Raw genomic sequence first — 55,498 nt, 5'->3', positions numbered from 1 at the left:
CCCGCAAGGTCGATACCGTCGTGCTCGACAAGACCGGTACCGTCACCAGCGGCAAGATGACCCTGACAGATGTGATCACCGAATCCGGTGTGGACCGTGCCGAGCTGCTGCGCTTCGCGGGTGCGTTGGAGGACTCCTCGGAGCACCCGATCGCGCAGGCGATCGCCAAGGGCGCCACCCAGGAAGTCGGCCAGTTGCCCACGCCCGAGGACTTCGCCAATGTTGAAGGCAAGGGCGTGCAGGGCATCGTCGAGGGCACCCCGGTCGTCGTCGGACGCGAGTCGCTGCTGGCCGACTGGTCACAGAAGCTCTCTCCGGAGGTCGCACGGGCGAAGGCTCAAGCTGAGGGTGAAGGCAAGACGGTCGTCGCGATCGGCTGGGACGGTGCTGCGCGCGGCATCCTCGTCGTCGCCGACACCGTCAAGCCCACGAGCGCGGAGGCGATCCGCGGGCTCAAGGAGATCGGCCTGACCCCGGTGCTGCTCACCGGTGACAATGAGGCCGTGGCCCGCCAGATCGCCGCCGAGGTCGGCATCGAGGAGGTCATCGCCGAGGTGCTGCCCAAGGACAAGGTCGACGTCGTCACCCGTCTCCAGGGCGAGGGCAAGATCGTCGCGATGGTCGGCGACGGCGTCAACGACGCCCCCGCGCTCGCGCAGGCCGATCTGGGCCTGGCGATGGGCACCGGCACGGACGTCGCGATCGAGGCCTCCGACATCACCCTGGTCCGCGGCGACCTGCGGGCCGCGGTCGACGCGATCCGTCTGTCTCGGAAGACACTTTCGACGATCAAGACCAACCTGTTCTGGGCATTCGCCTATAACACCGCCGCGATCCCAGTCGCAGCGCTGGGCATGCTCAACCCCATGCTCGCAGGCGCGGCGATGGCGTTCTCCAGCGTCTTCGTCGTCGGCAACAGCCTCCGCCTGCGCGGGTTCAAGAGCGTCGCCACGAAGTGACGAACGAGAACCCACCCATCCATACCAATCCGATACAGAACCCACCCATCCATACGAATCCGATACAGAAGGAACACCAGAAAATGAGCAACTGCTGTAGCACGAACGAGACTAACCCCGCCGCCGAGAACGGTGGACGCGAGAACCTGCTCGGCGGGGGCGCCGATGACATGACCACCTGCCCGGTCATGGTCGGCACCCCGGTCAGCAAGAAGACCGCCGAGGCCGCCGGCCTCTACCGCGACTTCAAGGGCGAGCGCTACTACTTCTGCTGCGCCGGCTGCGGCCCCGCATTTGATTCGGACCCCGCCAAATACGCCGCCAACATGGCGTAATCCACCAGCGTGCCGGGGTGCCGCGGCACCGCTGCGGCACCCCGGCACCTGATCGGAGCGAACCGACATGACCACCCCGACCTCAATGACCGAACCTCACATCGACACCTGCCCGGCGGGAGGCGACGGCGATCCGTCCGTCCACGGATACATCAGCGACAAGGCGACGTACCGCAATCGCCTGCGGCGCCTCGAAGGCCAAATCCGCGGCATCGATCGGATGATCGATGAGGACCGCTACTGCATCGACATCTTCACCCAGATCTCCGCAGCCACCAGGGCACTCGAAAACGTCGCCCTCGGACTGCTCGACGATCACCTCAAGCATTGCGTCCTCGACGCCGCCCTCGCCGGTGGACCAGTCAGCGAGCAGAGGCTCGGCGAGGCATCCGAGGCCATCGCCCGTCTCGTTCGCTCCTGACGCCCGCACACCAAATCGATCACGACCTGCAGCCCAGGAGTTTCCCTATGACCACACAACACGTCCTCATCCTCGGTTCAGGAGCAGCCGGAGCCGCAGCCGCCCGCACTCTCGCCACACGTGACGACGTCCGGGTGACGATGGTGACCCGCACCGGGGAGACGCCTTACACGCGAATGCTCATCAAAGGAATCGCGTTCGGCCCGACCCCGCCGGAGATGATCAAGCTCCCGCTACCTCAGATTGAGGTCATCGCCGACACCGTGCTCGATGTCGATACTACGGCGAAGCGGGTCCAACTGACCTCCGGCGCGCAGGTCTCCTACGACGCGCTCATTGTCGCGACAGGGAGCGTGCCCCGCTCTCTGCCCGCGGGTGTACTCGAAGGCGACGACGTCGGACAAGGCCGGGTCACTGCTCTGCACTCCTTGGAAGATGCCATGAGTATCCGCGATCTGCTGACCAGCCTGGCACGGCCGGCGCGAGTGACGATCTATGGCGGCGGAATCATCGCAGCCGAGACCGCTTCGTCGCTGCAAGCCGACGGACACATGGTCATGCTGGTCTCTCGCAGTTCTGTTCCCGGCATCGGAGCGTTTGGGGCGCCGGTGGCTGAGCGCCTCGCCGCTGACCATGCCGCCAAGGTGCAGACTCGATTCGGTCGCACTCTCCAGCATGTCGACGAAACAGAATCCGGTGTTGCCATCACCCTCGACGACGATCAACGCATCGTGGCCGACTTACTCCTCGTTGCGCTCGGCACGACGCCCGCAGCCCCGTCGCCGTGGACGAACGGCATCGACGTCGATGATCGCCTCCGTGCCGCAGCAGACCACGTCTACGCCGCCGGAGGTGTAGCTACGCATCACGACGAAGCACTGGGCGTCTGGCGCATCGACCATTGGGAAGACGCCGCCGCGCAGGGCACGCACGCCGCACAGGCCGCACTGCACGACCTCGACATCAGCGACGATCCGGGCACCTACCTGCCGCGCAGCCCCTACATGGCGCTGGTCTACGGTCAGATGATCTCCGGAGTCGGGTACACCGCTGGTGCAGACGCCCAGGTGGAAGCCGGCGAGGAGTTCATCGTGCGCCACGAGACCGACGGCACCGTCGTCGGCGTCACCGGCATCGACGCGGTCGGCACCGTCTACCAGTGGGGTCAGCAGCTCCACGGCCTGCAGGCATAGACGATGGCGGGCGACTATACGAGGCAGATCCCGCGGCGGGGTTTCGCGCTCGCGATGGCAGCGACCATTCTCATGATGGCGGCTGCCAGCGCGCCGTCGTTGTTCTACCCCCAGATCGCAGAACAGCTCGGACTCGTCCCCGTCGCCACCACACTCGTATTCGCGGTCTACACCTTCACCCTCCTGGCCGCGCTGCTCTACCTCGGACCGCTCTCCGATCACATCGGCCGACGTCCGGTCGTAACCGCCGGTTCCCTGGCGCTGGCACTCAGCCTGGCCATGTTCTGGTTCGCCGACAGCCTCGCGACACTCCTGGTCGCCCGCGCTCTGCAAGGACTCGCAGCGGGTCTGCTCATCCCGGCCCTGTCGGCGATGATGATCGACTTCGAGCCGCCGTCGCATCCGAACATCGCAGCCCTGTGGAACACGATCGGGCCGATGATCGGTCTCGGGACCGGGGCACTCGGTGCTGCGCTGCTCCTCGATCTCACCCCCGAACCGACAGCTGCGGTCTTCGGCCCGCTCGTGCTCGCCTTCCTCACCGTGGCAGCGACGGTGTGGAGCACACCGGAACTGGTCCCCAAGACCCGGATACGACGTGGCGACCTCCGCCCGCGGTTTATGGTGCCACTGCACCTGCGCCGCATGTTCACCGCCGGTGTGCCCGCGATTATCGCCGGGTGGGCGACCAACGGACTCTTCCTCGCGCTCGGAGCCGGCCTCGTCGGCAGTGAGCTCGGGGGCTCCACGCACACCCACGCGGGCATCGTCATCTTCGCACTGGCGATCTCCGGAATCACCGCCTCGTCCGTCCTGCAGCGGCGTTCCGCCCGCACCATCAGCCTGTATGCGACCAGCGCCCTGGCATTCGGCACCGCAGCGAGCATCGTCGCCCTCGCACTCGGTTCCTACCCGGCCTACGTCGTGTCGGTCGCGATCGTCGGTTCCGGGTTCGGCACAGCGTTCCTCGGGGTGCTGCGCACACTCATGCCCCACACGGCATCGTCGGAACGCGCCGCCGTGATGGCTGTGATCTACACGGTCGCCTACCTGGCATTCGGCGTGCCCACCATCGTCGCCGGGTTGCTCGTGCCGGTACTCACCCTGTCAGGAACGATGACAGTCCTCGGTGCGATCATCATCGCCCTCAGCCTTGCAGCCACCGTCCTACGCCTGCGCATTCCTTAGCCGGCCGCAGATCCGGCAGAGACTGACGACTTCTCCGAACTCCCCACCGACTCTCGCCGCCGAACCGCACCCGACCAAGAAGAGCAGCCATGACCTATGCGATCGCGCTTCCCTGCGCGGACGTCAAGGACCGCGCCTGCATCGACGAATGTCCTGTCGACTGCATCTACGAGGGCGAACGCTCGCTCTACATCCATCCCGACGAATGCGTTGACTGCGGAGCCTGCGAACCGGTTTGTCCCGTCGAGGCCATCTACTACGAAGACGACCTGCCCGACGAATGGTCTGACTACTACAAGGCCAACGTCGAGTTCTTCGACGAATTTGGTTCTCCCGGTGGAGCCGCGAAGATCGGACCGGCGGGCTTCGACCATCCCCTCATCGCCGCATTGCCCATCCAACATGAGCAGTCCCTCTGAGAAGGACAATTCGATCGATTCACGCCGGTACAACGCGCAATCCTTGACTAGTACCCCTGGGGGGTATAGGGTAGGTGTCATGATGAAAGGAGCTGACATGCAGAGGAGACTGCGAGCAGGGCTGGCAGCAGGAGTGCTCGGAGTGACACTCGTGCTCGCCGGTTGCAGCAGCGGAGCAGACGAAGACCAGCAGACCGACCCTTCGGCTACTGAGGAGCAGGGCCACGGCGGCGACAATGCAGAAAGCGGAGATGAGGAAATGGATCACTCGATGGAGCACCCGATGGACGGCGGACCGGCACCCGAGGGTATCGCCGAAGCCAGTGACCCCACATACCCGGTCGGCACAGAGGTACAGCTCACGGCCGACCACATGGAAGGCATGGACGGTGCGACAGCGACGATCTCCGGCGCATTCGACACGTACACGTACTCCGTGAACTACACTAACGCAGGTGGCGGCGACCCCGTCACGGACCACAAGTGGGTCGTGCAGGAAGAAATCGAGGATGCCGGCGACGAGCGCCTGACCGATGGCACAGCGGTGACGCTGCTCGCCAAGCACATGGAGGGCATGGAGGGCGCGAGGGCCACCATCGCTTCGTCTACCGATGAGACGGTCTACATGGTCGACTACGAGACGGACGGCATGAAGATGACGAACCACAAGTGGGTCGTCGAGAGCGAGATCCAACCAGCGCCCTGAGCCGACGTTCGCTTGCCCGGCGACCGGGTGAGCGGCATGGCTCGATGACGAAGGAGAAGAACGATGACGGACCCGAACTCACACCAGCACCACGGTCACGGAACCGATGCACCCGCTCACGGCGAGCATCACCACGGGTCTGTGTCCGCACACGCCTCGGCGGAGGCGCACGGCACGCACGAGGGCCAGCACACTGGACACCAGGGCCACGCCATGAACCACGGGCAGCACTCAGACCACACGGGCCTCGATGAGAACGGTGTCCACGGAGATCACAGCGGCCATGGCGGCCACGGAGATCACAGCGGCCATGGCGGCCACGGGGACCACGTTGGCCAGTTCCGCCGGCTGTTTTGGATCAACCTCGTCATCGCCATCCCCGCGGTCACCCTCTCGCCGATGTTCTCCATGCTGCTGGGCTACGAGGTCCCCGGCTGGGCGGGCTGGGTCGCCGCGGTACTGGGCACCGTCATGTACGTCTGGGGCGGCAGGCCCTTCCTCACCGGCGCCGTCAGCGAGTTGAAGTCCCGCAAGCCCGGGATGATGCTGCTCATCGCTCTGGCGATCACGGTGGCCTTCTTCGCCTCCTGGGCCGCGACCCTCGGGCTTGTCCATCACGAGCTGGAGTTCTGGTGGGAGCTGGCGCTGCTGATCGTGATCATGCTGCTGGGCCACTGGATCGAGATGCGCTCCCTGGCCCAGACCACCTCGGCGCTCGACTCGTTGGCTGCACTGCTGCCCGACGAGGCCGAGCGCGTCGAGGGCGAGAACGTCGTTAAGGTGGCCCCAGCCGACCTCGTTGTGGGTGACGTCGTGATCGTGCGCCCCGGCGGCAGCGTTCCGGCCGACGGCACCATCGTCGACGGCCGCGCCGACATGGACGAGTCCATGATCACCGGCGAGTCCCGCCCGGTCTCTCGGGGCGAGGGCGAGACAGCTACCGCCGGCACCGTCGCCACCGACTCCGGCCTGCGGGTGAAAATCACCGCCACCGGCGACGACACCGCCCTGGCCGGGATCAACCGGCTCGTCACCGAGGCCCAGAACTCCTCCTCCCGCGCCCAGCGGATCGCCGACAAGGCCGCGGCCTGGCTGTTCTGGTTCGCTCTCGGCGCGGCGCTGGTCACCGCTGTCGTCTGGACGCTCATCGGCATGCCCGACGAGGCCGTGGTCCGTACCATCACCGTACTCGTCATCGCCTGCCCCCACGCCCTCGGCCTGGCGATCCCGCTCGTGGTCTCCATCGCCACCGAGCGCGCCGCCCGCGGCGGCGTGCTGGTCAAGGACCGCCTCGCCCTGGAGTCGATGCGGCAGGTCGACGCAGTGCTCTTCGACAAGACCGGCACACTGACCAAGGGCGAGCCCACCGTCACCGGCGTCGAACCGACCGGCGACCTCGACGCCGACCAGGTCCTCGCCCTCGCGGCCTCGGCCGAGGCCGACAGCGAGCACCCGCTCGCCAAGGCCATCGTCGCCGCCGCCAAGGACAAGGGCCTCGCCCTTCAGCAGGCCAGCGGCTTCTCATCCTCGCCCGCCGTCGGAGTCACCGCGACTGTCGCCGGCCAGGAGGTCCGCGTCGGCGGCCCCCGGCTGCTTGAGGAGACCGGCCAGCACGAGGTCGGCACAGCCGAGGAATGGCGTTCTGAGGGCGCGATCATCCTGCACGTCCTCCGCGACGGCCAGGTGGTCGGCGGCCTCAAGCTCGCCGACGAGATCCGCCCCGAATCCCGCAACGCCGTCGACGCCCTCCACGCCCTGAGCGTCGAGGTCGTCATGATCACCGGCGACGCCGAGGCCGTGGCGAACGAGGTCGGACGGGAGCTCGGCATCGACCGCGTCTTCGCCGGCGTCCGCCCCGAGGACAAGTCCGCCAAGGTCGCCCAACTGCAGCACGAGGGCAAGAAGGTCGCCATGGTCGGCGACGGCGTCAACGACGCCCCGGCACTGGCCCAGGCCGACGTCGGCATCGCGATCGGCGCCGGCACCGATGTCGCCATCGCCTCGGCCGGGGTGATCCTGGCCAGCTCCGACCCCCGGTCGGTGCTCTCCATCATCCAGCTCTCACGACGCGCATACGGTAAGATGAAGCAGAACCTGTGGTGGGCCGCCGGATACAACCTCATCTCCGTGCCGCTTGCGGCCGGCATCCTGGCACCGGTGGGATTCGTCCTGCCAATGTCGATCGGCGCGATCCTGATGTCGGCCTCCACCGTGGTCGTCGCGCTCAACGCCCAACTCCTGCGGCGCATCGACCTCACACCCGAAGCCAGCACGCGTTCCGTCCTGGAACGCCAGAAGTAAGGACATGCCCATGTCTGTCGACACCGATTCTCATCAGCACGGATACATCAACGACAAGGAGCGCTACCTCGGCCGTATGAAGCGCATTGAGGGTCAAGCCCGAGGGATCGCGAAGATGATCGATGAAGAGAAATACTGCATCGACATCCTCACCCAGGTATCCGCCCTGACCCGCGCCCTCCAGGGGGTCGCGACCGGTCTACTCGACGATCATCTCAAGCACTGTGTGCTCGACGCAGCGAAGCTCAGCGACGAGGCGGCCGTCGAGAAGATACAGGAAGCCACCGACGCCATCAACCGACTCGTCCGCTCCTAATCCCGGACCCCGAGGCCGCGTTCCAGGACACGGCGGGAAGCCCTCACGACGCCCTCCACGCCTGATCCTCACCGACACGCCGTCCGCCCGCGATGCGCCCACTTTCGCTCAACGGGCCAGGCGAGCCGGCGCCCACGGCGTGCGCTTGCAGGCCGCGGCCGGGCTGCTGCGCATGAGTGCGGTGTACCAACGCCCCGTGGTCCGCTCGACCGCACCCCTACGATCCTCGTCCTTCGCACGCTCCATTCCGACCCCGAGCTGCAGTGCGACGTCACCGTCGAAACCCTGACCGCGACCGTCGACCCCCTGTCCCTCGAACTGCCGGAGACCTCGCTGGCACCCGCTTGGACCAGCGTCGAACCCCCACAACACGGGTGGAGATACATTGCGGACGTGTCCAGTCTGACGCTGATGCGTAGCGTCCGTGCCGGCATCGAGGCCGTGGCCCAAGCACTTCCCGACAAACCCGGCGACGATGTCGCCCGCAAGATCCGGGGCATGGTCTGGGGCACCCCGGACACAGCCCTCGCGTCGCTGCCACAAGGCGTCGCGTTCGCCGCCTACGTCTTCGGGTTCCTCAGCTCCGAAGGAGAGGCCGCGATCTCCACCGCCGGCCGCTGGACGCGGTTGACCCTTCCGACTGGACACGTACTCCTGCGCGGACCCGTCGTCTCTGGCCTCACCTCAATCCGCCGCACCCGGCCACGCGTCTCCGAGTCCTTCAAACCAATCGGATAATACTTGATACCCCATAGGGGTAAAGGGTAGGATTGGTGACTATGAGAGAGGCTGAACACGCGCACGCCACGTATGACACACCGCACCTGGATGCGGCCGGGATCGTGAGTCGGCAGCAACGCGAGTCCGGCGACTTCTACCTATTGACCGGTGTACATGCCGGGCATCAGCAGCAGGAACGCATCCCTGCGGGTTCAACCTCGAACTCGCGACCAAACTGACTAAGGAGGCATTATGCCCCGTTTTTCCCGATTGACCCCTGAGACCGCAGTGGGGAGCTCACGAGACTTGCTCGGCGATCTCGTCGAGCGGCACGGCGAGGTCGGAGACATGGTCTCGACGATGGCGCATTCCCCGGCGGTGCTCGGCGGTTATCTCCAGCTGAGCAAAGCCATGCGTCGCGCCAAGCTCGACCGCAAGGTCAGCGAGCTCGTTTCGATCGCCGTGCAGTCGCAGCAAGGATGCGGAATGTGCCTGGCCTCGCACATCAGCGCGGCACGATCACTCGGGGTCAGCGATAACGAGATCGCACTCGCCCAGCAGGGTACGGCGATGACCGGCCCGGTCGCGGCGATGATCGCGCTCGGCCTCCAGGTCTACCGTGAGCCTGCGTCGATCACCGACGAGCAGATCGACGAGCTTCGGGGGTTCGGGTACAGCGACCGTGAGATCTCTGATGTCGTCGGGGTCGTGTCGCTGAACATTCTCACCGGCGCCTTCAACCTGGTTGCCGGCCTCACGCCGGGCGACTGATCTTGCCGGCGACTTGGCGCCTTGGCCGAGAGGATAGGCAGCGGTCTGCAAAACCTTGTACACGGGTTCGAGTCCCGTAGGCACCTCCACTTTCCGCCGAATCCAATAAGGCACGCGTCGCAGGAAGCGGGCAGTCCACCCTCGGGCGCGCCGGAACCTCTGAGCTTCATTTCGCATCGAGCGACAGATCACACTCGACAATATCGTCATAGAGCGATATAATCGCTATATGACTATGAATCAACAAGAGGGGGCAACCCTCGACGAGGTGGCGACAGCAGCGTACGCCCACCTGTTCCAGGCATTTGCAGAACCGACGAGGTTGGCGATCGTGCAGCACCTCGCCTCGGGCGAGCACCGGGTCCGCGATCTGGTCGAGCACATGGGCCTGGCCCAGTCCACGGTAAGCAAACATGTCGGCTTTCTCGTTGAGTGCGGCCTGGCGACGATGCGCCCGGAAGGGCGCTCCACCTGGTACTCGCTGACACAGCCCGAACTCCTGCGTACCCTCGTCGCCGCTGCCGAATGCCTCCTCGATGCCACCGGCACGCAGGCCCTGCTCTGCACGCACCTGCGACTCCCACATACCCACCACGCGACAGATACGGAGAAGAAGTAGACATGGGCGCAGGACACAATCACGGCCCCGCAGCCAGCGAGACCGGGCACCCTGGAGATTTCCGCAAGAAACTCTGGATCGCATTCTCGATCACCGCGACGATCGTCGTCGCCCAGGCCATCGGCTCGGTCATCACCGGCAGCCTCGCACTGCTAACCGACACCGCCCATGCCATCACCGATGCCGTCGGCCTACTGGTCGCACTGATCGCCGGGACGCTGATGCTCAAGCCCGCCAACTCCAAGCGCACCTGGGGGTTCCGACGTATCGAGGTGATCGCAGCCCTCGGACAGTCGGCACTGCTGCTGGTGGTGGGCACGTACGCCGCCATCGAAGGAATCCGGCGACTGTTCGAGCCGCCGGAGGTGCCCGCAAGCGAACTGCTGATCTTCGGCATCATCGGCCTGGTCGCGAACATCATCGCCATCACCATCCTCGCCTCCAGCCGCGGTTCGAACTTCAACATGCGTGCCGCGTTCCTCGAAGTCCTCAACGACGCCCTCGGCTCACTCGGAGTGATCATCGCGGCGATCGTGATCTCCACGACCGGGTTCATGCAGGCCGACGCCATCGCCGGACTGTTCATCGCCACCCTGATCGTGCCTCGCGCGTTCAAGCTGATGCGCGAGACCACCGGCGTCCTCATGGAGTTCACTCCTAAGGGCCTCGACCTCGACAAAGTCCGCTCACACATCCTCGAACTCGACCACGTCCAGGATGTTCATGATCTGCACGCCTCCACTGTGGCGACCGGCCTACCGACCCTGACCGCCCACGTCGTCGTCGACGACGAATGCTTCACCGACGGTCATGCCGCCCAGATGCTCCAAGAGATCAAAGACTGCGTCGCAGGACACTTCGAGGTCTCCGTCCATCACGCAACCTTCCAGATCGAGACCGAGCACATTGCCGAACATGAACCGGAAGTCAGCAAGCACGACTGAACGCAGCGCCCCCTCCCGGGCTCGTACCGGGCGGGGCGCTTCCGCATCACACAGGTAGGCACTACCCCTATGGGGTACTATGGCCAATTGGCACCACGGGCAGGCACGAGAAGGAATCCCATGAAAAACCTCAGGTCATTGCCGAAGTACGGCGGGAAGAAAACCGCTGCAACCACCGTCGTGATCGGCGCTTTCCTGCTCACCGGATGCGCGGCCGCCAACGACTCACCCTCAGCCACCTCGGCCAGCGGAGCCGAGATTCTTGTCGAGAATGGTCTCGAAGGCCTCGACGTGCGGGAGCTGGTCGAAACGCTCGATGCGATCCCGCTGGACGATCGCACGGAGACCTTGACCACGTCGATCACTGCGGAGATGGTCACGCTCACTGATCAGCACGAGCACGCGACAGAGGTGCGGTTGCCCAGTGACGAGATCTACGTATCCGTTGCCCCGTATCGGTCGCAGACCCATGATTGCTACTACCACAGCCCGACCGGATGCCTGGGCGAGCTGCGCAACGCAGACGTGGCCGTAACGGTGACGGATGCGACGACCGGCGAGACGATCGTCGACGAGGAGTTGAGAACCCTCGACAACGGCTTCGTCGGGATCTGGCTGCCCCGAGGCATCGAGACATCGATCTCGATCACCCACGACGGCCAGACCGTCACCTCCGAACTTTCGACCGTCGGCGACGATGCGCAAACCTGCCTGACCACGATGCGACTGGTCTAAAACTAGCACCACGGGAATACCCCCACCGGGTAGGGTGTTGTGATGTGCGCGCGGTCTATCGCACGCGACGTGTAATAGGAAGGAAAGCAGTCCCATGAGCGAAGTCACCACCGTCGACACCCAGGCCTTCGAAGAGGTTGTGCTCCAGAGCGAGGTCCCCGTTCTCGTGGACTTCTGGGCAGCCTGGTGCGGCCCGTGCCGTGCGATCGCGCCGGTCCTGGACCAGATTGCAGCTGAGCAGGATGGAAAGCTCCTCATCGCCAAGCTCAATGTCGACGAGAACCCCGACATCGCCTCACGCTACAACATCAGTTCGATCCCTGTGATGAAGGTCTTCGACAAGGGTGAAATCGTGCGCGAGATCATTGGGGCGATGCCGAAGCCGCAGATCGAGCAACGCCTCGAAGGCATTATCTGAGGCTCGGCCGTCGAACCGTTCCCGAACTCCGCCGACCGTTGTGGGCGACGGCCTGTTTCACCTCGTCGACCGCGAAGTCGAACATGGTGCCGTGGCCGCCGATGAGGTAGATGCCGTCGAACTCGTCGAGGTTCACGTCCGCGATCGCCGGGGTGTCGTCGAGCTGGTCCATGAACTCGGGGTCCTCGTAGCGCTTGTTCGTGCCGCCGAGCTGGATCACCGGGGTTTTCAGGCTCACTGGGTCGATGGGCACGGCGCCGCCGTCGACGCTGGCGAGTGTAACCTCGTGGCCGGCTTCGGTGAGCACGTCGTAGAAGTGCGTGTACTCGCCCAGCCACATGCCGGTGTGGATGCCGGAGTCGGTGTAGCGGTGGACACTGGTGGAAAGCGCAAGAAATTTCATAAGACCATTATGGGGGCTTTGGCTGCGACGTATAGTCCATGTATGTCACACAGCAAACCCACAGCGAATAGTGCGCCAGTAGTGGAAACTCTGGGCATCGACATCGTCCCCGAATCCGAGCGCACCGCGAAACCATCAGACCTGTTCTGGCCGTGGTTCGCCGCGAACATCTCGGTCTTCGGCATCTCCTACGGCTCGTTCGTGCTCTGGTTCGGGCTGTCGTTCTGGCAGGGCGCGCTCGTCACCGCACTGGGAGTGACGTTCTCGTTCTTCCTCTGCGGGCTCATCGCCGTCGCTGGCAAGCGCGGGTCCGCGCCGACGATGGTGCTCTCGCGCGCCGCGTTCGGCGTGGAGGGGCAGAAGGTGCCGGGCATCGTTTCGTGGCTGACGTCCATCGGCTGGGAGACGTTCCTGTCGATTATGGCGGTGCTGGCCACAACCACGGTGATCCGCGAGCTTGGCGGCAACCCCGGCACCGCCACCAAGGTCATCGCGACCGTGATCGTGGCCGGGCTGATCGTGGCGGCGTCGGTGCTGGGCTACCACACGATTATGAAGCTGCAGTCGGTGCTGACCTGGATCACCGGCGCGGTAACCGTGCTGTACATGGCGCTGACCATCCCGCGCATCGACTGGGCCGCGGTCCAAGCCATCCCCGCCGGCTCCACTGGCAGCGTGGTCGGCGCGCTGGTGATGGTGATGACGGGCTTCGGCCTGGGCTGGATCAACATCGCCGCCGACTGGTCGCGCTACCAGCGCCGCGACACCCCGGATTCCGCCATTATCTTCTGGAACACCTTCGGCGGCGCCATCGCGCCCGCCATCCTGGTGGTCTTCGGCCTGCTGCTCGCCGCGTCCGACGAGGCGCTGGCGGAGGCCATCGCGGACGACCCGATCGGCGCGCTCGCCGTGGTGCTGCCCACCTGGGTGCTCGTGCCGTTTCTGATCACCGCGGTGCTCGCGCTGGTCTCCGGCGCGGTGCTGGGCATCTACTCCTCGGGCCTGACGCTGCTCACCCTTGGTATCAACATCCCGCGCCCCGCGGCCGCTGCGATCGACGGCGTCATCCTCACCCTCGGCACCATCTGGGTGGTCTTCTTCCCCGAAAGCTTCCTCGGGCCGTTCCAGTCCTTCCTGATCACCCTCGGCGTGCCCCTAGCCAGCTGGGCGGGCATCCTCATCGCGGACATCTACTCGCGCACGCAGGATTATGATGAGCCTTCGCTTTATCGCGCTGAAGGTCGCTACGGCGCCGTCGACTGGACCTCGATCGGCATCCTGGTTGTTGCCTCTATCATCGGCTGGGGCCTGGTGGTGAACCTGTTTGCCGAGGAAGCGGCGTGGAACAACTGGCAGGGCTACCTCCTGCCGCTGGTCGGCGAGCACTGGGCGGACGCGAACCTCGGTGTCCTCGTCGCGCTCGTGCTCTCGTTTGTGGCGGCGTGGTTCGCGCGCCGCGGCCGCATCCGCCAGCAGGAGGGGAGTGCGGCCTAGGGCTGTTTGGCCTTACGCCGCCGGGTTGTGAACCAGCAGCCGGTCCACCTGCTCCGCCAGGTCCGGGAGCTGCCCGTCGAAGTCGCCGGGCAGCTCCCGGTCGGCTTCCGCGATTGCGTCCGCATCTGTCTGGCCGGTGGCCATGGCTGCCTCCGTGGCGTCGAGAAGCCTTTGCAGCCTAGGCACGTTGAGCTGGTACGCGCCGTCGTGCTCCGGGCCTTCCACCGGTGCGAGCCAGCCGGTGGCGGTGAAGACGAACAGGCGGGTTTCCAAAAGGTTCGCCTTCAGCCCGAGTTGGTCCTTCGGGTCTCCCAGGCGTTGCACGTAGCCCCTGCGCGCCTGGCGCACGGTGCCGCCGGTGTCCAGGACAGGCCCTGTGTGATCGTCGGCGTAGCGTGCGATGTCGGCCAACATATGCAGTTCTCGGGGGAAGAGCGACGGCGGATTTGTGCAGTACACGGCGGCTCTTAATGTCTCGCCCAAGGGCGCCTCCTTTATGCGGTTGTGGTGGAACAGGCCGACATTATAATTTTCCGTCCGATCCCGGAGACGGCGGAATCGAACGGATGTGTGGGTGAGGGTTAGATGGACGACATGGCCGGGATGGACGAGCCGCGCAGCTTCGAGTTGAACGCGATGATGCGGCCGCGGTCGGCGTAAATGTCGTTAATCTCGCCGACGCGGATGATGCGGCTGAGCTCCCGGTCGCCGATGAAAAAGTTGCCCTTGGTGTCACTGGCGACGAACGTGGTGCCGTAGCGGCGCAGCTGCAGATTGCCCATCTTCGGGGCGCCGGCGAAGGCGTTGGTGTCGGCGCAGTCCCAAGCGTCCCACTTGCCCAGGTTCATGGCGTTGGCTTTGCCCTGGCCCGCGCACATGTGACCTGGCATGGTGTCCACCAGGCTGAGGCAGTGGATGAAGTCCTGGCCGTCGATGGTGTAGACACCGCAGCGCACAGTGTCCTGTTGGTTGGCAAACGTGGCGTACGGCGGCTGCGCGGGCAGTGCGCCGTGGGCGGCGGGCCACTCGACGTTGCGGGGGTTGAAGCCCTCGCTGGCGGACGCGGTGGACGTGCCTGCGGCGAGGGCAGCGGTGGCAGCCAGAGTGGCGAGGATGCCACGGGTGATGGTGTGCATGGTGGTGACTTAGAGCTTGAACAGCACCTGGTTGGTGGCGCCCGCGCGGATGATCGCGCGGGTGGCAATGTCCGCCACGTACAGGTTGCCGGAGAAATCCGGAGCGATGTACGCGGTGCCGAGCTGCTTGACCTGCAGGGGGTTCAGCTTTTGCGGCACGTTGGTAAAGCCCTGGTTCCAGCAGTGGACCTCGGCGGATCCGCCACCGACGCTCACGGCCGGGGCGAGCTGCCCCGGCGGGTTGCACTCCGGCTGTGCCTTGCGTGCGGGGTCGGACATGCAAATGGTCTTCGTGGTGCCGTTGACTTGGTAGATCTCGCAGCGGACGTCGCCTGCGGAGTTGGAGTAGGCGGCGTTGTTGGCGGATGCGGCCGGTGCGAGTACGGCAGCGGCGGCGATGAGAGTGACGGTAGTAACAATGGGGGCGGTCTTTGTGATCTGCATGACAAAAGTATTGCAGTTTATGCCCAGCGTTGCACGCCTCCGGGCAAAGATTGCAGAGAAATTCCCAATGTTTCGGCGAGCGCCCCGTACTCGCTGACAAACCGATCTGAACGCACCCCGCCGGCGCAGTAGACCACCACCTCGTCGCCATCCTCGTACTTGGCAAGCGCCTCGTTGACGGCCTCCGGGTCGCGCTCGATCACGCTCAGCGGCAGGTGCGCGGAGGCAAACGGCAGATCCGCGATCGCCCGCTCGTGCGGTTCGCGGATATCTAAGGCGTGGGCTTGTCGGGTGCGGATGGCGTCGTAAAGCAATTGCCCTTCGGTGCTCACGGTGCATGCCTCGGCGTAGGTGCCCAAAGTGGTGGCGAGCTCGCGCGCCGGGTCGCGGGTGACGGTGAAGCGGCGGATGGTGGCGGACAGTGCGTCGTACATGTGCAGTCGGCCGATGTGCACCTCGCCGATGCCCGCGAGGAACTTCACCGCCTCGGTGGACATCAGCGAGCCGACCACGGACGTGGTCACGCCGAGCACGCCGGCGGTGGCGCAATCCGGCACGGAATCCGCGTCCGGCTGGGTGGGGTAGAGGTCGCGCAGCCCGACCCCGTCCGCGGGCGCGCCGGGGCCGGAGTGCCACAGCGCAATGTCGCCGCGGTAGCGCAGCACCGACCCCCACAACAGCGGCGTGCCGGTGATTTCGGCGGCGTCGGCGGCGAGGAACTTGGTGGCGAAGGTGTCGGAGCCGTCGATGAGTAAATCGATGCCTTCGAGCGCCTCGATGAAGTTGTCGGGGGTCAGCCGGTCGAAGGAGGTGGTGACCTGGATGTCCGGCTGCAGCGCGCGCAACCGCTCGGCGGCCACGTCGACTTTCCGGCGGCCCACGTCGTCCGCGCCGAAGAGGATCTGGCGGTGGATGTTGGTCAGGTCCACCGTGTCGTCGTCCCACACCGTGATGTGGCCGACACCAGTGGCCGCCAGCGTCTGCATGATCGGGCAGCCCAACCCGCCCGCGCCGATAACCAGCACGTGGGCGTCGTGCAGGCGCTGCTGTTGCTCCGGGCCGAAGCCGGGCAGGTTCATCTGGCGCGCGGTTCGCTTGAGTTCTTGCTCCGGCAGCATTTACAACACCTCGTCGGCCCAGCTGGCCAGGCCGTCGAAGGTAGAGGACGCCACGGCGTGCTCGCGCTTCGGGATCCGCCCGGCGGCGCGCGCAAGTCTGCCGGCCTCTACCGCGTGCCGCATGGCCTGCGCCATCGCCACCGGGTCCTGGCAGCGGTTCACCGCGCTGGCAAGAAGCACTCCGGAGCAGCCCAGCTCCATGGCCAGCGACGCGTCGGAGGCGGTGCCCACGCCGGCGTCGATAAGCACTGGCACCTCGGCGCGCGCGCAGATCAGCTCGATGTTGTGCGGGTTCAAAATGCCCAGGCCTGTACCAATCGGCGAGCCAAGCGGCATCACCGCCGCCGCGCCCAGGTCCTCGAGGCGCTTGGCGGCAACCGGGTCGTCGGAGGTGTACGCGAGCACGGTAAAGCCCTCGTCGACGAGCATCTCGCAGGCGTCCACGGTCTCCACCACGTCGGGCAGCAGCGTGCGGTCATCCGCGATGACCTCCAGTTTCACCCAGTCGGTGCCCAGCGCCTCGCGTGCGAGCTTCGTAGTAATCACCGCGTCGCGCGCGGTGCGGCAACCGGCGGTGTTCGGCAGCGGCGCGATGTCCAGGCGCTGCAGCAGGTCGAACACGCTCTCGCCGCCGCCGGTGGTGGCGCTGTGGCGGCGCATCGCCACCGTGGTCAGCTCCGTGCCGGAGGCCTTCAGGGCCTGCTCCAGCATGTCGAAGGAGCTCGCCCCGCCCGTGCCCATGATCAGGTGCGAGCCGAACTGCTTTCCGGCGATCTCCAGCACTCCTAGCCTCCTTGCACTGCGGTGAGGATGTCGGCGGAGCAGCCGTCGTGAAGCTTCTGCCCCCACTGCGAGCGCGGCACGACCTCGCCGTCGATGGCCACCGCGGTGCCGTCGGCGGGTGCGCCGACCTCCGCCACGAGTTCCTCCACCGTCGCCGCGGCGGTGGTGGCCGCTTCTCCGTTGAGCGTGATGTTCATGAATGCCTCCTCGGGTCGCACGCGGTCAAGTCTATTGAGGGCTTACGCCTATCGACGAGCTCCGCCCCAACCCGCGCCCCCAACCCCGCAAGCAAAATCCCGTGCCGGAAGTACCCGGTGGACACGACCGTGCGCTCGTCGATGCGGCCCAGGTAGGGCAGGTCGTCCGGCGTGCCGGGGCGCGCGCCCGCGGTGGCCTCGACGAAGTCGCACTCCTCCAGCGCCGGTACGAGCTCGATGGCGTCGCGCAACAACTGGTGGATGCCCTGGACCTGGGGCTGGTCACGGCCGTCCTCGCGGGTGGTCGCGCCGATGGTCAGCGTGCCATCCTCGCGCGGGATGAGGTAGACGGGACGGTCCTCAACGAACCCGCGGACCACCCGTGTGAGCAGCGGGTACTGGTGCTTTGGCACGCGCACGTGGAGCACGTCGCCGTAGACCGGGCGCAGGTCCAGGCCTTCGACGAGCTCTTGGGCGCCGAGACCGTTGGCGACGACGACCTGGTCGGCTTCTTCGAGCTGGTCGAGGCTGTCAATGCGGTCGGTGGTGAAGGTGACGCCCGCGGACCGGCAGGCGTCGAGAAGCGCACGCGTAAACAGGCGGGGCTGCACCTGGTGGTCGCCGTCGATGCTGACCGCGCCGTTGATGGCGGGGGAGAGCGCCGGCTCGAGCCTGCGGGCCTGGCGGGTGGTGAGCTTGTCCACCGCCATGCCGTGGCGGGACTGGTACTCGGTGAGTTCTTCGAGGTGGGTCTTGTCCGCCGTGTCGCGCGCGACCACGAGCGTGCCGTCCGTGCGGTAGCCCGTGGGCAGGTCCGTGTACTTGGCGGTGAGTGCGATCAGGTCCGGGTACCACTCGGCGGAGGCGCGCATGAGCGGGAAGAGGGGGTCCTGCTTGTACACCACCTCTGCAGTCGGGGCGAGCATCCCACCCGCGTGATGGGAAGCGCCGGAGGCGGGCTCAGGGTCGTGGACCGTGACCGTGTGGCCGCGGTTCACGAGGGTAAGCGCGGTGGCCAGGCCGATAACTCCTGCGCCGACGACCGAAACATTCACGCTTGACAGGGTAGCGCGTTCGTGTCGGTGTGGAAGCGAGTTTCGTGTGGTTCAGCCAGACCTCAGCGACGCCCGTGCGCACAGACCCTGAGGAACAAAGCACGAGTTTGCCCTAATTTCGGCCTTACTCAGGGGTGCTTCCTCTGGGTTTGTGCGTGTGGCTAGCTCGTGGTTGCGTGGGCCTGGGCACCGCGGTCGAACTCGGCGACGACGCGCTCGCAGTACGCCTTCGCGTCGCCGGCGTGCATGATGCCGCGCACGATGGCCAGCCCGTCCACGCCCTGGGCGGCGAGATCGTAGGCGTCGTCGGCGGTGACGTCGCCGATGGCTACCAGCGGCAGCTCGGAGGCGGCTACCAGCTCCGGGTAGCCGTCCAGCCCGATCGGGGCGCGGCCGGAATCCTTCGTCGGGGTGGCGCGGAACGGCCCGCAACCGATGTAGTCGATGACGTCCTTGTGCTCGTTGGCGGCCTGGACCAGCTCCAAGGTGCCGGTGGTCAGGCCGATGATCGCGTCGGGGCCAAGCAGCTCGCGCACCACGCTCACGTCCAGGTCGTCCTGGCCGACGTGGACGCCGGAGATGCCCTGGTTGCGGAGGGCAGCGGCGACGTCGGCGCGGTCGTCGATAAGCACATGCGTCTGCGGGTTGACGGAGTGGACCGCTTCTGCGACGGCGCGGGAGAGCGCGTAGAGCTCGCGGGCGGTGATCGGCTTCGAGCGGACCTGGATCACGCCCGCTCCGCCGGCCGCGGCCTGACGGGCGCGCTCCACGACGTCCGGGCCCTGGCCGGTGACGAAGTAACAGCGAAGATCAAGCGGCTTAGTCACGAAGGGCCTCGATCAGCTCGTCTTTGGTCATCTCGGAGCGGCCCTCGATGTCGAGCTCCTGGGCGCGGGCGTACAGCTCGTCCTTGGTCCAATCCTCGTAGGAGCCGGACTCGCCGCCGCGCTCGCCGACCGTGGAGCGGCCGTCGCGTGCCGCGGCGTTGGCGATGGCGGCTGCCTTGGACTTGGAGTTGCCCTCGCGCAGCAGGGCCTCGTAGAGCTCGGGATCCTTGATCGAATCAGCCATGGCTGCCAGCCTATGCGTTTTCGAGGTCCCGGTGGGGCGGGTTGCGCGCGGCGATTTGCGGATCTGCTAGTTGCTCGAAAACGGAACTAGCAGATCCGCGCGGGGGCTGGAGGGGCACCCGGCAGAAGGGATCCCTAGACCGTCAGCGGCCCGGTGCGGGTGGGATGCCCCAGCGGCTCCACGTGGACGATCGTCTCCGCGCCGCCGAGGGCTTCGGCCACGCCGGCCTCGATTTCGTCGGCGTGGTCGTGGGCGCGGTCGACCGTCCAGCCGCCGGGGACCTGCACGACCAGGTTGACCATGCGCTCGCGGCCGGCGGCGGTGGTGCGCACTGAGGTGAACTTCACGCCGTTGGCGGCGGCGTACTCGTCCAGGTAGGCGTGGACGATCTGGTTTTCTTCCTTGGGCAGGGACTCCGCCAGCAGGCCCAGGATTGCGCCCTTGAGCAGCTTGTAGCCGGTGAACATGATGTTCGCGCCCACGATTAGTGCCACGATCGGGTCCAGGGGCTGCCAGCCGGTCAGCCATACCAGCGCCATGCCGACGATCACGCCGACGGTGGTCCAGACGTCGGTGAGCAAATGGTGCCCGTCGGCATCCAGGGTGGTGGAGCGGTACTTCTTGCCCGCACGGATGAGCGCCACACCGACCGCGCCGTTGATCACGGTGGCCACGACGGAAAAGGCCAGACCGATGCCGAGCTGCTCCACCGGCACCGGGTGGATCAACCGGTCCACGGCGGTGAAAATAATGGCCACCGACGCCAGCAGGATCAGCGAACCCTCCACCTGGGCGGAGAAGTACTCGGCGCGGGCGTGGCCGAAGTGGTGGTTCGCGTCCGCGGGCTTGGCCGACAGCTTCAGCGCCCACAGGCCCACCGCGGCGGCGATGAGGTTGATGCCGGATTCGATGGCGTCTGAAAGAAAGCCCACAGAGCCCGTCACCCAGGCGGCAGTGGCCTTCAACACAATGGTCAGCACCGCTGCGGCGATGGAGAGCCACATGAATCGCTCGAGGAGTTTTTGCTCGTTGTCTGCCACGGTATTCGCCACGGTTTTCATCCCTCTCACACCCGCGTTGCAGAGGCTGAGCCTAGCAAATCGGTACCGTGGTGCGGACACACCATCAAACTCTCGATAACGCTTAAGGGAAGGTCTTCACTATGGGACGTTGGGTCGCCGCAATCGCCGGCGCCGTCGTTGGCGCGCTGTTTTTCGGTTGGCTACTGCAGATGCTGGGGGTGACCGGGATCCTCTACACCATCGGAGTGCTGGTGGGGTCCGCCGTCACGTCCTCGCTCGCCGGCACGCTGATCAAGCCCGGGCGTTAACGCTGCCAAGAATCTAGTTAGGACCTAGTTAGGACCAAGCATGGCGCGTACACGCCGTTTGCAATCGCAGCGGCGAGAGCGACACGCTTGTCGACGACCGCAGGTCCGACCAGTAGCAGGTTAACCTGCAACGATGCGGCTTGAGCCCCTAGCGGGCCAGCCGCATTTTTCTGTGCGGGACGCCGGTGTCGAGGAACTCGTCGCCCTCGGCGACAAGCCCGAACTGCTCGTAGTAGCCCACCAGGCCGGACTGGGCCTCCACGATGAGGTCGCCGTCGAAGCGCTCGGTGTATTCGATGCTGGTGCGCACGATCTCCGGGCCGAGACCGGACCCGCGGAAATCGGGGTGGACCACAAACCGGCCGAACCGGGAGCCGTCCTCGGTGGGGTAGACGCGGGCGCAGCCGGCCAGCGTCTCGCCCTCGAAGGCGAGGATGTGGCGGGTCTCAGGGGCTGCGTCTTGGTCGTCGATCTCGTTGAAGGGGCAGTTTTGTTCGGCCACGAAGACGTCCACACGCAGCTTGTACAGCTGGTGGACCTCAAGCGGTGTCATCTCATGCAGTGATTTGAGGCTGATCATATTTCGGCTCAATCCTTCCCGTCTTGCCGTAGGAGAGGCGGCGGTGCGCCCACTCGAACGGGCCCTGCTTGCCCGCCCGGTCCAGCAGCACCGCCAGCAGCAGGCTAATCAACCACACCACAAAACCGATGATGAGCTTGCCGGTGACCGAGGCGTCCAGGCCGATGCCCAAAAACGCCGGGGTGCAAATCGCGATGAAGAGGAACGACTGCGCGAGATACCCCGACATGGAGCGCTTGCCCAGCGCCACGAACGCGCGCGCCCAACCCGGGACCTGGTTGTTCAGCTCGTCTGTGGCCAGCGCGAGCAGCGCCAGGATGCCCGGGCCGGTGAGGTAGCCGAGCGCCTGGTTGAGCATGAACAGCGGCAGCTCCCACTCGTCCGGCAGCACGCCCGCGGTGGCTAAGCCCCAGGGCAGGCCGACGCAGAGGATGACCAGCCCGGTGATGATGCTCCAGGTGATGAGGGTGCGGCGGTGCGCGTGGACGTCGGTAAGCACCTGCTCCCTCGCCCACACGTAGCCGATGATGGCAAGCGATAACAGCTGCAGCACCGCAAACGGCTGCGCGACCAGCTGCCCGAGTGCCATGTCCAGGTTGAACGAGAAGTACGCCCCGAAGGTGTCGAAGGTGGCGGTGGGTTCAGACTGGTTGAAGCCGCCGGAGGCGTCAAAGTAGAACGACGCGATACCGCCGGCGACGCCGAGGGCCGTGAACAGGCCGAGGATTGTGTAGGCGATGATGCGCAGCGTCTTCGAACTCAGCGTGAGCATCGCCGCGAGGAAGATGCCCACCAGCCCGTAGGTGAGCATGATGTCGCCGTAGAACAGCAGGAACATGTGCGCCACGCCGAACAGCGCGAGCGCGCCGTAGCGGCGGTACAGCACGCGCCGGGCCTGCTTGGCGGGGTAGTGCTTGCGGTACAGGCTGGCCGCGACCAGGCCGAAGCCGAAGCCCAGCAGCGTGGAGAACATCGGCAGGCCGCGCACGTGGATGAACATGGCCGCGAAGACGGCGCCGATCTGGTCGATCAGGCTATCCGGGCGCACGCCGCCGACGGACCAGCCCACCCGGGACTGGTCCTCCGACCAGTCGTTGATCACCCACCCCTGGGCGGCGTTGGCCATCGCGATGCCCAACAGGGCGGTACCGCGCGCGAGGTCCGGGACGATCAGGCGGGGGCGTTGCTGCGTGGGTTGGTGCGTGGGTTGGTGCTGTTCGGCGTTGGCGGCTTCGTGCATGCGCTCAAGGTACCGCCTCAGGCCCGCATGAGCCACGTTTGCGGTTACTGGCCCACGGAGGAAAAAGATGTGGTTGAATATCTCTGTTGATGCCCATGTTGCCAATGTGATTGGGGTTGCTATGCGCCGTTCGTCCGCCGCCCGCCTGCTTACCGCCGCGTTTCTGATTGCTACCTCGGCGGCTATCGGTAGCCCCGCGGCGCACGCCCAACAGGCAGAGGCGCCGGTGGGCGACCTGCTCAACTACGTGTGGCGCACCGACCCGGTTTCCAAAGCCCTGGCCGGAAAGCCCATGGCGGACAAGGTCCTGCACCGCGTTCCCGGCTCCTTCTTCGACGCACCGCGCACCCCGGCCGAGTCCGATGAAGCGATGCGACGCGGCCGCGCGCTCTACGGCCCGAGCACCCCGCTGTATGTCGGCTCCGAGCCCGGCAAGGAAGTCATGTGCACCACCACGGCGGCCGGCTACAACGACCGCGGCGAGAAAATCGCCGTCACCGCCGGCCACTGCGGCAATGTCGGCGACGCCGTACGCTCCGCGGATTCCTGGCAGCTCGGCCGCACCGGCACGATCACACACGTCAACCGCGAGCTGGACTACGCGGTGATCACGCTCGCCGACAACACCGAGGTCACCCGCTCCTACAACGGCGTGACCGTCAACCACTTGGGCGGCGCACCGGTGAAGCCGGGCGGCGTGGTGTGCAAGACCGGCGTGGCCTCCGGCACAACCTGCGGCCACACGTACACCGATTGGGAGCAGCGCAACACCAACCAGGTCTGCGCCATGCAGGGCGACTCTGGCGCGCCGCTGATGGTGGGCGACCGCGTGATCGGCATGATCAACGGCGGCATCTGGGGCCCGCCGTTCAACGTGGCCTGCCGCACCCCGCTGCAGGGTCCGCTGCACGCGCCGACGGGTGCGCTGCGCATGGACGCCGTGCTCGGCGACATCCCGGGCGGGTTCCGCTTGCCCTAGCCCGGGCAGCTAGCCGCGCAGGCGCTCGGCGATCTCGTCCACGATCCGCGGGTTGCCGGCAACGCACCAGGTCACACCACCGGCGTCGACTTTTGTGCACCGGCCGCCGACGGCCTCGACCAGCGCCTTGCCCGGCAGCCAGTCCCAATCCGGCACGGTATGCTGCAGCCACGCGCCCATTTGCCCGGACGCGAGATTCGACAGGTCAATAGAACCGGCGCCCATCATGCGCATCGTCGCCGCGCCGGAAATCACGCGCAGCCACGCCTCACGCACATCGTCGTTGGCCATGAAGGTGGGGTGCAGGTAGGTCACCACGGCGCTTTCGCCTAGCGACGACTCCGCCAGCCCCCCAAGCTCCACCCCGTCACGCGTGGCCACGCCGTCCGCCGCGATCCACGTGGTGTCCGTGGCGGGGCGGTGCACGGCGCCGATGGCGGGGGTGTGGGCGGAGTTGTCGTCTACAAGCGCCAGCGCCGAGCAGAAGTAGTCCGAGCCCTGGGAGAAGTTGTAGGTGCCGTCCACCGGGTCGATCACCCATGTGCGGCCGGTGGCGGACGGGCGGGAAGCACCCTCCTCGCCGATCACGCCGTCGTCGCCGCGCAGTGCCTGAAGCGCCTCGGACACGAAGCGCTCCGCGGTGCGGTCGGCTTCCGTGACCACGTCGGAGACAGAGGTTTTCACCTCCGCGTCCAGGCCCTCGCCGCGCATGCGCAGCGCCAGCTGGCCGGCGTGGCGCACGAGCGCGGCTGCGAGCTCGGCGTCGGAATCGTTGCGGTGGTCGGAAATAAACTGCTGCGTATCGGTCACGCGGCCATTATGGCGCAGTCGGGGACTCCTCGCCCTCCTTGAGGTACACGTTCGAGCCCAAGTCGCGGAATTCGCGCGCCATCTCCTGCTCGCCCTCGCGCGCGTCAGAAGAGGCGGCTGAGGAGTCGGCGTCGAAGTCGAACGACGGCATGCCAAGGTCCGCGATCTGGTCGCCGAACTCGTCGCGGATGTCCTGCGAAATGCGCATGGAGCAGAACTTCGGGCCGCACATGGAGCAGAAGTGCGCCGTCTTCGCGGGCTCCGCCGGCAGCGTCTCGTCGTGGTAGGACTGCGCCGTCTCCGGGTCCAGGGACAGGGCGAACTGGTCGTGCCAGCGGAACTCGAAGCGGGCCTTGCTCATCGCGTCGTCCCAGTCGCGCGCGCCCGGGTGGCCCTTGGCCACGTCGGCTGCGTGGGCGGCGACCTTGTAGGTGATCACGCCGGTTTTCACGTCGTCCTTGTTCGGCAGGCCCAGGTGCTCCTTCGGGGTGACGTAGCACAGCATCGCCGTGCCACCGGCCGCGATGTTGGCCGCGCCGATGGCAGAGGTGATGTGGTCGTAGCCCGGCGCGATGTCGGTGACCAGGGGGCCGAGCGTGTAAAACGGCGCGCCGCCGCACCACTGCTCTTCCTTTTCGTTGTTGACCTGGATCATGTTCAGCGGCACGTGGCCGGGGCCTTCGATCATGACCTGCACGTCGTAGTCCCAGGCGCGCTTGCACAGCTCGCCGATGGTTTTCAGTTCGGCGAACTGGGCGGCGTCGTTGGCGTCTGCCACGGAGCCGGGGCGGAGCCCGTCGCCAAGCGAGAATGCGACGTCGTACTGGGAGAAGATCTCGCACAGCTCGTCGAAGTTTTCGTACAGGAAGGATTCCTTGTGGTGCGCCAGGCACCAACCGGCCATGATCGAGCCGCCGCGGGAGACGATGCCGGTGACGCGCTTGGAGGTCAGCGGCACGTACGGCAGGCGCACGCCGGCGTGGACGGTCATGTAGTCGACGCCCTGCTCGCACTGTTCGATGACGGTGTCGCGGAAGATTTCCCACGTCAGGTCCTCAGCGATACCGTTCACTTTCTCCAGCGCCTGGTAGATCGGCACGGTGCCGATGGGGACGGGGGAGTTGCGCAGGATCCACTCGCGGGTGGCGTGGATGTCGTCGCCGGTGGACAGGTCCATCACGGTGTCCGCGCCCCAGCGGGTGGCCCAGCGCAGCTTGTCCACCTCCTCGCGGATGGAGGAGGTCACCGCGGAGTTGCCGATGTTGGCGTTGATCTTGGTCAAAAACGCGTTGCCGATGATCATCGGCTCGCTTTCCGGGTGGTTGATGTTGTTCGGGATGATCGCGCGCCCCGCGGCGACCTCTTCGCGCACCTTCTCCACGTCGCAGTGCTCGCGAAGTGCGACGAACTCCATCTCGCGGGTGATCTCCCCGCGGCGCGCGTAGGCCATCTGGGTCACGCGCTGGCCGTCCTTGGCCCGCAGCGGTGTGCGGGACTCGCCGCGCCACTCCTCGCTGGCGGCGCCGCGTTTGACGGCCGCGCGGCCGTCGTCAAGCAAATTACGCTCGCGGCCTGCGTACTCCTGAACATCGCCGCGGGCGGTGATCCACTCGCCGCGCAGGCTGGGCAGACCCACCTCAGGCTCCGCGTGCGGGCCGCGGGTGCGGTAGATCTTGAACGGCTCGTTCGGGCCGGTGGGGGAATCATCCAGCTGGATCGCGGTTTCCGGAACCTCCAGCCCGTTTTTCACAATCGGGGCGTAGGAGTGCTTCGGGTGGATTTCATGGGCATAGATGTCGTGAACCACGACCTTCTCCTTCCTTCGCTGGTGCTAACCAGACAGGTTCGAACGGTGCTCGCGCCGGCATCAGCGCGATCTCAGCCCGGTGCCCCGGGCGCCCGTGTTGGGTCGCAAGCCACTGTATCCCGTCTTGGTGGCCGCGTCAGGCGGTTCGCTAGACTTTGCCCCTATGCAGCCGGAAACTCAGACGCGGATCAAGGACTTAAGCTCCACACTTTCCACCATTGAGAAGGTGATGGACCTGGACGTCCTGCGCGAGCGCGCCCGCGAGCTGGAGGCGCAAGCCGGCGACCCGTCGCTTTGGGACGATCCAGCGCACGCGCAAAAGGTCACCACCGAGCTGTCCAATGTGCAGGGGCGCTTAAAGAAGGTCGCCTCGCTTCGCTCGCGTATCGACGACCTGCCGGTGATGTACGAACTCGCCGAGGAAGAAGGCGACGCCTCCATGGCCGACGAGGAGCTGGAGGACGTGGCCGCGCAGATTGACTCGCTGGAAGTGCAGACAATGCTCTCCGGCGAGTACGACCAGCGTGAAGCCGTGGTGCACATCCGCTCCGGCGCCGGCGGCGTGGACGCGGCGGACTGGGCCGAGATGCTCATGCGTATGTACACCCGCTGGGCCGAAAAGGCAGGCCACAAGGTGGACATCTACGACATCTCCTACGCGGAAGAAGCCGGCATCAAATCCGCCACCTTCGTGGTGCACGGTGAGTACCTCTACGGCCAACTCTCGGTGGAGCAGGGCGCGCACCGGCTCGTGCGCATCTCGCCCTTTGATAACCAGGCGCGCCGCCAGACCTCGTTCGCCGAGGTGGAGGTGCTGCCGGTGGTGGAGCAGACCGACCACATCGACATCCCCGACTCCGACATTCGCGTGGACGTCTATCGCTCCTCCGGCCCCGGCGGGCAATCGGTGAACACCACCGACTCGGCGGTGCGCATCACCCACATCCCAACCGGCATTGTGGTGACCTGCCAGAACGAGAAGTCCCAGATCCAGAACAAGGCCTCGGCGCTCAACGTGCTCCAGTCGAAACTGCTGGAGAAGAAGCGCCAGGAAGAAAAGGCCGAGATGGATGCCCTCGGCGCCGGCGGCAACGCCAGCTGGGGCAACCAGATGCGCTCCTATGTGCTGCACCCGTACCAGATGGTCAAGGACCTGCGCACAGACTTTGAAGTCGGCGACCCGCAGAAGGTCCTCGACGGCGACATCGACGGGTTCTTGGAGGCCGGCATCCGCTGGCGCATGGCGCAGCAGCAGGAGGCTTAACCGCCCTTAGGCGTCGCGGAGGTCGATGCCCTTCGTCTCCGGCAGAATCTTCATGCTGATCAGGGTGAGCACGCACAGCACCACCACGTAGATGCCGGAGACGTGCGCCAAGTCGTGGGACGTGAACCACTGGAAGATGTACGGCGCGGTGCCGCCGAAGACGGCCACGGACAACGAGTAGGCGAAGCCGATGCTGCTGGTGCGCTGGGAGGTGGGGAAGACCTCCGCCATCACCGGGGCCAAAAGTGCGCCGCCGGCGGCGACGGCGACCACGGCGAGAGTTGCCGCGACAAGCAAGGTCCACGGGCGGGAGTCGATCATGCCCATCAGCGGGATCTGCAACAGGCCCACTGCGATGGCGAAGGTGTACATTACCGGCTTGCGGCCGATGCGGTCGGACAGCGCACCCCACAGCGGCAGGGCGATCAGGCCGCAGGTCTGCGCGAACACGGACACCCAGTACGCGCCCTGGGTGGACATGCCTTCGTGGGTGATCGCGTAGGTGGAGACGTAGGACGTCCAGGTGTAGTGCGCGGCCGTCACACCGGAGACCATGCCGATGACCAGCAGGATGTTCATCCAGTTGGAGCGCACCGGGGTCTGGGGGCGGGTGGCCGAGAGGCCGTCGTAGGACTCGGCGCCGCCCTCCTGGATCTCGTTGAAGTGCTCGGACTCCTGCATGTGGCGGCGCAGGTACAGGGCCACGAACGCTGCAGCGGCGCCCAGCCAGAACGGGATGCGCCAGCCCCACGCGCCGATCTGCTCGTCGCTAAGCACAAGCGAAATGATGCCGCCGAGGGTGTAGGCGATCACCGAGCCGCCGAAGATGGACATGTAGACCATCGAACCCCACTTGCCGCGGCGGTCGCGCGGGGCGATCTCCGGATGTAGCTGTTGGCGGTGGCGGATTCGCCGCCGTGGGCGAAGCCCTGGATCACGCGCACCAGCAGCAGGATGACAGAGGCCCAGATGCCGATCTGCTCGTAGGTGGGCATGACCCCGATGACCACGGCGGACAGCGCCATGATGATGATCGTCATCATCAGCACGTTCTTCCGGCCCACGCGGTCTGCGATGCGGCCGAAGATGATGCCGCCGAGCGGGCGGACTAGGAAGCCGACAGCAAAGACGCCGAAGGTGGCCAACAGTGCCGAGGTGGGGTCGGATTTGTCGAAGAAGGCAGCCGCGATGAACGGAGCGAACACGGCGTAGGAGCTCCACTCGAACCATTCGAGTAGCTGGCCGATGAGGCTGGCGCCGAGGGACTTTCTGTCTGCCGGGCGCTCGGCCTCGATATGGGTCGTGCCCATTGAGAAGCGGTGTGTGGTACTCACGGGTCCTCCTTCGGAGACTGGTGTTTGACCGAAAATGCATTGCCCAGATCACGTTGTTGGGTGCGGAATGACCCGAAACACGTTTGTTGGAGTGGGGTCGGTCCGGGGCTGAGGGGAGAAGTTGCAGCTCACGGGCACTCTTTCGCGATGGCATCCTCTGGCGGTTGTTCGTTATGCGAACGCGCGTGCTCCATGCGCACCCCAGAACGGGGGGAGTGGTTTGCCACGCATATCCGCCCGCAAGGTGCGGTTTCACAACTTTGGGACGAAATGAGTCGCGCTTCACACTTTTCCGGGCGTACATTGAGCGCAACGGTGGCGAGCCACTCGGCAATAGCCACGGTCTGGCGTTTCTAAGGAGGAACAATGGCACTTAGCCCAGAAGAGCTGAGCACAGAGAGCCTCGCTGAAATCTTCGCCGCGGGTGGTCGACCGGCGGACAGCGAGCGAGAAATCAAGATCATCGACACCACGCTGCGCGACGCGCACCAGTCCATTTGGGCGACCCGCATGCGCACCGAGCACATCATGGACTTGCTCGACGACGTCACCAACGCCGGCTTCGAGCATGTGGACCTGGTTGCCCCGATCCAGTTCGACGTGCCGGTGCGCTACCTCAGGGAGGACCCCTGGGAGCGCGTGCGCAAGGTGCACGAGGCCGCGCCGAACACCAAGTTCCGCTCCATGGTCCGCTCCCGCAACCTCGCGTCCTTCGACTTTTTGCCTGACGACGTCATCCACGCGTGGGTTGAGCGCCTCTACGCCAACGGCTTCCGCGTCATCGGCGCCTTCGACGGCCTCAACGACATCGACAACATCGCCGACACCCTCATCCTGGCCAAGGAGCTCGGCGCCGAGACCTACGGCTGCCTGTCCTACTGCTTGAGCCCGGTGCACACCGACGAGCTCTACATCGACAAGGCCCAGGAGCTGGTGGAGCGCACCGACGTCGACCGCATCATGCTGAAAGACGCCGGCGGCCTGCTCACCCCGGACCGCATGAAGACGCTGATCCCGGCGATCCGCAGCGCCATCGGCAACGACCTGCCGCTGGAGGTCCACACCCACTCGCTGACCGGCCTGTCCCCGCTGACCTACATCTACGCGGCCGAACTCGGCGTGGACTCCATCCACACCTCGATCGCCCCGCTGGCTAACGGCCAGGGCCAGCCCGCCACCCAGGCGCTCGCCCGCGACCTGCGCGCGCTGGGCTACACCGTCAACATCGACGACGAGCGTGTGGACAACGCCAGCCAGAAGCTGCAGGAGATCGCGGACCGCGAGGACAAGCCGGTGGGCAAGCCCCGCGCGTTCGACGGCGTGCACTACATGCACCAGCTGCCGGGCGGCATGCTCACAAACTTCGAATCCCAGCTGGCAACCGCCGGCCTGTCGGACCGCTTTGAGGATCTGCTCTACGAAACGGCCCGCGTGCGCGAGGAGCTGGCGTACCCGATCATGATCACCCCGTTCGCCCAGTTCGTGGGCACCCAGGCCGTGATGAACGTGATCTCCGGCGAGCGCTACTCCGTGGTGCCGAACGAGATTAAGAAGTACGCGCTCGGCCACTACGGCGAGCCGCTCGCGCCGATCGACCCGGACGCGCTGGAGAAGATCAAGGCCAACGGCTCCTCCGAAATCAAGGAGGGCCGCCCGGAGCTCGAACCGCGCCTGCCGGGCCTGAAGGAGCAGTACCCGGACGACGACATCGACACGCTGCTGCTGCGCGCCAACATCCCCGGCAACAACGTGGACGAGATGCGCCGCTTCGTCGCCGAAGGCCGCGCGGGCCAGGGCGAAGGCGTGCCGGGCGGCGAGCTGACCAAGCTCGTGCAGAAGATCTACGAGACCACCACTTCCGGCGAATTCCACCTCAAGACCGACGACCTCGAAATCAACCTGACCAAAAAAGGAGAGCAGTAAACCATGTCTGACACCACCAACTTCAACGAGCTGAAGTCCCTGCTTGAGTGGGTTAACCAGTCCGGCGACATCGAAGAGCTGAGCATCAAGTACGGCGACATCGAGCTCGCCCTGTCCAAGACCCCGGGCGGTCTGAGCCACCTCAAGGCAGCCCCGGCACCGGCCGCACCGGAAGCGCCGAAGGCTGAAGCACCGGCACCGGAACCGGCTCCTGCTCCGGCCGAGGCCCCGGCGCCTGCGGAGGCTCCGAAGGAAGATGCCCCGAAGCCGGAAGCTGCTGCTCCGGCAAGCTCCGGCACCGGCATCGAGGTCAAGTCCCCGATGGTGGGCACCTTCTACGCCGCACCGAAGCCGGGCGCGGACCCGTTTGTGAAGGTCGGCGACACCGTCGAGGTCGGCCAGGTGCTGTGCATCGTCGAGGTGATGAAGCTGATGAACAACATCGAAGCGAAGACCGCCGGCACCGTCACCGAGATCCTCGTGGACAACGAGGATGCCGTTGAGCACGGCCAGCCGCTGATGGTCATCGAGCCGAAGTAGGTACCCCATGGCTGAATCTGAAAAGCTGCTGGACAGCGTCCTCATTGCCAACCGCGGCGAGATCGCGCTGCGCGTCATCCGCGCCTGCAAGGAGCTCGGCATCAAGAGCATCCTCGCGTACTCGGAGGGCGACCGCGACTCCCTGCCAGTCAAGGAAGCGGACCAGGCCGTGTGCATCGGCCCGGCCAACGCCGCGAAGAGCTACAACAGCCCCGAGCTGATCGTCTCCGCCGCAATGGCGTTCAAGGCCGACGCCATCCACCCCGGCTACGGCTTCCTCTCCGAGAAGGCCGACTTTGTCAAGATGGTCGAGGACGAAAACATCGGCTTCGTCGGCCCGTCGTCGGAGCACATCCGCCGCATGGGCGACAAGATCGAGGCGAAGAAGATCGCGCAGGCCGCCGGCGTGCCCACGGTGCCCGGCTCCGATGGTGTGGTGACTGAGTTCGGGGAAGCTTTAGACGTCGCAAAGCAAACTGGCTTCCCACTTCTGATTAAGGCCGCCGCTGGCGGCGGTGGCCGAGGCATGCGAGTCGTGGAGTCCGAGGACACGCTGGAAAAGGACCTCAACGAGATCATGAACGAGGCGCAGTCCGCGTTCAACGACTCGTCCGTCTACATCGAGCGCTTCCTCACCGACATCCGCCACATTGAGATCCAGGTGCTCGCGGACGGCGAGAACGCCATCGCCCTCGGCGAACGCGACTGCACCTCGCAGCGCCGCAACCAGAAGCTCATTGAGGAAGCGCCCTCGCCCGCAATTGACGACGAACTGCGCGCCGGCCTCCAAGAAGCCGCCATCAACCTCTGTAAAGAGGTGGGCTACAAAAACGCCGGCACTGTCGAGTTCGTCTTCGACAACATCGAGCGCAAGTACTACTTCATCGAGATGAACACGCGCATCCAGGTGGAGCACCCGGTGACCGAGATGATCACCGGTGTGGACCTGATCCAGGAGCAGCTGCGCATCGCCTCCGGGCAGAAGCTGCGCCTGACCCAGGACGACGTTCAGATCCGTGGCCACGCCATCGAGTGCCGTATCAACGCCGAGGACCCGAACGAGAACTTCGCCCCGCGCCCCGGCAAGATCGAGCACTACCGCACCCCGGGCGGCTTCGGTGTGCGCATGGACACCCACATCGAGGCCGGCTACACCATCCCGCCGTTCTACGACTCCATGGTGGGCAAGCTCATCTGCTGGGCGGACACCCGCGACGAGGCCATCGAGCGCACCCTGCGCGCGCTCGACGAGCTCAAGGTCGACGGCGTGGTCACCACCGCGCCGTTCCAGGCCCAGCTGATCAACAGCGACAAGTTCCGCTCCGGCGAGTTCAACACCGGCTACGTGGCCAAGATGCTGGAGAACATGGACACGATCCCGACGGACGAATAGCCGTCGCAACGTGTAAGGCAGGCAGCCGGGCGCATCTCGCCCCGGCTGCCTGTTCAGCTTGAGGGAGGAAGACACATGCTGCTGCTTTTAGCCATGCTGGTGGGCGCGATCGTGCCCGTCCAGACCGCGATTAACACCCGGCTGCGGCAAAGCGTCGGCTCGCCGATCGGCGCGACGTTTGTGTCCTTCATCATTGCGGTGGTGGTCGCCTCCGTTATTTCTTGGGGTGCGAGTGGGGCACTGGTGCCAGACTTATCGACGGCCGCCTCGCAACCGTGGTGGGCATGGCTCGGCGGGTTCATGGGCGTGATGTTCATCGCCGGCAACATCGTCCTGTTCCCCAAACTCGGCCCCGTGCAGACCGTGATCCTGCCGATTCTGGGCCAGGTGATCATGGGGCTGTTAATCGACCGGTTCGGGCTGTTTCAGTCCGCGCAGGTGCCAGTGGGGCCGCTGCGTCTTCTGGGCGCGCTGATCGTGGTCGGCGGCATCGCCATGGTGCTGGAGATCGGGCGCACGCGAACCATCATCCACGGCACCGCCGAAGGTGCCACGCTGTGGTCGTTGCGCGCCTTCGGCGTGGTCATGGGCATGGGCTCGGCGACCCAAACCGCCGTCAACGGCCACCTCGGCCGCGTGCTGGGCAGCTCGCTGCAGGCCGGCCAAATCTCCCTGGTGGTCGGCCTTGCGCTTCTGGCCGCCATGTCCGTGCTGCTGCCCGGCCCGCGCCGGGCACTGGCCACAGGTATCGCGCCGGGGCCGTGGTGGATGTGGCTCGGCGGCATGCTCGGCGCGTTCTTCGTGTTCGGCGGCGCGGCGCTATCGCCGATCCTTGGCACCGGCACCACCGTGATAGCGGCGCTGGTGGGCAACATCATCTGTGGCCAGGTGCTTGAATCCCTCGGCGTGGGCACCGGCGGGCACCGCAGCGCGCCCACGCCCTACCGCCTCACCGGGCTTGCCATTGTGCTGGCGGGTGTGGTGATGGTGCGCATGCTTTAGCCGCGCAAGTTCTTCCACCGCTCCAGGGTAAGGGTGGGCGACAGCGAGCGGGAGACGCACGTGGCAAAGGCGCCGTTTTCGTGCTGCTCCTCCGTGAAGATGCTGTCGCGGTGATCCGGGGTGCCGTCCACGACGCGCATGATGCAGGTGCCGCATGTGCCCTCCGAACACTGCGACAAAATCGGCACGTCCTCGTCTTCGAAGACATCCAGGACGCTCTCGCCCTCCGGCACCGCGTAGGTCTCGCCGTTGAGCACGACCTCGAAGGGGCCGTCCGCGTCGTGGTTGCCGGCGAGGGTTTCCTCCGAGGCGCGGAAGGCCTCGAAGTGGATGTTGGCCTTGGGCAGGTGCTCGGTTGCGACCTCGATGACCCCGTCCATGAAGCCCTGCGGCCCGCAGACGTACAGGTGGGTGTCCTCCGGCGCGGTAGTAGAGGCGGCGAGAGCTTCCTCGATGTAGCCGGACTGCTTGTCGCGCTCCCCGGTGGCGAAGATGCTTTTGGTCTGGCCGTGGAGGTAGGTGTCAATGAGGTGGCGCATCAACGCCCGCTCCTGGCTGGACGCGAAATACAGCACGGAGTAGTCCGCCTGCTGGATCTGCAGCTCTCGGGCGAGCGAGAAAATCGGGGCGATGCCCACGCCTGCGCCCACCAGGATCGAGCGTTTCGCGCCGGGAGCCAGGGCGAAGTTATTGCGGGGCGGCAGGATGCGCACCGTGTCGCCCGGTTCGATGTTGTGGGCGGCGATGGAGCCGCCGCGCGAATCCGTCTCCAGCTTCACCTCGATGCCGTAGATGGCGCGCTGGTCAGCTTCTTCGGTGCCGAGGCGGTGCATGGGGAACAGGGAGAACTGGCGTACAAGCTCCTCGCCCTCGGGGGAGTGCAGCAGAAAGTCTGCGTGGCAGCCTGGCTCGTAGCCGGGGATGGGGGAGCCGTCGCGGGTTTGCAGCGTGATCAAGGCGATGCCGTGGGCGCGCTCGACGTCGACGGCGGTGAGCGCAATGACGTCGCCGCTCACGCCGGGTTGCTCCGAGTGTTCTGCCTGGCGCGTTTGTCGGTCGGTGAACGCTTCCTCGCGGTCGAGCGTGTTCGGGTCCTTTTCCCTGTTCCTGCCGCCAAAAAACGTGGTCAAGCTGCCAAAAGTCTTGCCGTTTCTCACTCAAACCTCCGTTGTAAAAATTCGCCGCAAAACTGGTTGCCGGCTTTTTGTGTAATCGATAGTATAAGGCCACGCAAAAGTGACTGACGCCACAAAAATGTTCGCATATCGCACAAACAACAGTTTTGACTGGTCGACAGGGTTGTCGGCGCTTGTTTGCGACAAGGCCCAATATCAGGCGCCCTAAGCCAGGGCCTCTACGTCAAAGGGAAGTGACACGAATGACTGCCAGCACCGATGCCCGCGAGGAGCATCAATACCAACATCCGGTGCATCCGGAAATCCTTCCGATGTCGGACAATCCCTTCGAGGATTTCCGGTACTTCTACCGTGACGGCATGCCGCTTCGCCCAGCGCCGAAGCGCCGCACGCGCCGTCCGGGTTGGTCGACGCTGCGCCACAATTTGTTTGACCGCTGGCACACCGTCGCCGACGAGTGGGAGGGCTACACCAGCTTCCAAACAAAGCTTTTGGACGATCACATGTGGCAGACCGACGAAACGGGAGCCAAACTCGCCGAGGCGTTCAAGCGCGACGGCGCAGAGAAGTCCCGCGCTGATTTTGAAACGGCGCTGAACGAGGGCATCGACAAGGTCGCTGATCCGTCGCCGGAGCTGGTGGAGTTTTTCGCCGAGGTGGACAACATCCCGGAATGGATCGACCTCGAAGCCGCCGAGCGCGGCCGCATCGCCTACTACAACGTCACGCCGTCCGCTGAGCTGCTTTCCATCGGTTTCGCCTACTGGGCCACCACGATGGAGGACCGCACCTCCGCGGCTACCGGCGAGACCGCCATGTTCGAGATCGAGTCCTTCACCCGCATCATCGAGACGGTGAAGTTCTTCGTGGACTTGGGCAAGAAAGGCGTGTTCGACCGCTACAGCGACGGCCTGAAGGCCGCCGTGCGTGTGCGTCTCCTGCACGCCCAGGCCAACCGCGGCCTGGAAAAGCTGTGGGGGCCGGAGCACTACAACGAGTTTGGCCGCCCCATCGGCTCGTCCTTCCTCGTTTCCGGCGAGGGCTGGTTCGCGCTCATGCCGATCGGCGTGGACGAGTTCTTCGGCCGCCCGCACACCGGCGAGGAGTGGGACGACGTGGCCATGTACTGGGCGTGGGTGCTCTACCTCATGGGCGCGGAGGAGCGCCTGATTCCGAAAACCGGCGACGAGATGCGCAAGATGACTGACTTCATCTACGCCAACGGCGGCTACTCCTCGGACTACCACGTGCGTGTGGCGACCGCCCTGATGGGCATCCTCGAGGACCTGGACCCGAAGATGCCGGCGCAGGTGCTCGGGGCGCTGTCGCTGATCATCGGCGACGAAGACACGAAGTTCATGGTCAAGGGGTCCCGCTTCGAGGGCACGCCGTATCTGCACTGGAAGATCGCCTTCCTGCTCAAGGCGAAGGCGGAGGCCGCCATTTACCGCGTGCGCGACAAGCTCCCCGGCGCGCAGGCCGCGAAAGCGAAGAAGGCCGCGGACGGCAAGCCGCCGTGGTCCGACGTGTTCAAGCAGATCGAGGACTACGTCGCCGAGAAGGCCCCGCACGTCAAGGCCGAGTACAAGCTGCACGACACATCCAAAGAAGGCCTGCGCTAGGCACGCGCGGACCGTCCCCAACACAAGGAGCACAACCATGACTCAGACATTCGTTGACAACCCGCTCGCGCAGGACCACTACAACCGGACTGATTGGCCGGTGGCACGTGGGAGCCGCGAAGCATTCGTCGAGAAGTTTGGCGAAGAGCGGGCGAAGCGATTCGAGCAGGCGTTTTGGGCGATGGACCCGATCGCCGACGCGCTGTACACCAGCGGCAACAAGGCCAAGGACATCATGCCGAACCTGCGCGCGGCACTTGCGCGCGGCGAGGCGGACGCCGATACGCTGCCCGAGGTCAAGGCGCTTATCGACGACATGAACGCCGCCCTCGACGGCGTGGACTGGGAGCGGCTTGAGCGCGGCCAGAAGGCTGCGCTGGCGATCCCGGTGCTGGCGCAGAACCTCTCGCTCGGCCCGGGCGCGCTGATCCACACCTACTCGGCGTCGTCTATCGCCGACATCCTGGTCAACACCGGCGAGCTCACCGAGGGTGCCGTGCACCGCCTGGCGTACACCACCAACTGGATCTACTCGGTGTACCTGAAGGACGGGCTCAAGCCGGGCAATGTCAGCTACATCCACACCGGCATGGTGCGCGCGATGCACGCGCACGTGCGCCGCGTGCAGACGCAGCTCGGCCTGGACTACTCCGAGTGGGGCGCGCCGATTTCCGAGCTGGACATGTTCCGCACCTGGTTCGACTTCACCTACATCGCGTTCACCTACCTCCGGAACCTCGGCTACCGCCTTTCCCTGGAGGAGGAGCAGGACCTGTTCTACCTGTGGCGGGTCGTGGGCCTGATGCTGGGCATCCCGGGCGACCTCCTCGAGCCGGAGACGGACATCGACGCTTCCCAGGAGACGATCGACGCGATCCACTTCGTCGACGGCGAGCCCAACGACGCATCTCGCGCGCTGGTGGAGGCGCTGTTCAACGGCTTCCGCACCAACGTCAAGGAGCTCCTGCCGTTCCCGGACGAGTCCATCGACGATTGGATGTATACCGCCACCCGCCTCATGCACGGCGACGAGGTGGCAGACATCTACGACGTGCCGCACGCAGTGTCGCGACCGTTCACCGAGCTGGATCTCCCCCTCGTGCAGCAGCGCTTCGACCTGCTGCGCGCCAACCCGGAGGTGCTGGCGCAGGTTGTGGAGGAAAACCACAAGACGCTTCTCGACGCACTGACGCAGGAAACCTCCTACATGGGCCAGGACCAAGGCATCAAAATGAGCGACGGCGCTTACAGGCCTGGCGCATAGTGATAGAGTTCACAAACCGAAACAACTAACATCCCGAAAGGAACACCATGTCCAACCAGTACCGCGTGCAGAACCCCGTGACCAACGAGGTTGTGGAGACCTTCGAATTCGCCACCAACCAGGAGATTCAGGACATCCTCAGCCGCTCCGAGGAAGCGTTCAAGACCTGGCGCAACACCTCCTACGAGGAGCGGGCGGAGATCGTCGGCAAGGCAGCGCAGTTGCTCAAGGAGCGCGCAAACGAGCTCGCGCAGATCGCCGCCGAGGAGATGGGCAAGCCCATCCCGGAGGGCGAGTGGGAGATGAACTTCTCCGGCGACATCCTGCAGTTCTATGCCGACAACGCCGCCGAGCACTCCGCCGACAAAAAGGTCGACGTCCCGGGCGGCAAGGCTGTCGTGCGCCGCCTGCCGCTGGGCACGCTGCTCGGCATCATGCCGTGGAACTACCCGATCTACCAGATCGCGCGTTTCGCCGGCCCGAACCTGATGAACGGCAACTGCATCATCCTCAAGCACGCCGAGATCACCCCGAAGTCCGCGGCCGCCTTCGAGCAGGTGCTGAAGGACGCCGGCCTGCCGGACGGTGTGTACATCAACGTCTACGCCACCCACGAGCAGATCGAGACCATCATCGCGGACCCGCGCGTCCAGGGCGTCTCGCTCACCGGCTCCGAGCGCGCCGGCGCCAAGGTCGCCGAGACCGCGGGCAAGAACCTGAAGAAGGTCGTGCTCGAGCTCGGCGGCACCGACCCGTACGTCATCCTCGACGCCGCCGACGTCAAGGCCGCCGCCCAGGAGGCGTGGGACAAGCGCGTCCACAACGCCGGCCAGGCCTGCACCTCCAACAAGCGCATTATCGTCATGGAGGACATCTACGACCAGTTCGTGGACGAGATGGTGGCAATCGCCGAGGGCTACCAGAAGGGCGACCCGTCCAACCCGGGCGAAAACGAGTACTTCCCGATGTCCTCGCGCCGCGCGGCCGAGATCCTGGACGACCAGGTCAAGCGCGCCGTCGCCCAGGGCGCAAACCTGCGCACTGGCGGTGAGATGGATGAGACCTCTGCCTACTACTCGCCGGCGGTGCTGACCGATCTGCCGGTCGGCTCCGACGTCTACTACGAGGAGTTCTTCGGCCCGGTCGCGGAGATCTACAAGGTATCGTCCGAGGAAGAGGCCGTGGAGCTGGCCAACAACTCCTACCAGGGCCTCGGTGGCGCGGTCTTCTCCGACGACACCGAGCGCGCCATCAAGGTTGCGGACCAGATCGACACCGGCATGATCCACGTCAACCTTGGCCAGTACTTCTCCGCAGTCCTGCCGTTTGGCGGTGTGAAGCGCTCCGGCTTCGGCCGTGAGCTGTCCGTGTTCGCGCTCGATGAGTTCGTGAACAAGCAGTACCTCTACGTCAACGACTAAGACGCTGCCTTAACGGCGCCGGGCAATCCCACCTGTTTTGCAGGTGGGATTTCCCATGGGGCCGGCTCCTGACAGATTGCGGCAGCCTCTTGCATCGACCTGGGGCGATGGGGTCCGTCTGACAGATTCCGCCGCGATGTGTCTTGGGGCGCGCGTCCTCGTCTGCCGGCCCGCCGCCAACCACCACTACAGTCACACTGGTAACAGGTAAGGTGTGTCGCGTGATCCGATTCGACCATGTGACCAAGGCGTACCCGACGTCCACGCGCCCCGCGCTCGACGACGTCACGCTCGACATCCCCGACGGCGAGTTCGTGTTCCTCATCGGCGCGTCCGGCTCCGGCAAGTCCACCTTCCTGCAGCTTTTAATCCGCGAGGAGAACGTCTCCTCGGGCGACATCTTCTTCAACGACTTCCACGTCAACGCCCTAAACGGCAAGCAGGTGAACAAGCTGCGCCAGTCCATCGGCTACGTGTTCCAGGACTTCCGCCTGCTGCCGAACTTGAGCGTCTACGACAACGTCGCGTTCGCGCTCGAGGTCATCGGCAAGCCGAAAAACCGCATCGCCAAACTCGTCCCCGACGCGCTCGAGCTCGTCGGCCTCGGCGCCAAAGCCAACCGCATGCCGCGGGAGCTGTCCGGTGGTGAGCAGCAGCGCGTGGCTATTGCGAGAGCTTTCGTCGATAAGCCAAAGCTCATGCTTTGCGACGAACCAACGGGCAACCTCGACCCCGGCACCGCCGACGAAATCATGGCTTTGCTCGCACGCATTAACCGCATGGGCACCACAGTGATCATGTCCACGCACAACGCGCGAGCGGTGGACGAGATGCGCAAACGCGTGGTGGAACTGCAGCTGGGCAAGATCGTGCGCGACGAGGAAAACGGCGTGTACGGGGACGTGAGGAGGTAGCCGTGAACTGGGAGTTTATTTTCCCTGAGGGTGTCAAAGGCCTGGGCCGCAACCTCACCATGACCATCGCGCTGATCATCACCACCGCGCTGTCGCTGGTGCTGGTGGGCACCGGCGTGCTGATTTCCAAGGCCACCACGCAGACGAAGGACCTGTACTTAGACCGCGTCGAGGTGATGGTGGAGCTGGACGAGGACATCTCCGCTAACGACCAGGATTGTTCCTCGGACCGCTGCAAGCAGGTCCGCGACACCCTGCAGGCGGACGACCGCGTGGAGCAGGTGACCTTCCGCTCCCGCGAGCAGTCCTACGAGCGCTTCAAGGAACTGTTCCAGGAATCCGAGCCGGAGCTGGTGCGCGAGACCGCCCCGGACGCCCTGCCGGCCGCGCTGCACGTGCGCCTGGCGGACCCGACCGACACCTCGCCGCTGGACAAGATCCGCGACATGGACCAGGTGGAGGTCATCTCCGACCAGGCGGACACCGTGCGCTCGGCGGCCGGGACGCTGAACACGTTCCGCAACGTCGCGTTCGCGGTGGCGGCGGCGCAGGCGCTGGCCGCGGTGTTCCTGATTTCCAACATGGTGCAGCTGGCGGCGTACAACCGCCGCGAGCAGATCGGCATCATGCGCATGGTGGGCGCCTCGCGCTGGTTCACCCAGGCGCCGTTCGTGCTGGAGGCGGTGCTGTCCGTGCTCATCGGCGCGGTGCTGGCCACCGTCGGCGTATGGGCCGGCAAGCAGCTCATCGTGGACCCGCTGCTGGGGGACCTCTACGCCAACCAGCTCATCGCGCGCGTGCCGGACAGCACCGTGTGGGCGGTCATGCCGCTGGTGGGCCTGGTTGCCATGGTGCTCGGCGGGCTGGCCGCGCAGGTGGCGCTTCGCTCTTACGTGCGCAAGTAGTACACTTGGCGCTCTTATGTCCAAGAAGAACAAGAAGCAGAAGCTTTCCAACACCGGTGTGCTTGCCACCAACCGGAAAGCTCGCCATGACTACCACATCTTGGACACCTGGGAATGCGGCCTGGTGCTGCAGGGCACCGAAATTAAGGCGTTGCGCGAGGGCAAGGTCTCGCTGGTGGAGGCGTTCGCCACCATCGACAACGGCGAGGTCTGGCTGCGCAACATGCACATCCCGGAATACTCCCGCGGACACTGGACCAACCATCCGCCGCGCCGCACCCGCAAACTGCTTTTGCACCGCCGGGAGATCGACTCGCTGGAGGGCAAGGTCCGCGACGGCAACCGCACCCTGATCCCGCTGTCGCTCTACCTCAAGGACGGCCGCGCCAAGGTCGAGCTGGGCCTTGCGCAGGGTAAGCAGGACTACGACAAGCGCCGCGACATCAAGCGCCGCACCGAAGACCGCGAGATCACCCGCGACCTGGGCCGCAAGCTCAAGGGCATCAAGGCCTAATTTCGCTACGGTGGGTGCCTATGAAGAAGGCACTGATTACTGGAGCATCCCGCGGCATCGGCCGCGCCATCGCCGAGGACCTGGGCAAGGACCACCACGTTTACGCCGGCGCGTCGAAGGACGCCTCCGGCATCGTTTCCGCCCTGCCCAGCGCGGAGCCGTTCGAGGCGGACCTCACCGACACTGACGCCATCTTGGAGGCGGCTGCCAAGATCGAGGAGCTGGACGTGCTCGTCCTCGCGGCCGGCGTGATGGACGGCGGCCCGCTGGAGGAGCTCACCGACGACAAGTGGCGCAAGATGATGGAGGTCAACCTCTTCGCCCCCGTCACGCTCACCCGCGCGCTGCTTCCTGCCTTGCGACGTTCCTCCGGCCTCATCATCACCATCAATTCCGGCGCCGGGTTCCACGGCATGGCCGAAAACTCCGCCTACTGCGCGTCCAAGTTCGCCCTGCGCGGCTTCACCGAGTCCCTGGCGCAGGAGGAGGCCGGCAAGGTGCGCGTGACCTCCCTGCACCCGGGCCGCACCGACACCGACATGCTCGCCGGCGACGACGGCATGCCAAAGATGGCGGCCGACGAGGTGGCCAAGGCGGCGCGCCTCGCTGTCGACGCCGGACCGGACGCTGTGGTGGAGTTCCTCCGGGTGCGTCCGGCGTTTACGTCGTAAAGCCTCTTGTGCATCTTGGTCGCGTGCGGTAAAGTTCCATCTCCTACGTTTCTTCGTAGTTGAAGGGGTCGATTCTGGTTTCGACTTCATCTACTTAGCCAGGGGAAGCGTGCCGGTGCAGGCAGGAGACCACCGTAAGCGTCGCTGTAACTAATAAACGCAGAGAAGAACTCTCAGCGTGACTACGCCCTCGCTGCCTAAATAGAAAGGTCCAGCGACCTGCGTGTCCGTCAGGCCGGGGATGTCCCCGACCCGGTACCTGGCGTCGACTTAGGGGACTTGCCTTCCGGCTCTGTCAGCGGGGCCTTGGAAGGGACACCTTTCACTGACTGGGCCCGTCATCCGGACATGTTCGCCTGATCCGGAGGGTCGATGAGAGACAACGTGCGAACTGCGCACGGAGAAGCCCTGGCGCGGTGATGAAGGACCCGGGTTCAATTCCCGGCGGCTCCACCGAAAGCGGACGTTTTACAAGGTAGAACGTCCGCTTTTCCGTTTCGTGGCTACCCTGCGTGACCTGGCACCTTTCGGAATTTCCGAACAACCTCGCCACGGCTAAGTTCACCAGTGTCAAAAAAATAATTTAAGGTGCTCGCTGTCACCGGAACGGCCGATATCGCGGCTCCACCGAAAAGCAGGAAACCCGCTGGCCACAACACGGTCAGCGGGTTTCTTGTTGGTTAGCTACTTTATGTTCTCGCAAGTAACGGTTAAATAGACCCAAGTCAGGGTCTTGACTGTCTAACGATCGGGGGGTCTCAGAGATGTTCCGCCTTTTTATTGACGAGTCTTACCAGCATGACCACTACTATGTGGCTGGGGTGCTCCTCGACGAAGAGCAGAGTGAAGCTCTTGAGAGTCGATTAGACGAGCTCGGGGAGAATCTTCGGATTCGAAATGGGTGGGAAACCTCTCCGGAGTTCCACGGGCATGCGTTAATGAACGGCTTGGATGACTGGAAGGATTTACACGGCAAGTTTGGTGCTTCTATTTCGATCTATCAGAAGGTGATGCACGCGGTTCGAAATTCTGGAGCGAGGGTCTATCTAGAAGGGGTGGACGTAGCTCGACTCAATGCACGCTACAAATACCCCGATAGTCCTCACGAGGTTGCTCTTCGGCACACGCTGGAGCGCGTCAATGAGTACTGCGTCCTGCAGGGCGAAAAGTGCAAGGTGATCGCCGATATGGTGCCGCAGCAGGAAGACTTTAACGAAGCGATTCAAGGTTTTACACGCGTCGCAACTCCAGGTTTTCTCGGTCAGAAACTGCATGCGATTGACGGTGACATTGAATTTGTCGATTCTCGTCACAGTAGAGGAGTTCAATCCGCCGATATGTGCGTCTACATACTCCGTCGGCACCGAGAAGAAACGGGTGCTTCGGCATCAGCTCAGAAAGCAGCCAGAAGGCTGGTTAAATCGCTCGGTGACGCAGTGGTGCATCAGCGAAAGTGGTTGCCTTAAAAAGCTCTGGAGCCTACGCGGCTCCAGGCGACAACGCTCCGGTATCCGGCTCGTCGTGCTTCCAATCTAACTGTGTGTAAGCGCACGGTCAACCGGCTAATTCGCTTTCTGTGTTGGCCACTTAGTCGATCGGGTAACCGGTGACCGGGCCCTCGGTGTTCGGCTGCCAGCCCAGCGCGGGGGCGACGTGGGTGGCGAAGTTCTCCAAGATTTTCACGTTGACGTCCACGCCCATGCCGGTGGGGATGGTGATCAGTAGCGTGTCGGCGGCCATGACGGCCGGGTCGGCCTTGAGCTGCTCGATGAGTTTGTCCGGCTCGGCGGCGTAGGTGCGGCCGAAGGTGGAAGCGCCCACGTCAGGCAGCAAGCCAACCTGGTCGGAGCCGGAGGCCTGCATGCCAAAGCGCTGCATGTCTGCGCCGTCGACGATGGGGAAGATGGAGCGGGAAACGGACACGCGCGGGGTCCAGTCGTGGCCCGCCTCCTTCCAGGCTGCGCGGTAGCGGCTGATCTGGTCCGCCTGGATTTCGCCCAGGGTCTCGGCGGTGGTCTCGGAGACCAGGGTGGAAGACATCAAGTTCAGCCCGTCCCTGGCGGTTTGCTCGGCCGAAGCGTGGGTGCCGGAGCCGTAGAAGATGTGCTTGCGCAGCTCGGGCGCCATGGGGAAGACGGGCAGAGCGGAGCCGGGCTGGAACATGTTGGGGTACTGGCGGTCCAAGGGCGCTGCGGTGGCGAACCCGTTGACGTCCACCGCGGCCATGAAGGTCTCCAGGTGGGCGCGTGCCACGTCCGCGCCGTTGGGGGCTTCGCCCTTGTAGCCGAAGGCCTCCCAGCCGCGCTCGGCAACCTCGGGGGCGCCGCGAGAGACGCCCAGGGCCACGCGGCCGCCGGAGAGCTGGTACAGCGAGGCGGCCTCTTCGGCGAGGTAGAGCGGGTTTTCGTAGCGCATGTCGATCACGCCGGTGCCCACCTCGATGTGTTTGGTGGTGGCGGCGACCGCGCCGAGCAGCGGCATTGGGGCGGAGGCCTGTGGCACGAAGTGGTGGACGCGGAAGGACGCGTTGTTCACGCCGATCTCGTCGGCGGCCTGGGCGATTTCCAGGTGGATCTTGGCGATCTTTTCCGCGGACGGGCCGCGCTGGCCGCCGAAGGCGTAGTGCCCGAAGCTCAAGAAACCGAATGCCTTCATTGGTAAACACTCCTTTTGGTGACGTATCAACAATCAGGGTAGTACCTCACCCGCAGATTGTCACGGTCTCAGGCAGACCGCATCACAAACCCCGAGCGAAGGACCCCTATTACGGCCCAAAATCGCGCATACTCGGGAGGGCTTACTCGGGGTTTGCAGGATGGAGGCCGACAGGAACTTTTACGCCTGTGCAAATCGGCACCGAATAATTGGGCCTTAGCCTCCGGTGGCATGAACCGCAACGCCATCGCAGCCCTTACTGCCACGACCTTCCTGGTCGCGGGCTGCAGCGGCGCGCCGGAGCAGGTGACGGTGACCGAAACCGTGGAAGCGCCGGAGGCGACCGAGGCACCAAAAGCAGAGGAAGAGCCGACGAAGCAGGCAAAGCAGGATGCGTCGGGGGAGGCGGAGCACGTCGATAGGCAAAGCGGCATCCCCGACGCCCCGCTGGCGTACCCGGGCGCCGGTGGCCCCGTCCCGGACAACGCGCGGCCGATCAAAACCATCAAGAGCATCGGCGACAGCCCCGTGCAAAACGCGCTGTTTGTCACCCCGTCCGGCAACATCGGCTGCATGATGAACCTGGCGGATGAGCCGATGTTCGACTGCGGCGTGAAGTCCTTCATGGAAAGCGGGAAATTCGGTATCGGCGAGCTGGGCACACCGAAATGGATGATGGAGATCCTCGGCGGCTACCCGCGCGAGCAAACTGAGCCGCCGCTTTACGACGACTCCGTGTGGCCCGCGGGCAGCGAATCCGCGGAGGTCGTGCAGTACGGCGAAGTGGTCAACCACGGACCGTTCGTGTGCGCCGTGGAGGAAACTGGGGTGACCTGTTGGGACTCTGAAAGCGGCAAGGGGGCGTGGCTGGAGCGCGACGAGGTGGTGTTTTTCTAGGCAGCCCTAGCGCGCGCTGGCCGTTGAGTTAAAGGAGCGTCCAGGTTGCGTAAAAGCTTCGTAGAGACCCTTGAACGTGCCGAAATGCCAGGTAGGTTGGCGCTCATGACCTCCAAGACTGTAAAGACGTTGTCCGCAGCAACTGCTCTCGCCGCCTTCGCCGGCGGCTTTATTGGCGCAGGCACCGCCAATGCGCAGATGTCTTCCAACGGCCCGGCCGACATCGAGGGCTGGACGCAGATGGGGTGGTCTGCATTTAGCGGTTCCGTGATTAACAAGGGCGGTACTCACATGCTGCTGAAGAACCTGCCGGAGGGTGCGAAGCCGTTGCCGGCAGAGAAGGCGAAGGCTGCTCTGCATGGGCCGCTGCCGGTGAAGAGCGACGCGTCGATGACGGTCACCTTCGGCCCGGACGGCAAGCTGTCCTTCTTCGACGGCTGCAATGCTGGCAGCGCCGGGTACTCCATCGACGGCAGCGGTGCCGTGAAGGTTGGGACCATCGCCGAGACGCAGCGCCTGTGCGACCCGACCAAAATGAACAAGGCAGACGAGCTGAAGTCCATCCTGCGCTCGAACCCGTCGGTGTACCGCATCGACAACGAGACCATCGCGCTGGCGGCCCAGGGCAAGGCCATCGAATTCTCCAAGGTTGCTGCAAACTAGTCGACGCCACTTGCGCCCCCGCTGCTCCCACCTGAGCAGCGGGTTTTTGGTTTTCTTGGCGCAACCATTGGGTGTGTCAAATCTATGAGCTGCGTCAACGCAAGTTTGGAGTTGCGTTGAAGTTCCTTTGAGCCCCTTGTTCGTCTGGAAGCGCTCGGTAGCGTGTGGGCCATGGTTACTTCAACCAAGACCCTAAGGAAATTGTCCACAGCGACCGCAGCCGTCGCGCTCACCGGCGGTCTCTTGGGCGTCGGAACTGCCGACGCCCAGGAGCGTCCCGAAGCCTCCAGCATCGACCAGTTCGTGCAGATGAGCTCGAACCTGTTCGGCGGCCTCGGCGGCACACCCGCACCCGCACCGGCCCCGGCGCCGGCACCGGAGAACCCGGCTGGCTCCGAGTTGATCCAGCAGATCCCGGAAGGTGCGGACCACCTCACGGATGACCGCCTCACCGCCGCGCTGGACACCACCCTGCAGGCAAAGAAGAACACCGCCATCACCCTGGACTTCCGCGAGAACGGTGTGCTCCACTTCAACGACGGCTGCAACTCCGGCACTGCCAAGTACCAGATCGACAACACCGGCGCGCTGCACCTCAGCGACTTCACCGAGACCAAGATGGCGTGCGAGCCGGGTGCGCAGAAGGACGCCGACGACCTGAAGATGGTCCTGCAGTCCAACCCGCAGCTGTTCCAGCTCGACGCGTCCACCCTGTTCCTGTCGGGCCAGGGCCACGGCATTGAGCTTCAGAAGATGCACGGCCGCGACTACCAGTAATTTCTGCCCGAGCAACGCGAAAGCCCCAGGCCGCAACGGCGGTCTGGGGCTTTGCGCTGTCCTAAGGGCGCGCCTTACACGGCCACCTCGAACGGGGCTTCGGTGGCTTCGCGGACAGACTCCACCGTCTCGCCCGGGGCAACCTCTGTCAGGGTCAAGCCCTGCTTCTCGTCCACGGTGAACACGGCCAGGTTGGTGATGATCTGGTCCACACACTTCGCGCCGGTCAACGGCAGGCGGCACTCCGGCAGGACCTTGGAGGCGCCTTTCTTGGTGGTGTGCTCCATGAGCAGGATGACCTTCTTGGCGCCGTGCACCAGGTCCATCGCGCCGCCCATGCCCTTGACCATCTTGCCCGGGATCATCCAGTTGGCCAGGTCGCCGTACTGGGAGACCTCCATGGCGCCGAGCACGGCGACGTCGATGGCGCGGGAGCGGATCATGCCAAACGACGTCGAGGAGCCGAAGAAGGACCCGCCCGGCGCCACCGTGATGGTTTCCTTGCCGGCGTTAATCAGCTCCGGGTCGACGGCGTCGTCGGTGGGGTAGGGGCCCACGCCGAGGATGCCGTTTTCGGAGTGGAGCACCACCTCCACGTCCTTGGGCAGGTAGCCCGGGATGAGGGTGGGCATGCCGATGCCCAGGTTGACGTACTGGCCGTTTTCCAGCTCCTGGGCTGCACGCGCGGCCATTTCTTGCCTGGTCCAAGCCATTATTCGCTCACCGTCCTAAATTCGATTCCGGGCTGCTGCGGGCCGACCTCGACAACGCGGTCGACGTAGATGCCGGGCAGGTTCACCTCGGCCGCGGGGATCTCGTCCACCACTTCCTCCGCCTGCACGATGGTGATCTTGCCGGCCACGGCCGCGTCCGGGTTGAAGTTCTGCGCGGTCTTGGAGAAGACGAGGTTGCCAAAGCGGTCCGCCTTGTGTGCGTGCACGAACGCGAAGTCCGGGGTTAGCGCGGTTTCCATGACGTACTGCTCGCCGTTGAACTCGCGCAGTTCCTTCGGGCGGGAGTACTCGGCGATGGTGCCGTCCGGGTTGTAGCGGGTGGGGATTTCGCCGGTGGCCAGCGGGGTGCCCACGCCAGCCTTGGTGTAGAACGCCGGGATGCCCGCGCCGCCGGCGCGCATGCGCTCGGCCAGGGTGCCCTGCGGGGTGAACTCGACGGTGAGTTCGCCCTCCAGGTACTGGCGCGCGTACTCCTTGTTCGTGCCCAGGTAGGAGCCGATGGAGCGGGAGATCCGCTTGTCCGCCAGCAGCAGGCCCAGGCCGAAGCCGTCGGTGCCCAGGTTGTTGGAAATGATCGTGAGATCGCCGGCGCCTTGGGCGCGCAGGGCGTCGATGAGCCGGGCGGGGATGCCCACCAGGCCGAAGCCGCCCACGGCGATGGAGGCGCCGTCCGGAATGTCGGCGACTGCCTCCTCCGCTGAAGAAACCACCTTGTTAATCATGTGTGCATGGTAACTGCTGTTCGGCTACTGCACAAGGGTTCACAAAGCGAACCTTCATCGGCTAGGATCACAACCATGTCTGGTAGTGACGTGCAACTCGTGCAGAGCCTCTCCCGTGGCCTAGCGGTCATCCGCGCGTTCAGCGGCGCCCGCCCGCGCCAAACGCTTGCCCAGGTCGCGGAATCCACGGGCCTGCCTCGCGCGACGGTGCGCAGGTTCCTGCACACGCTCGTCGCGGAGGGGTACGCCGCCAGCGACGGCACCGTTTTCTGGCTCACGCCGAAGACGCTTGAGCTGGGATTTTCGTACCTGTCCAGCCTGGGACTGCCGGCGATGGCGCAGCCGCACCTGGACGCGCTGTCGCGCTCGCTCAACGAGTCGTGCTCGCTGACCGTCCTCGACGGCCCCGACGTTGTTTACGTCGCCCGCGCCGCCGCGGACCGCATCATGAGCGTCAACATCACCATCGGCACGCGCTTTCCCGCTTACGCGACGTCGATGGGCCGCGTGCTGCTCGCCGACCTCCCGTCCGCGCAGTTGGACGCCTACCTCGCGGACACCGCGCTCGAGCCCATCACCCCCGAGACGGTCACCAGCAAAGATGCGCTCAAGCAATTGCTTATCGACGTCCAAAGGCAGGGCTACTGCATCGTCGACCAAGAACTCGAACTGGGCCTGCGCTCCGTGGCGTGCCCGGTCCGCGGCAGCGACGGCAAAGTCGTCGCCGCGGTGAACCTGTCGGCCCATGCGGGTGCGGTGGGGCACCGGGAGGTCGTCGATAAGCTGCTGCCCCCGCTGCAGGCGACGGCGAGCGCGATCGAGCGCGACCTGCACACAACAACCCCGAAGGAGACATCATGAGCGACCCGAAAGATATTGTCATCTGCAACCCCAAACGCACCGCGGTGGGGCGCTACGGCGGCGCATTCGTCGGCGTGCCGGTGCAGGAGCTGGCCGCGACCGTGGTCAAGGCCGTGATCGAGGATGCCGGGATCTCCGGCGAGGTGATTGACGACATTATCCTTGGCCAGGCCTCGCCGAACGGTGCGGCACCCGCGCTGGGGCGCGTCGTCGGACTCGACGCGGAACTGGGCGTGGAAGTGCCCGGCATGCAGCTGGACCGCCGCTGCGGCTCCGGGCTGCAAGCGATCGCCACCGCCGCGGCGCACGTAGCCGCCGGTGCCGCCGACCTGATTGTCGCCGGCGGCGCGGAATCCATGTCCAACACCGAGTACACCGTGGACGGCAAGATCCGCTGGGGTGCCAAAGGCGGGACCATGGAGCTGAAGGACCGCCTGCAGGAAGGCCGCGAGCAGGCCGGCGGCAAGCACCACCCGATCCCGGGCGGAATGATCGAGACCGCGGAGAACCTGCGCGAGGAGTACTCCATCGACCGCGGACGCCAGGACAAGCTGGCGGTGGCGTCGCACGCGCGCGCGGCGGCGGCGCAGGAGGCCGGCGATTTTGACGCGGAGATCGTGCCGGTGTCGGTGCCGCAGCGCAAGGGTGACCCGGTGGTGGTGGACAAGGACGAGCACATTCGCCCCGGCACCTCCGAGGAGTCACTGGCGAAGCTGCGGCCGGTGATGGGCAAGTCCCTGGAGGGTGCCACGGTGACCGCCGGCAACGCCTCGGGACAGAACGACGGGGCCGCCGCGATGATCGTGACCACCCGCGCCAAGGCCGAGGAGCTGGGCCTGGACCCCTACGCCGTGCTGCGCGGCTGGGCCGTGGCGGGCGTGGCGCCGGAGACCATGGGCATCGGGCCTGTCGACGCCACGAAGAAGGTGTTCGACCGCCTCGGCCTGACCTTCGATGACATCGACCTGATCGAGCTGAACGAGGCGTTTGCCGCTCAGGCGCTCGCTGTGCTGGACGCGTGGGGGATCTCCGAGGACGACCCGCGCTTGAACCCGGTGGGCTCCGGCATCTCGCTGGGCCACCCGGTGGGTGCGACCGGCGCGCGCATGGTCGTCACCGCCGCGCATCGGATGCGCCGTACCGACGCCAAGCGCGCGCTGGTGACCATGTGCATCGGCGGTGGTCAGGGCCTTGCCGCTGTGATCGAGAGGGCCTAGGGGAGGGCCGGGGTTTGGCGGCAAAGTTTGGTTAGCCTAATGTGGGTCAGGTAACCCTTACCTTACGAACTAAACGGAAGGACGACCGTGACCCGTTTCTCGCGTACCTCTCTCATCGCCCTCGCGGCCGCCGGCGCCCTCGCACTGGGCGCATGCTCCACCTCCGAATCCGGCACGGACTCTGAGTCCGCCGCTGGTTCGGAAACGGCGGCGACCGGAGGGGCGTCGACAAGCAATGATGCTTCCGACGGCACCGTGACCGTCACCGACAACTACGGCGAGAAGACGGTGCCCAGCCCGCCGAAGCGCGTGGTCGCCCTGGACAACCGCTCCTTCGAGCTGCTGAATTCCTGGGGCATTAAGCCGGTCGCCGCGGCGCGTCAGCTTGTGCCCAACTCGATTCCGGGCATCGCGGACGACGAGGACATCATCGACATCGGCAACCACCGCGAGCCGAACCTGGAGGCCATCGTCGCCGCCGATCCGGACGTGATCGTCTCCGGCCAGCGCTTCGAGCAGTTCGACCAGGACATTGAAAAGCTGGTTCCGGACGCCACGCTGCTGGACTTCGAGCCGCGCGACGGCGAGCCGTTCGACCGCGAGCTGATCCGCCAGACCCTGGAGCTGGGCGATGTCTTTGGCAAGCAGGCCGAGGCTGAGCAGGCAGTTCAGGAATTTACCGAGGCTGTCCAGCGCGCCCGCAACGCTTACGACCCGGAGCAGAAGGTCATGGCACTGAACGTCTCCGGCGGAGAGATCGGCTACGTCGCGCCGGGCGTGGGCCGCGTGTGGGGCCCGCTGTTCGACCTGATCGGCTTCACCCCGGCGCTTGAGGTGGCTAACGCCTCCGACGACCACCAGGGCGACGACATCTCCGTCGAGGCCATCGCCGGCGCGAACCCGGACTGGCTGCTCGTGCTGGACCGCGACGCAGGCGTGAAGTCCATCACCGACTCCCCGGAGGCGCTGTCCGTGATCAACGACTCCGCACCGCTGAAGAACGTCACCGCGGTCAAGGACGGCCACGTCTACGTCGCCCCGGCGGACACCTACACCAACGAGTCCATCATCACCTACACCGAGATTCTGAACCAGATCTCCGAGCAACTCGAGGCCGCCAAGTAGTCTGTCTGCGATGACTGATACAACGACCACCACCCGCCCCAAGCTTCTGGACTGGAAGCTGGGGGCGGGTGTCGTCCTTGTTCTAGCCCTGCTTGCGGCGTCGCTGATGGTGGGGCAGTACGACATCCTGGGCACCGAGGACGGCTGGGAAATGTTCCGCGCCACCCGCGTGCCGCGCACGATCGCGCTGGTGCTCGCGGGCGCGGCGATGGCGATGAGCGGGCTGATCATGCAGATGCTCACCCAGAACCGCTTCGTCGAACCCACCACCACCGGCACCACCGAGTGGGCCGGGCTGGGACTGCTGGCGTCGTTTCTGCTGTTCCCGGACGGCTCCGTGATGACGCGCATGCTGTTCGCCGTCGGCGCCGCCTTCATCGGCACCATGGTGTTTTTCGCGTTCCTGCGGCGCGTCACGCTGCGCTCCAGTCTGGTGGTGCCGATCGTGGGCATCATGCTCGGTGCAGTGGTCAGCGCGGTGTCCACCTTCATCGCGCTGCAGACTGACCTGCTGCAGTCCCTCGGTGTGTGGTTCGCGGGCTCGTTCACCAGCGTGATCGCCGGCCAGTACGAGATCCTCTGGGTCGTGCTGCTCGTGGTCGTCGCCGTGTTCTTCTACGCCGACCGCCTCACCGCAGCCGGCCTCGGCGAAGACATCGCTACCAACATCGGCCTGAACTACAACCGGATCGTGCTCGTGGGCACCAGCCTCGTCGCGGTGGCCACCGGCGTGGTCACGGTTGTCGTGGGCAACCTCCCATTCCTCGGGCTCATCGTCCCCAACATCGTGAGTATGCTGCGTGGCGACGACCTCCGGTCCAACCTGCCCTGGGTCTGCCTCACCGGCATCGGGGTGGTGACGCTGTGCGACCTACTCGGACGCATCGTCATTGCGCCGTTCGAGATGCCGGTGTCCGTGATCCTCGGTGTGGTTGGTGCCGCCGTGTTTATCGCGTTGATTGTGAGGCGGGGTCAGAATGCGTGAGGTAATGCGCGAGGTCGGGGCGTTCCAAACGTCGAAAAGCAAACGGCGCTACTGGCTCGTTGTAGGCGCGCTGGTGGTGGCCGCGCTGCTGTTCACCGCAGGCCTGCTGTCGTGGGGAAACCCCATGGAGTTCGGCACCCGCGGCTACTGGCTGATCGCGGAGCGCCGCATGAACTCCGTCATTGCGATGGCGGTGGTGGCGGTCTGCCAGGCCGTGGCGACAGTGGCGTTCCAGACGGTGACCAACAACCGCATCATCACCCCGTCCATCATGGGGTTCGAGTCGCTGTACGTGGCCATTCACACCTCAACCGTGTACTTCCTCGGCGCCGCGGGGCTGAATAACGCCCGCACGCTGGAGATGTTCGTGGTCCAGCTCGTGCTCATGGTGGGGCTGAGTTTGATCCTGTACACGTGGCTGCTCGCCGGCGACAACCCGAACATGCACGCCATGCTGCTCGTCGGCATCGTGCTCGGCGGGGGACTGGGCAGCGTGTCGACGTTCATGCAGCGCCTGCTCACGCCCAGCGAGTTCGACCTGCTCACCGCCCGGCTGTTCGGCTCCGTGAACAACGCGGACCCAGCCTACTACCCGCTGGCCGTGCCGCTGGTGCTGGTGGCCGCCGGGTTGATGTTTATGAACTCGCGACGCCTCAACGTGCTCGGCCTGGGCCGAGACGTGGCCGTGAACTTGGGTGTCAACCATAAAAAGCACGCGGTGTACACCCTCGTGCTGGTCTCGGTTCTGATGGCGGTGTCCACCGCGCTCGTCGGACCGATGACCTTCCTCGGGTTCCTGGTGGCCACACTTGCGTACCAGTTCGCGGACACCTACGACCACCGCTACGTGTTCCCCATGGCTGCGCTGCTCGGCTACTGCATCCTGGCGGGCGCGTACTTCATCATGAACCACATCTTCTACGCCCAGGGCGTCGTTTCCATCATCATCGAGCTGGTCGGCGGCCTGACGTTCCTCATCGTCGTCCTACGGAAGGGGAGACTGTGATCGAGCTCAACGATGTGAGCAAGGCCTACGGCGACGACACCGCCATCGGGCCGGTCTCACTGCAAATCCCGGCCGGCGGCATCACCGCTTTGGTGGGGCCGAACGGCGCCGGCAAGTCGACGCTTCTGACCATGATCGGCAGACTCTTGGCGCTGGATTCCGGCTCCGTGCACATCGGGCAGATGGACGTTACCTCCTCCAACCCGAAGGACCTGGCCAAAGTGGTTTCGATCCTGCGGCAGGAAAACCACTTTGTCACCCGCCTGACCGTGCGCCAGCTCGTGGGATTCGGCCGCTTCCCGTACTCGGGCGGGCGCCTGACGGAGGAGGATGAGGAGATCATCTCCCGTTACATCGACTTCTTCGGCCTGCGCGAACTCGAGCACCGTTACCTGGACCAGCTTTCCGGCGGTCAGCGTCAGCGCGCATACGTTGCGATGGTGCTTTGCCAGGAGACGGACTACGTGCTTCTCGACGAGCCCCTGAACAACCTGGACATCTCCCACTCCGTGGAAATGATGCAGCACCTGCACTCCGCGGCCCGCGAGTTCGGCCGGACCATCGTCATCGTGCTGCACGACATCAACTTCGCGGCCCGCTACGCCGACTACATCTGCGCAGCGAAGGACGGGCAGGTCTTCGCCTTCGGCACGGTGGACGAGATCATGCGCGACGACTTGCTCACCGAGATCTTCAATACCCCGGTGCAAGTGATCGATGGCCCGCATGGGCCGATCGCCGCGTACCACTAAAAGGGCGGCTGCGCTGCTGATTTGTGTGCTTTTTAGCTTCGTGGTTATATATCCATCCGTTGCTTCTGAGCGGTTCGGCCGGTTGGAGGGAATGGTTTAAGTGAATAGGGGTTACGTTCTGGTTAACTGGGGTTTAACGTGAGTTTGACTTTTGGTTGGTTGGTTGTGTAGCTTCTGACGAAGCCGCTTTTTCCGGCTGGGATCGTTTTTGGTTCTGGTTGGTGGGTGTGCTGGTGTTGTTTGAGAACTCGATAGTGTGCCAATGTACTTTTGTTGCGTGGGTGTGTTTGCCTGCCTTTTGTGCACTGTGTGGTGTGTGCCCTGTTGTGGGTGTGTGCCGGTGGTGGCGTGGTTGAATTCCAATGACTAATCGCGTCATCTGTTTGGTTCAGTGTGCGTGGGGTGTGGTTGAACATGTTTCACGTATTTTTTGACCAGCCTCCTTTGTGCCCCGTCGGGTTGGGGGTTGGTGTGAACCTTTGTAATTTTTGGATTGTGCCAGTCACTTAATGCCCAGGTTTTGGGTGTTGGTGTTTGGTTTGTTTTTGGTTGGGTTTGGGCTTTTCACGGCCTGTTTCTTCCTGAAACGTTTTTGTGGAGAGTTTGATCCTGGCTCAGGATGAACGCTGGCGGCGTGCTTAACACATGCAAGTCGAACGGAAAGGCTCCTGCTTGCAGGGGTACTCGAGTGGCGAACGGGTGAGTAACA

General features: G+C 65.1%; 59 protein-coding genes, 1 tRNA gene, 1 rRNA gene, 1 other RNA gene, 1 pseudogene and 1 riboswitch (1 of these 64 cut by a window edge). Of the genes and pseudogenes, 43 read left to right on the top strand and 20 right to left on the bottom strand.

Annotated elements, in window-relative coordinates:
- From MHY23_RS08035 to trxA, 16 genes are all read left to right on the top strand, one after another.
- Positions 1–959, top strand: the 3' end of a protein-coding gene (locus MHY23_RS08035; protein ID WP_070478511.1) for a cation-translocating P-type ATPase. It extends 1,312 nt beyond the left edge of the window; the window shows 959 of its 2,271 coding nt (coding positions 1,313–2,271); its start codon lies off the left edge, out of view; the stop codon is at positions 957–959.
- A gap of 83 nt (positions 960–1,042) precedes the next feature.
- A complete protein-coding gene (locus MHY23_RS08030; RefSeq protein WP_070478513.1) occupies positions 1,043–1,294 on the top strand; it encodes a YHS domain-containing protein in 252 nt (83 codons plus the stop codon).
- An 85-nt stretch (positions 1,295–1,379) separates the two neighbouring features.
- A complete protein-coding gene (locus MHY23_RS08025) occupies positions 1,380–1,715 on the top strand; it encodes a metal-sensitive transcriptional regulator (RefSeq protein ID WP_070478537.1) in 336 nt (111 codons plus the stop codon).
- Positions 1,716–1,762: 47 nt separating this feature from the next.
- Positions 1,763–2,908 carry an FAD-dependent oxidoreductase gene (locus MHY23_RS08020; RefSeq protein ID WP_239307118.1) on the top strand — a complete coding sequence of 382 codons (1,146 nt, stop codon included), beginning with the start codon at positions 1,763–1,765 and terminating at the stop codon, positions 2,906–2,908.
- A 3-nt stretch (positions 2,909–2,911) separates the two neighbouring features.
- Positions 2,912–4,096 carry an MFS transporter gene (locus tag MHY23_RS08015; protein ID WP_144690930.1) on the top strand — a complete coding sequence of 395 codons (1,185 nt, stop codon included), beginning with the start codon at positions 2,912–2,914 and terminating at the stop codon, positions 4,094–4,096.
- Between the two features lie 89 nt (positions 4,097–4,185).
- On the top strand, positions 4,186–4,515 hold the full coding sequence (gene fdxA, locus MHY23_RS08010; protein WP_070478519.1) for a ferredoxin: 330 nt from the start codon (positions 4,186–4,188) through the stop codon (positions 4,513–4,515).
- A gap of 97 nt (positions 4,516–4,612) precedes the next feature.
- Complete coding sequence (locus MHY23_RS08005; RefSeq protein WP_070478521.1) at positions 4,613–5,221, top strand: YdhK family protein; 609 nt, start codon at positions 4,613–4,615, stop codon at positions 5,219–5,221.
- A 213-nt stretch (positions 5,222–5,434) separates the two neighbouring features.
- A complete protein-coding gene (locus tag MHY23_RS08000; protein WP_202032245.1) occupies positions 5,435–7,522 on the top strand; it encodes a heavy metal translocating P-type ATPase in 2,088 nt (695 codons plus the stop codon).
- A gap of 10 nt (positions 7,523–7,532) precedes the next feature.
- A complete protein-coding gene (locus tag MHY23_RS07995) occupies positions 7,533–7,838 on the top strand; it encodes a metal-sensitive transcriptional regulator (RefSeq protein WP_070478524.1) in 306 nt (101 codons plus the stop codon).
- A gap of 411 nt (positions 7,839–8,249) precedes the next feature.
- Positions 8,250–8,576 carry a hypothetical protein gene (locus MHY23_RS07990; protein WP_083290898.1) on the top strand — a complete coding sequence of 109 codons (327 nt, stop codon included), beginning with the start codon at positions 8,250–8,252 and terminating at the stop codon, positions 8,574–8,576.
- A gap of 234 nt (positions 8,577–8,810) precedes the next feature.
- Positions 8,811–9,329 (top strand): carboxymuconolactone decarboxylase family protein, encoded by a 519-nt coding sequence (locus tag MHY23_RS07985; RefSeq protein WP_070478526.1) that lies wholly within the window; start codon positions 8,811–8,813, stop codon positions 9,327–9,329.
- Positions 9,330–9,344: 15 nt separating this feature from the next.
- A tRNA-Cys gene (locus MHY23_RS07980) sits at positions 9,345–9,418 on the top strand.
- A 140-nt stretch (positions 9,419–9,558) separates the two neighbouring features.
- Positions 9,559–9,948 carry a helix-turn-helix transcriptional regulator gene (locus MHY23_RS07975; RefSeq protein ID WP_070478528.1) on the top strand — a complete coding sequence of 130 codons (390 nt, stop codon included), beginning with the start codon at positions 9,559–9,561 and terminating at the stop codon, positions 9,946–9,948.
- A gap of 2 nt (positions 9,949–9,950) precedes the next feature.
- A complete protein-coding gene (locus MHY23_RS07970; protein WP_070478530.1) occupies positions 9,951–10,892 on the top strand; it encodes a cation diffusion facilitator family transporter in 942 nt (313 codons plus the stop codon).
- A gap of 120 nt (positions 10,893–11,012) precedes the next feature.
- Complete coding sequence (locus MHY23_RS07965) at positions 11,013–11,627, top strand: CueP family metal-binding protein (protein ID WP_180965366.1); 615 nt, start codon at positions 11,013–11,015, stop codon at positions 11,625–11,627.
- A 94-nt stretch (positions 11,628–11,721) separates the two neighbouring features.
- Positions 11,722–12,045, top strand: coding sequence for a thioredoxin (trxA, locus tag MHY23_RS07960; RefSeq protein WP_099299417.1), 324 nt, complete (start codon positions 11,722–11,724; stop codon positions 12,043–12,045).
- Here trxA and MHY23_RS07955 read toward each other — a convergent pair.
- Positions 12,038–12,448: a hypothetical protein gene (locus MHY23_RS07955; protein WP_239307117.1), complete on the bottom strand. Its 411-nt coding sequence runs from the start codon at positions 12,446–12,448 to the stop codon at positions 12,038–12,040. The genes trxA and MHY23_RS07955 overlap by 8 nt on opposite strands.
- An 81-nt stretch (positions 12,449–12,529) precedes the next feature.
- Here MHY23_RS07955 and MHY23_RS07950 point away from each other — a divergent pair, with 81 nt between their 5' ends.
- Positions 12,530–13,942, top strand: coding sequence for a cytosine permease (locus tag MHY23_RS07950; RefSeq protein ID WP_239307116.1), 1,413 nt, complete (start codon positions 12,530–12,532; stop codon positions 13,940–13,942).
- Between the two features lie 12 nt (positions 13,943–13,954).
- Here the strand turns inward: MHY23_RS07950 and MHY23_RS07945 are convergent, their stop codons facing one another.
- The 10 genes from MHY23_RS07945 to MHY23_RS07900 all read right to left on the bottom strand — a co-directional run bounded on the left by MHY23_RS07945 (position 13,955) and on the right by MHY23_RS07900 (position 20,807).
- Positions 13,955–14,356, bottom strand: a complete 402-nt coding sequence (locus MHY23_RS07945; protein ID WP_239307115.1) for a hypothetical protein — start codon at positions 14,354–14,356, stop codon at positions 13,955–13,957.
- Positions 14,357–14,523: 167 nt separating this feature from the next.
- Positions 14,524–15,078 carry a hypothetical protein gene (locus tag MHY23_RS07940; protein WP_239307114.1) on the bottom strand — a complete coding sequence of 185 codons (555 nt, stop codon included), beginning with the start codon at positions 15,076–15,078 and terminating at the stop codon, positions 14,524–14,526.
- Positions 15,079–15,087: 9 nt separating this feature from the next.
- Entirely contained in the window at positions 15,088–15,522 is a 435-nt protein-coding gene (locus MHY23_RS07935) for a hypothetical protein (RefSeq protein WP_239307113.1), read from the bottom strand.
- 17 nt (positions 15,523–15,539) lie between these two features.
- Entirely contained in the window at positions 15,540–16,640 is a 1,101-nt protein-coding gene (locus MHY23_RS07930) for a ThiF family adenylyltransferase (protein WP_239307112.1), read from the bottom strand.
- Positions 16,641–17,423: a thiazole synthase gene (locus tag MHY23_RS07925; RefSeq protein WP_239307111.1), complete on the bottom strand. Its 783-nt coding sequence runs from the start codon at positions 17,421–17,423 to the stop codon at positions 16,641–16,643.
- Positions 17,424–17,425: 2 nt separating this feature from the next.
- Positions 17,426–17,620, bottom strand: a complete 195-nt coding sequence (gene thiS, locus MHY23_RS07920; protein WP_239307110.1) for a sulfur carrier protein ThiS — start codon at positions 17,618–17,620, stop codon at positions 17,426–17,428.
- Entirely contained in the window at positions 17,617–18,684 is a 1,068-nt protein-coding gene (thiO, locus tag MHY23_RS07915; protein WP_239307122.1) for a glycine oxidase ThiO, read from the bottom strand. Before thiO ends, thiS begins: the two co-directional genes overlap by 4 nt.
- A 152-nt stretch (positions 18,685–18,836) precedes the next feature.
- Positions 18,837–19,502 (bottom strand): thiamine phosphate synthase, encoded by a 666-nt coding sequence (locus tag MHY23_RS07910; RefSeq protein WP_239307109.1) that lies wholly within the window; start codon positions 19,500–19,502, stop codon positions 18,837–18,839.
- On the bottom strand, positions 19,495–19,746 hold the full coding sequence (locus tag MHY23_RS07905; RefSeq protein ID WP_239307108.1) for a Rho termination factor N-terminal domain-containing protein: 252 nt from the start codon (positions 19,744–19,746) through the stop codon (positions 19,495–19,497). The genes MHY23_RS07910 and MHY23_RS07905 overlap by 8 nt, the downstream gene beginning before the upstream one ends.
- 134 nt (positions 19,747–19,880) lie before the next feature.
- The gene (locus tag MHY23_RS07900; RefSeq protein ID WP_370645833.1) at positions 19,881–20,807 is read right to left on the bottom strand and encodes a cation diffusion facilitator family transporter; all 927 of its coding nucleotides are present in this window, start codon (positions 20,805–20,807) and stop codon (positions 19,881–19,883) included.
- Between the two features lie 101 nt (positions 20,808–20,908).
- Between MHY23_RS07900 and MHY23_RS07895 the strand changes: the two genes are divergently transcribed.
- Positions 20,909–21,076 carry a glycerol dehydrogenase gene (locus MHY23_RS07895; RefSeq protein ID WP_239307107.1) on the top strand — a complete coding sequence of 56 codons (168 nt, stop codon included), beginning with the start codon at positions 20,909–20,911 and terminating at the stop codon, positions 21,074–21,076.
- Between the two features lie 148 nt (positions 21,077–21,224).
- On the opposite strand, the gene MHY23_RS07890 is transcribed toward MHY23_RS07895, so the two are convergent.
- Together MHY23_RS07890 and MHY23_RS07885 are read right to left on the bottom strand one after the other, a co-directional pair.
- Positions 21,225–21,629 carry a GNAT family N-acetyltransferase gene (locus MHY23_RS07890; RefSeq protein WP_239307106.1) on the bottom strand — a complete coding sequence of 135 codons (405 nt, stop codon included), beginning with the start codon at positions 21,627–21,629 and terminating at the stop codon, positions 21,225–21,227.
- 1 nt (position 21,630) lies between these two features.
- Complete coding sequence (locus MHY23_RS07885; RefSeq protein ID WP_239307105.1) at positions 21,631–22,896, bottom strand: DUF418 domain-containing protein; 1,266 nt, start codon at positions 22,894–22,896, stop codon at positions 21,631–21,633.
- Between the two features lie 121 nt (positions 22,897–23,017).
- On the opposite strand from MHY23_RS07885, the gene MHY23_RS07880 reads away from it, so the two are divergent.
- Positions 23,018–23,875, top strand: a complete 858-nt coding sequence (locus MHY23_RS07880; RefSeq protein WP_063937183.1) for a hypothetical protein — start codon at positions 23,018–23,020, stop codon at positions 23,873–23,875.
- 9 nt (positions 23,876–23,884) lie between these two features.
- Here the strand turns inward: MHY23_RS07880 and MHY23_RS07875 are convergent, their stop codons facing one another.
- Both MHY23_RS07875 and thiC read right to left on the bottom strand, forming a co-directional pair.
- The gene (locus tag MHY23_RS07875) at positions 23,885–24,685 is read right to left on the bottom strand and encodes an inositol monophosphatase family protein (RefSeq protein ID WP_239307104.1); all 801 of its coding nucleotides are present in this window, start codon (positions 24,683–24,685) and stop codon (positions 23,885–23,887) included.
- Positions 24,686–24,692: 7 nt separating this feature from the next.
- On the bottom strand, positions 24,693–26,492 hold the full coding sequence (thiC, locus tag MHY23_RS07870) for a phosphomethylpyrimidine synthase ThiC (RefSeq protein ID WP_370645832.1): 1,800 nt from the start codon (positions 26,490–26,492) through the stop codon (positions 24,693–24,695).
- Positions 26,486–26,598: riboswitch (TPP riboswitch) on the bottom strand. Its footprint overlaps the gene before it by 7 nt.
- Before the next feature lie 57 nt (positions 26,599–26,655).
- On the opposite strand from thiC, the gene prfB reads away from it, so the two are divergent.
- Positions 26,656–27,756, top strand: a complete 1,101-nt coding sequence (gene prfB / locus MHY23_RS07865; protein WP_239307103.1) for a peptide chain release factor 2 — start codon at positions 26,656–26,658, stop codon at positions 27,754–27,756.
- A 6-nt stretch (positions 27,757–27,762) separates the two neighbouring features.
- Here prfB and MHY23_RS07860 read toward each other — a convergent pair.
- A pseudogene (locus tag MHY23_RS07860) lies at positions 27,763–29,066 on the bottom strand (MFS transporter).
- Between the two features lie 390 nt (positions 29,067–29,456).
- On the opposite strand from MHY23_RS07860, the gene MHY23_RS07855 reads away from it, so the two are divergent.
- From MHY23_RS07855 to MHY23_RS07840, 4 genes are all read left to right on the top strand, one after another.
- The gene (locus MHY23_RS07855) at positions 29,457–31,013 is read left to right on the top strand and encodes a pyruvate carboxylase subunit B (RefSeq protein ID WP_239307102.1); all 1,557 of its coding nucleotides are present in this window, start codon (positions 29,457–29,459) and stop codon (positions 31,011–31,013) included.
- A 3-nt stretch (positions 31,014–31,016) separates the two neighbouring features.
- The gene (accB, locus tag MHY23_RS07850; RefSeq protein ID WP_239307101.1) at positions 31,017–31,553 is read left to right on the top strand and encodes an acetyl-CoA carboxylase biotin carboxyl carrier protein; all 537 of its coding nucleotides are present in this window, start codon (positions 31,017–31,019) and stop codon (positions 31,551–31,553) included.
- 7 nt (positions 31,554–31,560) lie between these two features.
- The gene (accC, locus tag MHY23_RS07845) at positions 31,561–32,946 is read left to right on the top strand and encodes an acetyl-CoA carboxylase biotin carboxylase subunit (protein WP_239307100.1); all 1,386 of its coding nucleotides are present in this window, start codon (positions 31,561–31,563) and stop codon (positions 32,944–32,946) included.
- 75 nt (positions 32,947–33,021) lie between these two features.
- Positions 33,022–33,948 carry a DMT family transporter gene (locus tag MHY23_RS07840; RefSeq protein ID WP_239307099.1) on the top strand — a complete coding sequence of 309 codons (927 nt, stop codon included), beginning with the start codon at positions 33,022–33,024 and terminating at the stop codon, positions 33,946–33,948.
- Here MHY23_RS07840 and MHY23_RS07835 read toward each other — a convergent pair.
- Positions 33,945–35,078 carry a PDR/VanB family oxidoreductase gene (locus tag MHY23_RS07835; protein WP_239307098.1) on the bottom strand — a complete coding sequence of 378 codons (1,134 nt, stop codon included), beginning with the start codon at positions 35,076–35,078 and terminating at the stop codon, positions 33,945–33,947. The two genes, MHY23_RS07840 and MHY23_RS07835, sit on opposite strands and share 4 nt — an antisense overlap.
- Before the next feature lie 248 nt (positions 35,079–35,326).
- On the opposite strand from MHY23_RS07835, the gene MHY23_RS07830 reads away from it, so the two are divergent.
- The 9 genes from MHY23_RS07830 to MHY23_RS07790 all read left to right on the top strand — a co-directional run bounded on the left by MHY23_RS07830 (position 35,327) and on the right by MHY23_RS07790 (position 43,861).
- Positions 35,327–36,706 (top strand): oxygenase MpaB family protein, encoded by a 1,380-nt coding sequence (locus MHY23_RS07830; RefSeq protein ID WP_239307097.1) that lies wholly within the window; start codon positions 35,327–35,329, stop codon positions 36,704–36,706.
- A 37-nt stretch (positions 36,707–36,743) separates the two neighbouring features.
- A complete protein-coding gene (locus MHY23_RS07825; protein ID WP_239307096.1) occupies positions 36,744–37,970 on the top strand; it encodes an oxygenase MpaB family protein in 1,227 nt (408 codons plus the stop codon).
- 47 nt (positions 37,971–38,017) lie between these two features.
- Entirely contained in the window at positions 38,018–39,391 is a 1,374-nt protein-coding gene (locus MHY23_RS07820) for an NAD-dependent succinate-semialdehyde dehydrogenase (RefSeq protein WP_239307095.1), read from the top strand.
- 221 nt (positions 39,392–39,612) lie between these two features.
- Complete coding sequence (gene ftsE / locus MHY23_RS07815; RefSeq protein WP_239307094.1) at positions 39,613–40,305, top strand: cell division ATP-binding protein FtsE; 693 nt, start codon at positions 39,613–39,615, stop codon at positions 40,303–40,305.
- A gap of 2 nt (positions 40,306–40,307) precedes the next feature.
- Positions 40,308–41,210 (top strand): permease-like cell division protein FtsX, encoded by a 903-nt coding sequence (gene ftsX / locus MHY23_RS07810; protein ID WP_239307093.1) that lies wholly within the window; start codon positions 40,308–40,310, stop codon positions 41,208–41,210.
- A gap of 16 nt (positions 41,211–41,226) precedes the next feature.
- Positions 41,227–41,724: an SsrA-binding protein SmpB gene (gene smpB / locus MHY23_RS07805; protein WP_063937186.1), complete on the top strand. Its 498-nt coding sequence runs from the start codon at positions 41,227–41,229 to the stop codon at positions 41,722–41,724.
- Positions 41,725–41,744: 20 nt separating this feature from the next.
- Positions 41,745–42,395 carry an SDR family oxidoreductase gene (locus MHY23_RS07800; RefSeq protein ID WP_239307092.1) on the top strand — a complete coding sequence of 217 codons (651 nt, stop codon included), beginning with the start codon at positions 41,745–41,747 and terminating at the stop codon, positions 42,393–42,395.
- Positions 42,396–42,459: 64 nt separating this feature from the next.
- Positions 42,460–42,851: a transfer-messenger RNA gene (gene ssrA / locus MHY23_RS07795) on the top strand.
- Between the two features lie 308 nt (positions 42,852–43,159).
- Entirely contained in the window at positions 43,160–43,861 is a 702-nt protein-coding gene (locus tag MHY23_RS07790; protein WP_239307091.1) for a DUF3800 domain-containing protein, read from the top strand.
- Positions 43,862–43,982: 121 nt separating this feature from the next.
- Here MHY23_RS07790 and MHY23_RS07785 read toward each other — a convergent pair whose 3' ends face one another.
- Positions 43,983–45,050 carry an LLM class flavin-dependent oxidoreductase gene (locus MHY23_RS07785; protein WP_239307090.1) on the bottom strand — a complete coding sequence of 356 codons (1,068 nt, stop codon included), beginning with the start codon at positions 45,048–45,050 and terminating at the stop codon, positions 43,983–43,985.
- A 231-nt stretch (positions 45,051–45,281) separates the two neighbouring features.
- On the opposite strand from MHY23_RS07785, the gene MHY23_RS07780 reads away from it, so the two are divergent.
- The 3 genes from MHY23_RS07780 (at position 45,282) to MHY23_RS07770 (ending at position 47,387) form a co-directional block, all read left to right on the top strand.
- The gene (locus tag MHY23_RS07780) at positions 45,282–45,947 is read left to right on the top strand and encodes a hypothetical protein (RefSeq protein ID WP_239307089.1); all 666 of its coding nucleotides are present in this window, start codon (positions 45,282–45,284) and stop codon (positions 45,945–45,947) included.
- 105 nt (positions 45,948–46,052) lie between these two features.
- A complete protein-coding gene (locus tag MHY23_RS07775; protein WP_239307088.1) occupies positions 46,053–46,610 on the top strand; it encodes an META domain-containing protein in 558 nt (185 codons plus the stop codon).
- Positions 46,611–46,811: 201 nt separating this feature from the next.
- A complete protein-coding gene (locus MHY23_RS07770) occupies positions 46,812–47,387 on the top strand; it encodes an META domain-containing protein (protein WP_239307087.1) in 576 nt (191 codons plus the stop codon).
- A gap of 74 nt (positions 47,388–47,461) precedes the next feature.
- Here the strand turns inward: MHY23_RS07770 and MHY23_RS07765 are convergent, their stop codons facing one another.
- Positions 47,462–48,100: a CoA transferase subunit B gene (locus MHY23_RS07765; RefSeq protein ID WP_181890015.1), complete on the bottom strand. Its 639-nt coding sequence runs from the start codon at positions 48,098–48,100 to the stop codon at positions 47,462–47,464.
- Positions 48,100–48,843, bottom strand: a complete 744-nt coding sequence (locus tag MHY23_RS07760; RefSeq protein WP_239307086.1) for a CoA transferase subunit A — start codon at positions 48,841–48,843, stop codon at positions 48,100–48,102. Before MHY23_RS07760 ends, MHY23_RS07765 begins: the two co-directional genes overlap by 1 nt.
- Positions 48,844–48,918: 75 nt before the next feature.
- On the opposite strand from MHY23_RS07760, the gene MHY23_RS07755 reads away from it, so the two are divergent.
- The 7 genes from MHY23_RS07755 to MHY23_RS07725 form a co-directional block, all read left to right on the top strand.
- A complete protein-coding gene (locus MHY23_RS07755) occupies positions 48,919–49,704 on the top strand; it encodes an IclR family transcriptional regulator C-terminal domain-containing protein (RefSeq protein ID WP_239307085.1) in 786 nt (261 codons plus the stop codon).
- Positions 49,701–50,921 (top strand): acetyl-CoA C-acetyltransferase, encoded by a 1,221-nt coding sequence (locus tag MHY23_RS07750; RefSeq protein WP_239307084.1) that lies wholly within the window; start codon positions 49,701–49,703, stop codon positions 50,919–50,921. The genes MHY23_RS07755 and MHY23_RS07750 overlap by 4 nt, the downstream gene beginning before the upstream one ends.
- 87 nt (positions 50,922–51,008) lie before the next feature.
- Positions 51,009–52,046 carry an ABC transporter substrate-binding protein gene (locus MHY23_RS07745; RefSeq protein ID WP_239307083.1) on the top strand — a complete coding sequence of 346 codons (1,038 nt, stop codon included), beginning with the start codon at positions 51,009–51,011 and terminating at the stop codon, positions 52,044–52,046.
- Between the two features lie 10 nt (positions 52,047–52,056).
- Positions 52,057–53,031, top strand: a complete 975-nt coding sequence (locus MHY23_RS07740) for an ABC transporter permease (RefSeq protein ID WP_239307082.1) — start codon at positions 52,057–52,059, stop codon at positions 53,029–53,031.
- A complete protein-coding gene (locus MHY23_RS07735) occupies positions 53,024–54,037 on the top strand; it encodes an iron chelate uptake ABC transporter family permease subunit (RefSeq protein ID WP_239307081.1) in 1,014 nt (337 codons plus the stop codon). Before MHY23_RS07740 ends, MHY23_RS07735 begins: the two co-directional genes overlap by 8 nt.
- Positions 54,034–54,789, top strand: coding sequence for an ATP-binding cassette domain-containing protein (locus MHY23_RS07730; protein WP_239307080.1), 756 nt, complete (start codon positions 54,034–54,036; stop codon positions 54,787–54,789). The genes MHY23_RS07735 and MHY23_RS07730 overlap by 4 nt, the downstream gene beginning before the upstream one ends.
- Before the next feature lie 591 nt (positions 54,790–55,380).
- Positions 55,381–55,498: ribosomal RNA gene (locus MHY23_RS07725) — 16S ribosomal RNA — on the top strand; the annotation flags it as partial.

The sequence above is a fragment of the Corynebacterium sp. ACRQP genome, from assembly GCF_022345915.1.
Lineage (GTDB): Bacteria > Actinomycetota > Actinomycetes > Mycobacteriales > Mycobacteriaceae > Corynebacterium > Corynebacterium lehmanniae.
The sequence above is the reverse complement of the archived record's forward strand: the minus strand, read 5'-3'. Positions and strand labels throughout refer to the sequence as shown.

Excerpts from the sequence above, each read along its gene's own strand:
- MHY23_RS08030 (WP_070478513.1), top strand. The coding sequence starts at position 1,043 with ATGAGCAACTGCTGTAGCACGAACGAGACTAACCCCGCCGCCGAGAAC.
- MHY23_RS08025 (WP_070478537.1), top strand. The coding sequence starts at position 1,380 with ATGACCGAACCTCACATCGACACCTGCCCGGCGGGAGGCGACGGCGAT.
- MHY23_RS08020 (WP_239307118.1), top strand. The coding sequence starts at position 1,763 with ATGACCACACAACACGTCCTCATCCTCGGTTCAGGAGCAGCCGGAGCC.
- MHY23_RS08015 (WP_144690930.1), top strand. The coding sequence starts at position 2,912 with ATGGCGGGCGACTATACGAGGCAGATCCCGCGGCGGGGTTTCGCGCTC.
- fdxA (WP_070478519.1), top strand. The coding sequence starts at position 4,186 with ATGACCTATGCGATCGCGCTTCCCTGCGCGGACGTCAAGGACCGCGCC.
- MHY23_RS08005 (WP_070478521.1), top strand. The coding sequence starts at position 4,613 with ATGCAGAGGAGACTGCGAGCAGGGCTGGCAGCAGGAGTGCTCGGAGTG.
- MHY23_RS08000 (WP_202032245.1), top strand. The coding sequence starts at position 5,435 with ATGAACCACGGGCAGCACTCAGACCACACGGGCCTCGATGAGAACGGT.
- MHY23_RS07995 (WP_070478524.1), top strand. The coding sequence starts at position 7,533 with ATGTCTGTCGACACCGATTCTCATCAGCACGGATACATCAACGACAAG.
- MHY23_RS07990 (WP_083290898.1), top strand. The coding sequence starts at position 8,250 with ATGCGTAGCGTCCGTGCCGGCATCGAGGCCGTGGCCCAAGCACTTCCC.
- MHY23_RS07985 (WP_070478526.1), top strand. The coding sequence starts at position 8,811 with ATGCCCCGTTTTTCCCGATTGACCCCTGAGACCGCAGTGGGGAGCTCA.
- MHY23_RS07975 (WP_070478528.1), top strand. The coding sequence starts at position 9,559 with ATGACTATGAATCAACAAGAGGGGGCAACCCTCGACGAGGTGGCGACA.
- MHY23_RS07970 (WP_070478530.1), top strand. The coding sequence starts at position 9,951 with ATGGGCGCAGGACACAATCACGGCCCCGCAGCCAGCGAGACCGGGCAC.
- MHY23_RS07965 (WP_180965366.1), top strand. The coding sequence starts at position 11,013 with ATGAAAAACCTCAGGTCATTGCCGAAGTACGGCGGGAAGAAAACCGCT.
- trxA (WP_099299417.1), top strand. The coding sequence starts at position 11,722 with ATGAGCGAAGTCACCACCGTCGACACCCAGGCCTTCGAAGAGGTTGTG.
- MHY23_RS07955 (WP_239307117.1), bottom strand. The coding sequence starts at position 12,448 with ATGAAATTTCTTGCGCTTTCCACCAGTGTCCACCGCTACACCGACTCC.
- MHY23_RS07945 (WP_239307115.1), bottom strand. The coding sequence starts at position 14,356 with ATGTTGGCCGACATCGCACGCTACGCCGACGATCACACAGGGCCTGTC.
- MHY23_RS07940 (WP_239307114.1), bottom strand. The coding sequence starts at position 15,078 with ATGCACACCATCACCCGTGGCATCCTCGCCACTCTGGCTGCCACCGCT.
- MHY23_RS07935 (WP_239307113.1), bottom strand. The coding sequence starts at position 15,522 with ATGCAGATCACAAAGACCGCCCCCATTGTTACTACCGTCACTCTCATC.
- MHY23_RS07930 (WP_239307112.1), bottom strand. The coding sequence starts at position 16,640 with ATGCTGCCGGAGCAAGAACTCAAGCGAACCGCGCGCCAGATGAACCTG.
- thiS (WP_239307110.1), bottom strand. The coding sequence starts at position 17,620 with ATGAACATCACGCTCAACGGAGAAGCGGCCACCACCGCCGCGGCGACG.
- MHY23_RS07905 (WP_239307108.1), bottom strand. The coding sequence starts at position 19,746 with ATGGCTGATTCGATCAAGGATCCCGAGCTCTACGAGGCCCTGCTGCGC.
- MHY23_RS07900 (WP_370645833.1), bottom strand. The coding sequence starts at position 20,807 with ATGAAAACCGTGGCGAATACCGTGGCAGACAACGAGCAAAAACTCCTC.
- MHY23_RS07895 (WP_239307107.1), top strand. The coding sequence starts at position 20,909 with ATGGGACGTTGGGTCGCCGCAATCGCCGGCGCCGTCGTTGGCGCGCTG.
- MHY23_RS07890 (WP_239307106.1), bottom strand. The coding sequence starts at position 21,629 with ATGACACCGCTTGAGGTCCACCAGCTGTACAAGCTGCGTGTGGACGTC.
- MHY23_RS07885 (WP_239307105.1), bottom strand. The coding sequence starts at position 22,896 with ATGCACGAAGCCGCCAACGCCGAACAGCACCAACCCACGCACCAACCC.
- MHY23_RS07880 (WP_063937183.1), top strand. The coding sequence starts at position 23,018 with ATGCGCCGTTCGTCCGCCGCCCGCCTGCTTACCGCCGCGTTTCTGATT.
- prfB (WP_239307103.1), top strand. The coding sequence starts at position 26,656 with ATGCAGCCGGAAACTCAGACGCGGATCAAGGACTTAAGCTCCACACTT.
- MHY23_RS07855 (WP_239307102.1), top strand. The coding sequence starts at position 29,457 with ATGGCACTTAGCCCAGAAGAGCTGAGCACAGAGAGCCTCGCTGAAATC.
- accB (WP_239307101.1), top strand. The coding sequence starts at position 31,017 with ATGTCTGACACCACCAACTTCAACGAGCTGAAGTCCCTGCTTGAGTGG.
- accC (WP_239307100.1), top strand. The coding sequence starts at position 31,561 with ATGGCTGAATCTGAAAAGCTGCTGGACAGCGTCCTCATTGCCAACCGC.
- MHY23_RS07840 (WP_239307099.1), top strand. The coding sequence starts at position 33,022 with ATGCTGCTGCTTTTAGCCATGCTGGTGGGCGCGATCGTGCCCGTCCAG.
- MHY23_RS07830 (WP_239307097.1), top strand. The coding sequence starts at position 35,327 with ATGACTGCCAGCACCGATGCCCGCGAGGAGCATCAATACCAACATCCG.
- MHY23_RS07825 (WP_239307096.1), top strand. The coding sequence starts at position 36,744 with ATGACTCAGACATTCGTTGACAACCCGCTCGCGCAGGACCACTACAAC.
- MHY23_RS07820 (WP_239307095.1), top strand. The coding sequence starts at position 38,018 with ATGTCCAACCAGTACCGCGTGCAGAACCCCGTGACCAACGAGGTTGTG.
- smpB (WP_063937186.1), top strand. The coding sequence starts at position 41,227 with ATGTCCAAGAAGAACAAGAAGCAGAAGCTTTCCAACACCGGTGTGCTT.
- MHY23_RS07800 (WP_239307092.1), top strand. The coding sequence starts at position 41,745 with ATGAAGAAGGCACTGATTACTGGAGCATCCCGCGGCATCGGCCGCGCC.
- MHY23_RS07790 (WP_239307091.1), top strand. The coding sequence starts at position 43,160 with ATGTTCCGCCTTTTTATTGACGAGTCTTACCAGCATGACCACTACTAT.
- MHY23_RS07785 (WP_239307090.1), bottom strand. The coding sequence starts at position 45,050 with ATGAAGGCATTCGGTTTCTTGAGCTTCGGGCACTACGCCTTCGGCGGC.
- MHY23_RS07780 (WP_239307089.1), top strand. The coding sequence starts at position 45,282 with ATGAACCGCAACGCCATCGCAGCCCTTACTGCCACGACCTTCCTGGTC.
- MHY23_RS07775 (WP_239307088.1), top strand. The coding sequence starts at position 46,053 with ATGACCTCCAAGACTGTAAAGACGTTGTCCGCAGCAACTGCTCTCGCC.
- MHY23_RS07765 (WP_181890015.1), bottom strand. The coding sequence starts at position 48,100 with ATGGCTTGGACCAGGCAAGAAATGGCCGCGCGTGCAGCCCAGGAGCTG.
- MHY23_RS07760 (WP_239307086.1), bottom strand. The coding sequence starts at position 48,843 with ATGATTAACAAGGTGGTTTCTTCAGCGGAGGAGGCAGTCGCCGACATT.
- MHY23_RS07755 (WP_239307085.1), top strand. The coding sequence starts at position 48,919 with ATGTCTGGTAGTGACGTGCAACTCGTGCAGAGCCTCTCCCGTGGCCTA.
- MHY23_RS07750 (WP_239307084.1), top strand. The coding sequence starts at position 49,701 with ATGAGCGACCCGAAAGATATTGTCATCTGCAACCCCAAACGCACCGCG.
- MHY23_RS07740 (WP_239307082.1), top strand. The coding sequence starts at position 52,057 with ATGACTGATACAACGACCACCACCCGCCCCAAGCTTCTGGACTGGAAG.
- MHY23_RS07735 (WP_239307081.1), top strand. The coding sequence starts at position 53,024 with ATGCGTGAGGTAATGCGCGAGGTCGGGGCGTTCCAAACGTCGAAAAGC.